This is a genomic window from Cohnella lupini (assembly GCF_003386205.1).
Classification (GTDB): domain Bacteria; phylum Bacillota; class Bacilli; order Paenibacillales; family Paenibacillaceae; genus Cohnella; species Cohnella lupini.
In genome coordinates, this window is record NZ_QRDY01000020.1 from 1 (window position 1) to 57,671 (window position 57,671).

Annotated in this window: 51 protein-coding genes, 1 tRNA gene and 1 riboswitch (1 of these 53 running past the window's edge); of the genes, 30 read left to right on the forward strand and 22 right to left on the reverse strand. The window is 52.6% G+C overall.

Annotation, left to right across the window (positions count from 1 at the left end):
* The first annotated feature begins 651 nt into the window (after positions 1 to 651).
* Positions 652 to 1,395, forward strand: coding sequence for an SDR family oxidoreductase (locus DFP95_RS22920; protein ID WP_115995028.1), 744 nt, complete (start codon positions 652 to 654; stop codon positions 1,393 to 1,395).
* Between the two features lie 88 nt (positions 1,396 to 1,483).
* On the opposite strand, the gene DFP95_RS22925 is transcribed toward DFP95_RS22920, so the two are convergent.
* Complete coding sequence (locus tag DFP95_RS22925; RefSeq protein WP_115995029.1) at positions 1,484 to 2,383, reverse strand: PhzF family phenazine biosynthesis protein; 900 nt, start codon at positions 2,381 to 2,383, stop codon at positions 1,484 to 1,486.
* Positions 2,384 to 2,526: 143 nt separating this feature from the next.
* On the opposite strand from DFP95_RS22925, the gene DFP95_RS22930 reads away from it, so the two are divergent.
* A complete protein-coding gene (locus tag DFP95_RS22930) occupies positions 2,527 to 3,396 on the forward strand; it encodes a LysR family transcriptional regulator (protein WP_147304210.1) in 870 nt (289 codons plus the stop codon).
* Between the two features lie 35 nt (positions 3,397 to 3,431).
* A complete protein-coding gene (locus DFP95_RS22935; protein WP_115995030.1) occupies positions 3,432 to 3,656 on the forward strand; it encodes a hypothetical protein in 225 nt (74 codons plus the stop codon).
* Positions 3,657 to 4,044: 388 nt separating this feature from the next.
* On the opposite strand, the gene DFP95_RS22940 is transcribed toward DFP95_RS22935, so the two are convergent.
* Positions 4,045 to 4,121 (reverse strand) — tRNA-Met (locus tag DFP95_RS22940).
* A 166-nt stretch (positions 4,122 to 4,287) separates the two neighbouring features.
* Between DFP95_RS22940 and lepB the strand changes: the two genes are divergently transcribed.
* The 8 genes from lepB (at position 4,288) to DFP95_RS22980 (ending at position 14,853) form a co-directional block, all read left to right on the forward strand.
* Positions 4,288 to 4,836, forward strand: a complete 549-nt coding sequence (gene lepB, locus DFP95_RS22945) for a signal peptidase I (protein WP_115995031.1) — start codon at positions 4,288 to 4,290, stop codon at positions 4,834 to 4,836.
* Between the two features lie 88 nt (positions 4,837 to 4,924).
* Positions 4,925 to 6,685, forward strand: coding sequence for an ABC transporter ATP-binding protein (locus DFP95_RS22950; RefSeq protein ID WP_245987893.1), 1,761 nt, complete (start codon positions 4,925 to 4,927; stop codon positions 6,683 to 6,685).
* On the forward strand, positions 6,682 to 8,454 hold the full coding sequence (locus tag DFP95_RS22955) for an ABC transporter ATP-binding protein (protein WP_115995032.1): 1,773 nt from the start codon (positions 6,682 to 6,684) through the stop codon (positions 8,452 to 8,454). Before DFP95_RS22950 ends, DFP95_RS22955 begins: the two co-directional genes overlap by 4 nt.
* Positions 8,455 to 8,682: 228 nt before the next feature.
* Positions 8,683 to 10,035: a sugar ABC transporter substrate-binding protein gene (locus DFP95_RS22960; RefSeq protein ID WP_115995033.1), complete on the forward strand. Its 1,353-nt coding sequence runs from the start codon at positions 8,683 to 8,685 to the stop codon at positions 10,033 to 10,035.
* Positions 10,036 to 10,132: 97 nt separating this feature from the next.
* The gene (locus DFP95_RS22965) at positions 10,133 to 11,023 is read left to right on the forward strand and encodes a carbohydrate ABC transporter permease (RefSeq protein ID WP_115995034.1); all 891 of its coding nucleotides are present in this window, start codon (positions 10,133 to 10,135) and stop codon (positions 11,021 to 11,023) included.
* A gap of 17 nt (positions 11,024 to 11,040) precedes the next feature.
* On the forward strand, positions 11,041 to 11,865 hold the full coding sequence (locus DFP95_RS22970; RefSeq protein ID WP_115995035.1) for a carbohydrate ABC transporter permease: 825 nt from the start codon (positions 11,041 to 11,043) through the stop codon (positions 11,863 to 11,865).
* Positions 11,866 to 11,900: 35 nt separating this feature from the next.
* Entirely contained in the window at positions 11,901 to 13,709 is a 1,809-nt protein-coding gene (locus tag DFP95_RS22975) for a sensor histidine kinase (protein WP_115995036.1), read from the forward strand.
* Positions 13,690 to 14,853 (forward strand): response regulator transcription factor, encoded by a 1,164-nt coding sequence (locus tag DFP95_RS22980; protein WP_115995037.1) that lies wholly within the window; start codon positions 13,690 to 13,692, stop codon positions 14,851 to 14,853. Before DFP95_RS22975 ends, DFP95_RS22980 begins: the two co-directional genes overlap by 20 nt.
* A gap of 43 nt (positions 14,854 to 14,896) precedes the next feature.
* Here DFP95_RS22980 and DFP95_RS22985 read toward each other — a convergent pair whose 3' ends face one another.
* Positions 14,897 to 15,649 carry an exodeoxyribonuclease III gene (locus DFP95_RS22985; RefSeq protein ID WP_115995038.1) on the reverse strand — a complete coding sequence of 251 codons (753 nt, stop codon included), beginning with the start codon at positions 15,647 to 15,649 and terminating at the stop codon, positions 14,897 to 14,899.
* A 165-nt stretch (positions 15,650 to 15,814) separates the two neighbouring features.
* Here DFP95_RS22985 and murI point away from each other — a divergent pair, with 165 nt between their 5' ends.
* Positions 15,815 to 16,591 carry a glutamate racemase gene (gene murI / locus DFP95_RS22990; protein ID WP_115995039.1) on the forward strand — a complete coding sequence of 259 codons (777 nt, stop codon included), beginning with the start codon at positions 15,815 to 15,817 and terminating at the stop codon, positions 16,589 to 16,591.
* 1,189 nt (positions 16,592 to 17,780) lie between these two features.
* Here the strand turns inward: murI and DFP95_RS23000 are convergent.
* From DFP95_RS23000 to fabV, 3 genes are read right to left on the reverse strand one after another with little or no spacing between them, the layout of a single operon-like run.
* Entirely contained in the window at positions 17,781 to 18,905 is a 1,125-nt protein-coding gene (locus tag DFP95_RS23000) for an AbrB family transcriptional regulator (RefSeq protein WP_115995041.1), read from the reverse strand.
* A complete protein-coding gene (locus DFP95_RS23005) occupies positions 18,905 to 19,636 on the reverse strand; it encodes an MBL fold metallo-hydrolase (RefSeq protein WP_115995042.1) in 732 nt (243 codons plus the stop codon). Before DFP95_RS23005 ends, DFP95_RS23000 begins: the two co-directional genes overlap by 1 nt.
* A gap of 12 nt (positions 19,637 to 19,648) precedes the next feature.
* Positions 19,649 to 20,839, reverse strand: a complete 1,191-nt coding sequence (gene fabV / locus DFP95_RS23010) for an enoyl-ACP reductase FabV (RefSeq protein ID WP_115995043.1) — start codon at positions 20,837 to 20,839, stop codon at positions 19,649 to 19,651.
* A 254-nt stretch (positions 20,840 to 21,093) separates the two neighbouring features.
* Here fabV and DFP95_RS23015 point away from each other — a divergent pair, with 254 nt between their 5' ends.
* On the forward strand, positions 21,094 to 21,702 hold the full coding sequence (locus DFP95_RS23015) for a M15 family metallopeptidase (RefSeq protein WP_115995044.1): 609 nt from the start codon (positions 21,094 to 21,096) through the stop codon (positions 21,700 to 21,702).
* 89 nt (positions 21,703 to 21,791) lie between these two features.
* Here the strand turns inward: DFP95_RS23015 and DFP95_RS23020 are convergent, their stop codons facing one another.
* The 5 genes from DFP95_RS23020 to DFP95_RS23040 form a co-directional block, all read right to left on the reverse strand.
* The gene (locus DFP95_RS23020; RefSeq protein ID WP_115995045.1) at positions 21,792 to 22,844 is read right to left on the reverse strand and encodes an ABC transporter substrate-binding protein; all 1,053 of its coding nucleotides are present in this window, start codon (positions 22,842 to 22,844) and stop codon (positions 21,792 to 21,794) included.
* A 158-nt stretch (positions 22,845 to 23,002) separates the two neighbouring features.
* Entirely contained in the window at positions 23,003 to 23,968 is a 966-nt protein-coding gene (gene yjfF / locus DFP95_RS23025) for a galactofuranose ABC transporter, permease protein YjfF (RefSeq protein WP_115995046.1), read from the reverse strand.
* On the reverse strand, positions 23,961 to 24,998 hold the full coding sequence (locus tag DFP95_RS23030) for an ABC transporter permease (RefSeq protein WP_115995047.1): 1,038 nt from the start codon (positions 24,996 to 24,998) through the stop codon (positions 23,961 to 23,963). Before DFP95_RS23030 ends, yjfF begins: the two co-directional genes overlap by 8 nt.
* 3 nt (positions 24,999 to 25,001) lie before the next feature.
* Complete coding sequence (locus DFP95_RS23035) at positions 25,002 to 26,510, reverse strand: sugar ABC transporter ATP-binding protein (RefSeq protein ID WP_115995048.1); 1,509 nt, start codon at positions 26,508 to 26,510, stop codon at positions 25,002 to 25,004.
* A gap of 139 nt (positions 26,511 to 26,649) precedes the next feature.
* On the reverse strand, positions 26,650 to 27,711 hold the full coding sequence (locus DFP95_RS23040) for an ABC transporter substrate-binding protein (protein WP_220376446.1): 1,062 nt from the start codon (positions 27,709 to 27,711) through the stop codon (positions 26,650 to 26,652).
* Between the two features lie 271 nt (positions 27,712 to 27,982).
* Here DFP95_RS23040 and DFP95_RS23045 point away from each other — a divergent pair, with 271 nt between their 5' ends.
* The 3 genes from DFP95_RS23045 to DFP95_RS23055 are packed head-to-tail and all read left to right on the forward strand — an operon-like array spanning position 27,983 to position 32,359.
* Positions 27,983 to 29,794 carry a sensor histidine kinase gene (locus DFP95_RS23045; RefSeq protein WP_245987894.1) on the forward strand — a complete coding sequence of 604 codons (1,812 nt, stop codon included), beginning with the start codon at positions 27,983 to 27,985 and terminating at the stop codon, positions 29,792 to 29,794.
* A 14-nt stretch (positions 29,795 to 29,808) separates the two neighbouring features.
* Positions 29,809 to 31,395 carry a response regulator gene (locus DFP95_RS23050; RefSeq protein WP_115995049.1) on the forward strand — a complete coding sequence of 529 codons (1,587 nt, stop codon included), beginning with the start codon at positions 29,809 to 29,811 and terminating at the stop codon, positions 31,393 to 31,395.
* A complete protein-coding gene (locus DFP95_RS23055; RefSeq protein ID WP_115995050.1) occupies positions 31,388 to 32,359 on the forward strand; it encodes a sugar ABC transporter substrate-binding protein in 972 nt (323 codons plus the stop codon). The genes DFP95_RS23050 and DFP95_RS23055 overlap by 8 nt, the downstream gene beginning before the upstream one ends.
* Positions 32,360 to 32,417: 58 nt before the next feature.
* Here DFP95_RS23055 and DFP95_RS23060 read toward each other — a convergent pair whose 3' ends face one another.
* Positions 32,418 to 33,182 (reverse strand): 3'-5' exonuclease, encoded by a 765-nt coding sequence (locus tag DFP95_RS23060; RefSeq protein WP_115995104.1) that lies wholly within the window; start codon positions 33,180 to 33,182, stop codon positions 32,418 to 32,420.
* A gap of 179 nt (positions 33,183 to 33,361) precedes the next feature.
* On the opposite strand from DFP95_RS23060, the gene DFP95_RS23065 reads away from it, so the two are divergent.
* Together DFP95_RS23065 and DFP95_RS23070 are read left to right on the forward strand one after the other, a co-directional pair.
* Complete coding sequence (locus tag DFP95_RS23065; RefSeq protein WP_115995051.1) at positions 33,362 to 34,117, forward strand: class I SAM-dependent methyltransferase; 756 nt, start codon at positions 33,362 to 33,364, stop codon at positions 34,115 to 34,117.
* A gap of 7 nt (positions 34,118 to 34,124) precedes the next feature.
* Complete coding sequence (locus tag DFP95_RS23070; protein WP_115995052.1) at positions 34,125 to 34,688, forward strand: 5' nucleotidase, NT5C type; 564 nt, start codon at positions 34,125 to 34,127, stop codon at positions 34,686 to 34,688.
* 36 nt (positions 34,689 to 34,724) lie between these two features.
* Here the strand turns inward: DFP95_RS23070 and DFP95_RS23075 are convergent, their stop codons facing one another.
* Positions 34,725 to 35,447, reverse strand: a complete 723-nt coding sequence (locus DFP95_RS23075) for a DUF7948 domain-containing protein (protein WP_115995053.1) — start codon at positions 35,445 to 35,447, stop codon at positions 34,725 to 34,727.
* 156 nt (positions 35,448 to 35,603) lie between these two features.
* Here DFP95_RS23075 and DFP95_RS23080 point away from each other — a divergent pair, with 156 nt between their 5' ends.
* Positions 35,604 to 37,796: a methyl-accepting chemotaxis protein gene (locus tag DFP95_RS23080; RefSeq protein WP_115995054.1), complete on the forward strand. Its 2,193-nt coding sequence runs from the start codon at positions 35,604 to 35,606 to the stop codon at positions 37,794 to 37,796.
* 159 nt (positions 37,797 to 37,955) lie between these two features.
* A complete protein-coding gene (locus DFP95_RS23085; protein WP_115995055.1) occupies positions 37,956 to 38,837 on the forward strand; it encodes a cyclic nucleotide-binding domain-containing protein in 882 nt (293 codons plus the stop codon).
* 16 nt (positions 38,838 to 38,853) lie between these two features.
* On the opposite strand, the gene DFP95_RS23090 is transcribed toward DFP95_RS23085, so the two are convergent.
* Positions 38,854 to 39,285: a universal stress protein gene (locus DFP95_RS23090; protein ID WP_115995056.1), complete on the reverse strand. Its 432-nt coding sequence runs from the start codon at positions 39,283 to 39,285 to the stop codon at positions 38,854 to 38,856.
* Positions 39,286 to 39,495: 210 nt separating this feature from the next.
* Here DFP95_RS23090 and DFP95_RS23095 point away from each other — a divergent pair, with 210 nt between their 5' ends.
* Positions 39,496 to 40,008, forward strand: a complete 513-nt coding sequence (locus DFP95_RS23095; RefSeq protein WP_115995057.1) for a DUF1648 domain-containing protein — start codon at positions 39,496 to 39,498, stop codon at positions 40,006 to 40,008.
* Positions 40,009 to 40,106: 98 nt separating this feature from the next.
* Positions 40,107 to 42,029 carry an ABC-F family ATP-binding cassette domain-containing protein gene (locus tag DFP95_RS23100; protein WP_115995058.1) on the forward strand — a complete coding sequence of 641 codons (1,923 nt, stop codon included), beginning with the start codon at positions 40,107 to 40,109 and terminating at the stop codon, positions 42,027 to 42,029.
* Positions 42,030 to 42,098: 69 nt separating this feature from the next.
* On the opposite strand, the gene DFP95_RS23105 is transcribed toward DFP95_RS23100, so the two are convergent.
* From DFP95_RS23105 to DFP95_RS23130, 6 genes are all read right to left on the reverse strand, one after another.
* Positions 42,099 to 42,404: a hypothetical protein gene (locus DFP95_RS23105; RefSeq protein WP_115995059.1), complete on the reverse strand. Its 306-nt coding sequence runs from the start codon at positions 42,402 to 42,404 to the stop codon at positions 42,099 to 42,101.
* 131 nt (positions 42,405 to 42,535) lie between these two features.
* Positions 42,536 to 42,844: a hypothetical protein gene (locus DFP95_RS23110; protein ID WP_115995060.1), complete on the reverse strand. Its 309-nt coding sequence runs from the start codon at positions 42,842 to 42,844 to the stop codon at positions 42,536 to 42,538.
* A 20-nt stretch (positions 42,845 to 42,864) separates the two neighbouring features.
* Positions 42,865 to 43,251, reverse strand: coding sequence for an antibiotic biosynthesis monooxygenase (locus DFP95_RS23115; RefSeq protein WP_115995061.1), 387 nt, complete (start codon positions 43,249 to 43,251; stop codon positions 42,865 to 42,867).
* 87 nt (positions 43,252 to 43,338) lie between these two features.
* Complete coding sequence (locus DFP95_RS23120; RefSeq protein ID WP_115995062.1) at positions 43,339 to 44,310, reverse strand: 2,3-diaminopropionate biosynthesis protein SbnB; 972 nt, start codon at positions 44,308 to 44,310, stop codon at positions 43,339 to 43,341.
* A 30-nt stretch (positions 44,311 to 44,340) separates the two neighbouring features.
* Positions 44,341 to 45,309 carry a 2,3-diaminopropionate biosynthesis protein SbnA gene (gene sbnA, locus DFP95_RS23125; RefSeq protein ID WP_245987899.1) on the reverse strand — a complete coding sequence of 323 codons (969 nt, stop codon included), beginning with the start codon at positions 45,307 to 45,309 and terminating at the stop codon, positions 44,341 to 44,343.
* Positions 45,306 to 46,565 (reverse strand): phenylacetate--CoA ligase family protein, encoded by a 1,260-nt coding sequence (locus tag DFP95_RS23130; RefSeq protein ID WP_245987901.1) that lies wholly within the window; start codon positions 46,563 to 46,565, stop codon positions 45,306 to 45,308. Before DFP95_RS23130 ends, sbnA begins: the two co-directional genes overlap by 4 nt.
* Positions 46,566 to 46,707: 142 nt before the next feature.
* Between DFP95_RS23130 and DFP95_RS23135 the strand changes: the two genes are divergently transcribed.
* The 8 genes from DFP95_RS23135 to DFP95_RS23170 all read left to right on the forward strand — a co-directional run bounded on the left by DFP95_RS23135 (position 46,708) and on the right by DFP95_RS23170 (position 56,150).
* Positions 46,708 to 47,493, forward strand: a complete 786-nt coding sequence (locus DFP95_RS23135; RefSeq protein WP_181907571.1) for a YheC/YheD family protein — start codon at positions 46,708 to 46,710, stop codon at positions 47,491 to 47,493.
* 152 nt (positions 47,494 to 47,645) lie between these two features.
* Positions 47,646 to 47,993: a TFIIB-type zinc ribbon-containing protein gene (locus DFP95_RS23140; RefSeq protein WP_115995108.1), complete on the forward strand. Its 348-nt coding sequence runs from the start codon at positions 47,646 to 47,648 to the stop codon at positions 47,991 to 47,993.
* A gap of 611 nt (positions 47,994 to 48,604) precedes the next feature.
* Complete coding sequence (locus DFP95_RS23145) at positions 48,605 to 49,471, forward strand: ABC transporter ATP-binding protein (RefSeq protein ID WP_115995063.1); 867 nt, start codon at positions 48,605 to 48,607, stop codon at positions 49,469 to 49,471.
* Between the two features lie 60 nt (positions 49,472 to 49,531).
* Positions 49,532 to 50,569, forward strand: a complete 1,038-nt coding sequence (locus tag DFP95_RS23150; RefSeq protein ID WP_484014455.1) for an ABC transporter substrate-binding protein — start codon at positions 49,532 to 49,534, stop codon at positions 50,567 to 50,569.
* The gene (gene fhuB / locus DFP95_RS23155; RefSeq protein ID WP_342768282.1) at positions 50,566 to 52,674 is read left to right on the forward strand and encodes a Fe(3+)-hydroxamate ABC transporter permease FhuB; all 2,109 of its coding nucleotides are present in this window, start codon (positions 50,566 to 50,568) and stop codon (positions 52,672 to 52,674) included. The genes DFP95_RS23150 and fhuB overlap by 4 nt, the downstream gene beginning before the upstream one ends.
* Before the next feature lie 107 nt (positions 52,675 to 52,781).
* Complete coding sequence (locus tag DFP95_RS23160; protein WP_115995065.1) at positions 52,782 to 53,744, forward strand: AAA family ATPase; 963 nt, start codon at positions 52,782 to 52,784, stop codon at positions 53,742 to 53,744.
* Between the two features lie 2 nt (positions 53,745 to 53,746).
* A complete protein-coding gene (locus tag DFP95_RS23165; RefSeq protein ID WP_115995066.1) occupies positions 53,747 to 54,850 on the forward strand; it encodes a DUF58 domain-containing protein in 1,104 nt (367 codons plus the stop codon).
* Positions 54,843 to 56,150 (forward strand): DUF4129 domain-containing protein, encoded by a 1,308-nt coding sequence (locus DFP95_RS23170; RefSeq protein ID WP_181907572.1) that lies wholly within the window; start codon positions 54,843 to 54,845, stop codon positions 56,148 to 56,150. The genes DFP95_RS23165 and DFP95_RS23170 overlap by 8 nt, the downstream gene beginning before the upstream one ends.
* A 136-nt stretch (positions 56,151 to 56,286) precedes the next feature.
* On the opposite strand, the gene DFP95_RS23175 is transcribed toward DFP95_RS23170, so the two are convergent.
* Positions 56,287 to 56,781: a C40 family peptidase gene (locus DFP95_RS23175; protein WP_115995068.1), complete on the reverse strand. Its 495-nt coding sequence runs from the start codon at positions 56,779 to 56,781 to the stop codon at positions 56,287 to 56,289.
* A 4-nt stretch (positions 56,782 to 56,785) separates the two neighbouring features.
* Positions 56,786 to 56,925: riboswitch (cyclic di-AMP (ydaO/yuaA leader) on the reverse strand.
* 210 nt (positions 56,926 to 57,135) lie between these two features.
* Positions 57,136 to 57,671, reverse strand: the 3' portion of a protein-coding gene (locus tag DFP95_RS23180; protein WP_115995069.1) for a hypothetical protein. It continues 277 nt past the right edge of the window; only the last 536 of its 813 coding nucleotides appear in the window; its start codon lies beyond the right edge, outside the window — the gene reads right to left on this strand; it ends in the stop codon at positions 57,136 to 57,138.

Below are 57,671 nucleotides of genomic sequence, written 5' to 3' on the forward strand. Positions count from 1 at the left end.
ATCTGTTTATCCGTTTTTAAAGGATTTTAGAAAAGGATGCGGACGAACCATTTTTCATTCATGGCGATGATGCTGGCATCATCTTTGGTTAGTAAGGAAATCGGACTAAGTCCGTCCACCACGAGCAAACAGCCGCGAGATAGCGAAGAAACTTAGCTAACTCCGCCCACAGGAAGCGAAGAGTCCCGAGATAGCGAAGAAACTTGGCTAACTCCGTCCATCGGAAGCTAACAGCCGCGAGATAGCGAAGAAACTTAGCTAATTCCGTCCGCCACGAGCAAACAGTCCCGAGTCAGCGAAGGAAGTTAGCTAACTCCGTCCACCATGAGCAATCAGTCCCGAGATAGCGAAGGAAGTTAGCTAACTCCGTCCACCATGTGCAAACAGCCGCGAGATAGCGAAGAAACTTAGCTAATTCCGTCCGCCGCGAGCAAACAGTCCCGAGACAGCGAAGAAACTTTGCTAACTCTGCAACTGTGGTTCACCATTTCTGATAGGCTGCAACCCAGGCATTTCCTCGACCAAAACAAATTCCTAATCAAATGACAAATAATAATAAATGTCACTTGAAATTCGTGTTCGACCGAGATATAATCAATTCAGCAAAGACGAGAGAGCGCATGATCACCGGAAATCAAAGGAGGAAATAATATGGGAAACAAGTTATCCGGCAAAGTGGCATTGGTTACGGGAGCTTCGAGAGGTATCGGACGAGAGATAGCAGAAGTGTTGGCACGCAATGGCGCGAAAGTCGTCGTAAACTATACGAGCAGCCCGGATAAAGCGGAGGAAGTCGTGAGCGGAATTAAGAACGAGGGTGGAGAAGCGCTGGCAGTTCAAGCGGATATCAGCCGTGTGGCAGAAGTGGAGATGCTGTTCAAGAAGACGTTGGAAGCATTCGGACAGGTAGATATCCTTGTCAACAACGCCGGCATCATGATCACCAAGCCTATCTCCAATGTGACGGAAGAGGACTTCGACAGACAATTCGCGATCAACGTGAAGGGTACCTATTTCGCCATCCAGCAAGCGGCGATTCATATGAGTCCGAACGGGCGCGTAATCAATATCTCGACTTCGGTGATTGGTGCCATGTTCCCGAACTATAGCGTGTATGCCGCGACCAAGGGAGCCGTGGAACAGATTACTCGACAATTGGCCAAGGAGTTAGGACCAAAAGGAATAACGATCAATGCGATCGCGCCGGGGCCGGTGAACACGGAACTCTTCAAGGTCGGCAAAACGGAAGAGCAGATCAAGGGCTTCGTGAACATGAATTCATTGGGCAGGCTAGGCGAGCCGGAGGACATTTCAAGCGTCATTTTGTTCATGGCCGGCGAGGAATCGCGCTGGATGACGGGCCAAACCGTTCGCGTGAATGGCGGATACGTGTAAAAATAAATTCAATTCCTAAAAAAGAGCAAGCCGGACATTCCGCGAGAGGGAATAGCTGACTTGCTCTCTTTCATGCATAGCAACTCGATTACCTTATCGTAATCAGCCCTTCGATCGTGATGACCGCCGACCCCGCAACCTCGATTCTAGGCGCAGTCTCTTGAGGAGTAACCGTAATGTACAGAGTTCCCGGTCTGCCGATCGCATGACCTTGGCCTACTTTAAGTCGAGTTTGTTCCATTTCCGGCAAAATCCCCTCCAAATACAAGTAACCCGCCAACGCTCCATTAGCCGCGCCTGTGACCGGATCCTCCGCGATTCCGATCGCGGGAGCGAAATCCCTCGTGTAGAGATCGAATTCTCCATGCATATCGAATGTGAACAGGTGCGTAGTCGACACTTGTAGCTCCTTGTTCATCCTGCCTAGCTCCTTTAGCTGCGGAGTAGCCGAGTCAATCGCTGATCGGGTTCGGACCGGAACGAACAGATGCCAGTTGCCCGTGCTGCCAAGCCTAATGGGATAACGGTCATCCACGTCACCGGGATGGATGCCGACAAGCTCGGCAACTCTCTCGATCGAGATGTCGATTTCTTGCGTACGAGGAGGCAATTGCGTCATGGATACGCGAGCGAGCCGGTTATTCTCGATAATCCACTCGACGGGAACGAGACCGACATTCGTTTCCAGCGCGACCCTGTCGCCCTTTTCCAAGTAGCCGTATTTTTCGGCGAGCAACCACGAAAGCGCAACGGTCGCATGCCCGCAAAAGTTGATTTCCTCCGTAGGCGTAAAGTAGCGAACGCGATAGTCCGCATCGGGACGCGACGGCGGGAGCAAGAAAACCGATTCCGGCAAATTCAGTTCGCCGGCAATTTTCTGCATTTCCTCCGTCGTTAAACTGCCCGCTTCCGGGATAACTCCCGCCGGATTGCCCCCGAACGACACGTCCGTAAAAGCATCGATATGATAGATCTCAAGCTGTTTCATAAATGTGCCTCCTGTGAATGAAGCTATCGCGTATCGACTTCCTTTTCTACAGTTTATGTGCATAATATAGATAAGTAAAATGAATGTTATGAATCTATAGCATCTGTAACTCTCATGTAAAATAGTGCGGAGGCGGCGAATTTGTGAACCTTTTTCAGATCGAGGTGCTCGTGAAGGTAGCGGAAACGGGGAATTTCACGAAAGCCGGAGATATGCTAGGCCTCACGCAATCCGGGGTTAGCCATAACATATCCGCATTGGAAACGGAGTTGGGAGTCCAACTTCTGAATCGAGGAAGAAGCGGAGTTACTTTGACGGACGCCGGAACGAGGATTATCGGCCATATGCGAAGCATGCTTGTGGAATCAGAGCATATTAAACAGCAAACCGCTGCTATCGTCGGCATGGAGATCGGTAAAATCAAGGTCGGATGCTTTCCCAGCGTCTCCATGAAAGTACTTCCGAAGATTCTTACCGCGTTCAAAGCTCGGCATAAGGGAATCGAGCTCGAACTCCATGAGGGGAAATATAACGACATTCTGGAGTGGATCGCCAACGGCGTCGTAGATATCGGATTCGTAATTTTGCCAGTCTACAGCGGCATGGAGTTCATCCCTTTAATGGAAGATAGGCTTGTCGTCGTGATACCCGCGGACCATCCGCTTTGCAATGAACGATTCCTAAGCGTGGAACAGATCGCGGGAGAACCGTTCATCATGCCTAAAGCAGGTTGCGAGGTGCTCGTCGGCGAGCGTTTTCGATTGGCCGGCCTCAAGCCTAACGTACATTTCGAAGTGGAGGACAATCCGACGATTCTTTCTATGGTTCAGGAAGGGCTTGGGGTGACAATCGTTCCCCGCCTGACGTTGCCGACGGGCTATTCGGGAGCACACGTGGCCGAGTTGGTTCCGCAAGCTCTTCGACGCATCGGATTAGCCGTTAAGTCCTTGAAGGATAGCACTCCAGCCACGAAAGCGTTCATCAAGGTGGCGGAGCAACTTGTGTTAGAATAAGAATCATATCGAAATTTAACAATCGGAGATGCGAAATGAGTAAAAACAAAGTATGGAACAGAGGAAAACACAATGGCCGCGGATTGCCTCCGCGCGAAGTTAAAGAAGCGAATCCCGTAACAGGCAGTTCGGGGGGGATTCAGGCGGAGGGTTCGGCCGCTACGGTTATTCCCGCTCGTATCAATACGGTACAGCGGATGAGCAGGGACAATTGGGTGGGACGGGTTACTCCGGTAAAACGGGGAGAGAAGAAAGAGTAAGCCGGTGAGCGTCTTGCCAAAGTCGGCAATCCATGCGCAGTTAGCCGTCCAAACCGGGTAACTCTCGCCAAAGCGGGCCACCCGTGCGCAGTTAGCCGTCCAAACCGGGTAATTCTCGCCAAAGTCGGTCATCCGAGAGGAGTTAGCCGTCCAAACCGGGTAATTCTCGCTAAAGTCGGTCATCCGAGAGGAGTTAGCCGTCCAAACCGGGTAACTCCCGCCAAAGTCGGCGACCCGCGAGTAGTTACGCGTCTAAAACGAGTATTGGATTGCTATAGTCAGACTACCTGGTGGGCTAGTCTGCATGTTCGCCGAAGCGCGGCCAGACAAAAATAAAATCCCCGGTAGAAAACACCGGGGATTACTTATGTCGCGTATAAGTTGTTTTTGGTTGCGGGGGCAGGATTTGAACCTGCGGCCTTCGGGTTATGAGCCCGACGAGCTACCGGGCTGCTCCACCCCGCGACATTGATGTACGAGCCGTTTTACCGTTACCCGTGAACAGATTTATAATACTATAGTACTTGGCTGGAATAAGCAAGCGTATAATATTAACAGTCGTCCAATGTGATGATTTCGGCTACCGGATGTGATAAAATGTGGAAAAGCCTAAGCCTAAGGACGTGTCCCTATGACGATATTGAAGAAGATACGAAGCTGGATAAGCTCCTTGGCAATCGCGTTCGTTCTATCGTTGATTATCGGAATCTTCCTTTTTCAACCGTATAAAGTAGACGGGCATTCCATGGATCCTACCCTTCGCGATAATCAGAGAGTATACGTCTCGAAGTTATCCCATACGTTCTCTTATTTCCCTAAATACGGCGACATCGTCATTATCGATAGCCGAGTCGACCGCGATCGCGATTTCATGGACGACGTCATGGACAATCCGTTGTTTCAGCTCATCCTAAATAAGGACGATAATTATTTCTACGTGAAGAGAGTCATAGGCAAGCCGGGCGACGTATTGGAATTGAAGGAGCATATTCTATATCGCAACGGCATACCGCTGGACGAACCTTACGTGAAGGAAGCCATGAACGAAAGCGACGAAGAGAAGTGGGTCGTGCCGGACAAACATATTTTCGTTATGGGCGACAACCGCAACAACAGCGAAGACAGTCGGGCGATCGGGTATATTCCGCTAAATCACGTAATCGGCACTAAAGTGCTGTAGCCGTAAGTGGCGATAACGGCGATAACCCCCATTGGGAGGTTATCGCTTTTTTATTTCCGAATTCGACGCAGAGGAGGGAGGGGCATCCATGAGCAAGTCGCCTACGAAGAGTAATTCGGTCAGCCATTATTACGCGATGCTGCACCGATACCTGCTACCGCAAAGGCGAACGTTGATCGGATTGGCGATTCTGCTATTCGCATCTATCGGACTTCAATTGATCAACCCGCAAATCATTCGCTATTTTATCGACACCGCTCAGTCCGACGGATCCTTGACCCCGCTCTATTATGCGGCCGCCATGTTTATCGGGTTTTCCCTCATTCAACAGATCGTATCCGTCATCGCGACCTATGCGAGCGAGAACCTGGCTTGGCGCACGACGAACCAACTGCGGGGAGATTTAGCCGAGCACGGCCTCAAGTTGGACATGTCTTTTCACAAAACGAACACGACCGGTTCGATCATCGAACGAGTAGATGGCGACGTAAACGCGTTGGCTAACTTTTTCTCCAGCTTCATCATTCATCTTGCGGGTAATCTGCTGCTCATGCTAGGCATTATCATTCTTCTTTTTCGGGAGAACTTTTGGATAGGAACAGCTATGCTAGTATTCGTCGTTGCGGCCGTCTACGTCATTCAGTGGATTCGCAAGTTCGCCTTGCCCGTATGGACCAAGTGGCGCCAGATCAACGCCGACTTCTACGGGTTCATCGGAGAGCACCTCGAAGGAACGGAAGATACGCGAGCCAACGGAGCAACCGGCTTCGTTATGAATAGGTTCTACTCGTTGCTGCGCAGGATGCTGCCGATTCGAACGAAGGCATTCCTCGGCTTCGCGTCGATGTGGAATACGACGATTATCATATTCGCGTTGGGGAACGCGATGGCCTTCGCTATTAGCGCGTATCTCTGGAAGAATGGAAGCATTACCATCGGGACGGTGTATTTGATCTTCTATTATACGGAGCTGCTTGCCAAGCCCATCGAGAAGCTCCGTACCCAGATCGAAGATCTGCAGAAAGCGGATGCCAGCTTAGTCCGGATACGAGAGCTGCTAGCTACGCGTTCCAAGATCGAGGACGGCCCGGGAACGAAGCTTCCGCCGGGTCCCTTGTCGGTGGAGTTCAAGAATATGACGTTCTCGTACGAGGACGCGCCTACTCTCGAGGAAATCAATATTCGGCTTCAGCCTGGCGAGGTACTCGGACTGTTAGGCAGAACAGGCAGCGGGAAAACGACGCTTGCCCGGTTGTTGCTCCGCTTCTACGATCCGCAGCAAGGCGGCATCGAACTCGGCGGAACGGACATCCGGCAATTCAAGCTTAGCGAATTGAGGACGAACGTTGCGCTCGTCACTCAGAACATAGAGATATTGCAAGGAAGCGTGAGGGACAACCTCACATTCTACGACGAAAGCGTGAAGGACGAGAATATCGTGCGCGTGCTCAGAGACCTTGGACTCGGAGGGTGGTACGAATCGCTTCCGGAAGGGTTGGACACGCAATTGGCGTCCGGAGGCGGAAGCCTATCCGCGGGAGAAGCACAGCTACTCGCCTTCGCCAGGGTATTCTTGACGAATCCCGGTCTAGTCATATTAGATGAGGCGTCTTCGCGTCTAGATCCGTTAACGGAATATCGGATGGAGCAGGCGATCGATCAATTGCTGACCGATCGCTCCTGCTTGATTATCGCTCACCGCTTGGCGACGGTCGAGCGCGCGGATCGAATCGTTATTCTTGAGCAAGGCCGCGTCGTAGAGGCGGGACTTCGAACGAAGCTGGCATCCGACCCGGAATCGCGGTTCAGTCGTATGCTTGCGGCCGGACTCGAGGAGGTGTTGGCATGAGTACTTTTACGTATATGTGGAGATTGATCCGGTACCGGCCGACGTGGTATATCTTGAATGCCGTCGTATGGACGGGCATTTACTTAATGCCGATCGTCCCCGGCCTTCTGACGAAGGAATTTTTCGATTCGTTGGCGGGACAATCCGCAACGAATCTTGGAACTTGGGGATTGATCGCGCTATTGATGGGATTCGCCATGGCCCGGTGCGCAAGCGTGTATGTCGGCTTCATAACGGACGTGAACTTCCGTTTCCGAATGGGTATGCTGCTGCGCAGGAATCTACTGGAGCATATTCTGAAGGAGCCTGGAGCCAGAGCGATTCCCGTATCTCCAGGCGAAGCCATCAGCCACTTCCGCGACGATGTCGATCAATCGGAAGAAGCCGCTAGCTGGTCCGTCGACGTCTTCGGCATGACGTGCTTCGCGGCCGTATCCGGCTACATCCTCGTGCAGATCGACGCGCGCATGACGGTACTCGTCTTCTTGCCGTTAGTCGTTGTCGTCATTGCCGCGCAGCTCGCGACGACGCGTCTGCAGAAGTATCGTTCGGATAGCCGCGAATCAACGGCCAAGGTAACGGGTGCGATCAGCGAAATGTTCGGCAGCGTTCAAGCGATTCAAATCGCGGGAGCGGAAGAACGCGTGATGGGGCGATTCCGCGAGTTGAACGACAACCGCCGCAAGATGATGCTGAAGGATAAGCTGATGACCGAAGTGCTGGACTCCGTGTTCTCAAACACGGTGAATCTAGGTACGGGGCTCATTCTGTTGCTTGCCGGTCAGCAGATGCGGGGCGGCGAGTTCACGGTCGGGGATTTCTCGCTGTTCGTCTACTACTTAACATTCGTGACGCAATTCATTTCCAATTTCGGTAAATTCCTTACTTACTTCAAGCAGATGGCGGTAGCGCTTCTTCGCTTGACGAGAATTCTTCAAGGTGCTCCTGCAAGCGTGCTTACGGCTGACCGATCGTTGCATATTAGGGACGAAGAAACGGAAGCGGATGCTAAAGACGCCGCCCCTCTTCCTTCTGACGAACGTCTGAATCGCTTGGAAGCGAACGATCTGACCTTCAAATATCCGGAAACCGGGAGAGGGATCGAAGGAATCAACCTGAGTCTGGCAAGAGGAACGTTCACGGTCGTGACGGGGCCGATCGGGTCCGGCAAAACGACGTTGGTAAGAACGTTGCTCGGGCTGCTCCCGCAAGACGAGGGTACGATCCGTTGGAATGGCCGCAAGGTGAGTGATGCCGGCTCTTTCTTCGTTCCTCCGCGAAGCGCATATACCGCTCAAGTGCCGAGACTCTATAGCGATACGCTTAGGGAAAATATTCTCTTGGGAGAAGAGGATAAGGCGGACAGGCTAACGCGAGCGCTGCATACTTCCGTTCTGGAGGACGATATCGGGCATCTGCAAGGAGGTCTCGATACAGTCATCGGCCCTCGCGGGGTTAAGCTGTCCGGTGGTCAGGCGCAGAGAACGGCGGCAGCGAGAATGTTGGTGAGGGACGCGGAGCTTTATGTGTTCGATGACTTATCCAGCGCTCTAGACGTAGAGACCGAGCAGAAGTTATGGTCCCGCCTTTTCGCGGACCGAAGAGACGCGACATGCCTTGTGGTGTCCCACCGGAAAGCGGCCTTGGCTCATGCGGATCACATTATCGTCATGAAGGAAGGTTCGATCGAAGCGGAGGGAACGTTGGAAACGTTGCTTGCCGGCAATGAATCCTTCCGAAAGCTGTGGCACGGCGACGAAAGCCAGTGAGAATGAGGATCGGGAAGAAGGGTTATCCCCATTGTCGAGTAATCGATATTGGGTGATAACCCTTCTTGAACGTTTACTGCCGTCCCAAGGAAGACGAAGCCGTTTTGTTTGTCTTTTACATATTCAACCTTTAAAAAGTAAACCTTAAGTCATAAAGTTCCCGCATTGTTCGATCGTTTCAACGTGCGGCATAATGAGATTACAACTTTCCGAGGGGGAAAAATAAAAATGGCTAAAAAAATGAAAACGGTTGGCATGGTACTGGCGGCAAGCGCTTTAACTCTAAGCTTGGCGGCATGCGGATCCAACAACGATAGCGGCAACAATGCTTCTCCATCCGGTTCGGCACCGGCTGCAAGCGAAGGCGGCGCGGCTGGCGGCGAGAACGTATCCATCACGTTCCAGAACATCTACCCGGATCCGACTACTCCGACTGCGAAAGCTTTGAAGCAATTGGTTCAAGAGTATCAAGACGCTCATCCGAACGTGAAGATCGAGTTGGATACGCTTAACACAGACAACCAGAAGCAAAAGCTAAAAACGCAAGCGGCGTCCAAACAAATTCCGGATATCACGATGGTTAACCCGGCTGCGCAAATGAAACCTTTCGTAGATGCCGGTTTGTTCGCCCCATTGAATGACGTTCTTGACAAAAACGGACTGAAAGACACTTACCAAGCGGGTTTGCTTGATAACTACAGCTTCGATGGCAACGTTTACGCCTTGCCTGACGGCAACAATATCGAAGTCGTTTTCTACAACAAAGAATTGTTCGAGCAAGCGGGTATCAGCAAGATTCCTACGACGTTCGACGAAATGCTCGAAGACGTAAAAGCGCTTAAAGCAAAAGGAATTACTCCGATCGCGATCGGAGAAAAGGATTCTTGGACGGGTTCGTTCCTATTCATGAATATCCTTCTTCGTACCAACGGCGGCCCAGGATTCTTGTCTGACGTCGTAAGCGGCAAGAAAACATTCGAAGATCCTGCGTTCATTACGGCAGTAGACAAATTCCAAGATCTCGTTCAAGCCGGCGCATTCCCGGACGGCGCGACTTCTATCGACGCTACTGCGGGATCCAACCTATTCAAAACAGGTAAAGCCGCAATGTTCATCTTGGGAACATGGGAAACAGGCGCAATCGATTCTTCTTCGGTCGGCAGCAAAGTCGGCGCGTTCCAATTCCCGACTGTTGACGGCAAAGGCGATCTGAACGAGTACATGCTTGCTCCGGGTACCGCTTTCGCGATTTCCGCTAACAGCAAGCACATCGATGTAGCCAAAGATTTCTTGAACTTCTACACGCTGAACCTGCCTAAAGTTCAATTCGAATTGAAGAATGCGGTAGGACAGCCTCAGAAGGTCGAAGGAGACCTTAAAGCAGCTGGGTATTCCGACCTTTCGATCGACGTCATGAACATGTTCCAAGGCGTTAAAGGCGGCGACCTCGCGTTCGATAACACGATGGTTCCGGCTGTAGCCCAAGTTCACTTGAACAGCTTGCAAAACCTGTTCGTGCAAAAAGTGGAATCGTCTCAAGTAGCTAAAGAACACCAAGCTGCTTACGAAGCCAATAAATAATCCGCCAAACGGAACGGATGCGAAGGAGCCGCGGAAACGCGTTTTCCTTCGCATCCCGCTTTGGTTTTAGTGAAATCGATGAAGGAGGCGAAAAGCCTTGAACGTCCTAAAGGTTCCCGGTCGTACGATTGCCGTGTTTATATTGCCGGCTCTACTCCTGTACGTTTGTATTGTGTTCATTCCGATTATCGTGTCGTTCTATACCGGGACGCTCGAATGGGACGGAATCGGCGATTCGAAATTCGTCGGCTTGGATAACTTCAAGAGAATGTTTTTCGACGATCCCGTGTTCTGGCCATCCGTAAAAAGAACGCTGCTCTATGCCGTAGCGTCCATGATCGAAATTCCGATATGTCTATTCATGGCAATACTACTTAACCGGTACGTCCGCAAAGCGAATAAGTTCGTTTCGATTTATTTTACTCCCGTTATCCTTTCCGTGGTCATCTTGGGTCAATTGTGGAAAACGATCTACAACCCCGAATCCATGGGAGGCATGTTGAACGGCGTGTTAGTCTGGTTCGGGCTCGACAGTTGGACGCATAACTGGCTTACGGAACCGAAATTCGCGATGTACAGCATTTACATCGTGTCGTTGTGGCAGTATTTTGGTTATCACCTTCTGATCCAGTTCACCGGGGTTCAGAATATTCCTTCCGAAATCTATGAAGCGGCGCAGATCGACGGAGCGGAAGGGTTCAAAGCGGACCGTTACATTACGCTGCCCATGATCGTGCCCATCTTTAAAATATCGATCGTTCTCGCGTTTATCGGATCGTTGCAGGCATTCGATTTGGTTATGGTAATGACGGCGGGCGGTCCGGCTCATGCCACCGACGTTATCTCCACCCACATGTACAACAGCTCCTTCTTGTCCATGCAATATGGATACGGAAGCGCAATCGCATCGTTCTTGGTCGTTCTATGCTTGATCTTTACGGTACTGATCAATTTCGGATTAAACAAGCTCGAACGCAAATACAGCTAAGAGAGGGGATACGAACGATGGTCAATCTTAAAAAGGGTCTCGCGTATCTCCTTATCGGAGCGTTATGCGTTACCCAGTTATATCCGTTATTGTGGCTTCTCACATACTCGCTCAAAACCAATGAGGAAATTCTCGACGGCAGCTTCTTCGCACTGCCGAAGACGCCGATCTGGACGAATTACAGCGAGGCTTACAAATCGGGACATTACCTCCAGTATCTCGGTAACAGCGTATTCGTGACCACCATCACGATGGTTTGCGTTATTATTCTTAGCGCGATGGTCGCGTTCGCCATTACCCGGTTCCGTTTCAAATACGGCAACGTGGTCATGCTGATTTTCCTATTAGGCATGATGATTCCGATGCAAGCGACATTGCTGCCGCTGATGATTATTTTCAAGAACGTTAATATTCTCGATACTCATCTATCGCTGATTCTTCCGTATATCGCGTTCTCTACGCCGATCTCGGTATTTATTCTCAGCGGGTTCATGCGCGCGATTCCGAAAGAAATCGAAGAATCGGCGGTTATTGACGGAGCCAGTATCTATCGTATCTTCCGTACGATCATCATTCCGATCTCGATCCCGCCGGTCATGACCGTGTGTATCCTCACTTTTATCACCATTTGGAACGAATATATCTTGGCAGCGACGTTCATCTCCACGGAGAAGCTGAAGACTTTGCCGTTCGGCGTATACTCCTTCGTCAGCCAATATTCGGTCAATTACGGGAATATCGGCGCCTTCCTTGTCATGGGCGCGGCCCCGGTTATTTTGATTTATTTCTTCCTTTCGGATAAAATCACGAAGGGTATGGTCGCGGGTGCAGTCAAAGGATAAACCCGTTCCTCGCGTCCACCGGATGGGGGCATGTCGTGCGTAGGGGTTTCTTCAATACGATTCAATCCAGGTTGTTCTTGCTCTTTCTCGTGAGCATGACTTTAATACTCGTTACGGTAAGCTTGCTGTTCTACGACCGATCGTCGGAGGATTACCAGAATAAAGTATCCGATTTGTCCAAGAAGAACAGCTCGCAAACCGTCGCTTTATTCGATCTATTGCTGAAGGGTTACGACAGCTTGTCGAAATCGCTTAGCAATAATATGGACGTCGTCAGGATTCTTTCGCAGAAAGAAACGAGTCCGGCCGTCGACTACTTTAACGAGCGCTCGATTACCAACGTAATCGGCGCTATTTACTATTCCAGGGATGACTTAATGGGGATACATGTTATATCATTCGGTGGGAAGGTCGTCAGCTTCGGAGATTATGCTAACGTTGTGGATACGATGTACCGCGACGCCGATTGGTTCAAGGAGATTCAGGATTCGTCCGGGCGGATGGAGTGGTTGGGAGTATTCCCGCAATCCGTTATCGACACGTCTCTTAAGAAGCAGGTATTTGCTTTCGGTCGCTTAATTTACGACTTGGATCAGTATAAGCCGATTGGAATCGTTCTCGTCGAGGCAAAACCGCAGCTTATTCTCTCCGCGATGGACAACCTCAAGCTAGGGCCGCATGGCGATGCCTATATTTTTACGGAATCGGACAAGGTCATCGCTTCTTCATCGGATGCACCTCTATTAACGGAGGAAAGCAGGGCCGCCATTGCGGCAAGCGGAGAAGGCGTTTATAGCAGCGGCGACGAGTTGATCGTGACGTCCAAGATCACCGTCGCGGACTGGACGATCGCGAGTAAAACTCCAGTGGCCGATCTGAACGTGGAGCTAGTTCGCACTAAGAGATACTTGGTAGTTGTGTTCGCCATACTCGTCTTTATTTCAATCCTCATCGCCATCTGGGGCTCTCGAACGCTCTCTTTCCCGCTTAAGCGCGTCATCCGCGAGATGAGGAAGGTGGAGGCGGGGGATTTCGACCGCGTGCTTAGCATTCATTCTTACCGCGAGATCGACCAATTGGTCGTTTCGTTTAACCATATGGTTTGGCGAATCGCCGGGCTGATCGAGCAAGTGAAGATTTCGTCAGTCAGCGAGAAGAACGCCGAGATTCAAGCGTTGCAATCGCAGGTTAACCCTCATTTTCTATACAACACGCTGGACATGATCTATTGGCTCTTGGACGAGAAGGGGAACGACAAGCTGGCGGACGTTGTGCTTTCCTTGTCGCATATGTTCCGATATAGCAGTCACTGGGAGAATGAGGCGACGATCGGACAGGAAGTCGAGCAGATCCGTCACTATTTGACCATCATCGAGACGAGGCTGGAGGGCAGGCTCGCCGTTGACATCGACATCGACGAGAGATGGCTGGATTTCCGCGTACCCAAGATGACGCTACAGCCCGTCATCGAGAATGCTGTCAAGCATGGCTTGGAGCCGGTGGGAAGCCAGGGGAAACTGGGAGTTAGCGCGATTCAAGAAGGCGATAGCCTGACGATTACCGTATCGGACAACGGAATCGGCATGAACGAGAATCAACTGGCCGAGCTTAGAAAATCGCTTGAGATCCCGCGGACATCCGAGAGGGGCGGGGACACCCTGGAGCTTGTTACGCATCGGGAGGGCGGAATCGGGATGACTAATTTACAACGAAGGCTAAGGCTTATGTTTGGGGAAAACTATGGGATAACAGTGGAAAGCGCGCCGCTTAAAGGAACTAGCGTCCGAATTCGGTTGCAGCTTCCCGAGAAAGTCGAGGTTCGGAATGAATATACTGGTAGCTGACGATGAGAACGTAATACGAGAAGGCGTGCAACGGACGCTCTTGGCGAATTTTCCGGATTTCCGGGTGGAATTGGCGGCGGATGCGTCGGGGGCGGCCGACGTGATGGATAGAGTGGCTATCGATATCGTCCTTACGGATATTTTGATGCCGGGCATGGACGGTTTGGAATTCATGCAGATTTCCCGCAGGAAATATCCGAACGCCAAATGGGTGGTCATCTCCGCCCACTCCGAGTTCTCTTACGCCCAGAAAGCCATTCAGCTTGGCGCGAGGGATTATTTATTGAAGCCGATCGGCAAGCCGAGGCTGACGGAGTTGATCGAGACGCTTTCGGCGGAAATTATACACGAGCGAGAGGCGACTAACGAAGAGGCGCTTCTTCGCAATGGATTGAAATACTTGCGGGAAGCCGTGTTCCAGAGACTTGCTTCGGGGTTGGATATCGGGAACTTGGACTTGCGATCGTTCACCAGTCGGCACCCCTCCTACTATCTGATTCATGTGGCTTTGGACGCGGGGACGAAGAACGTTCACCTTGAGCATTTTATCATCGAGAACGTGTTCGGGGAGCTCATCGATACCTACGGAGACGGCTTCGTCGTCAGCTTCGACCGCCAAAGCTTGCTCGGGTTTATAAGCGTTGGAGACGAAGCGGAGCTCGGAAAGCTGTTGTCGGAGCTCCGTACCCATCTCAAGCATTATCTGAAGGTTCCGTTTCAGGTGCTGCAGTCCGGCTTGCTGGAGGAAATTAAGGCCGTTCCCCAAGTGGTGGCGCAATTCAGGCAACAGTCGGCCTCGGGTAAGTTCGAAGCCTTGGAGAGCGGAGGAGACAAGGCGATCGACATTGCCTTGCAGTACATACAAGCCCATTATAACGAAGAGCTTTCCCTGGAGAAGGTCGCGGCGATCGTATTTCTTAACCCCGTCTATTTCAGCCAGCTTTTCAAGCAGAAAACGGGACACGGATACAAGGATTACGTCATTTCCTTAAGGCTTGAGCAAGCCAAGAAGCTTCTCGGCGATTCGAAGCTTAAGCTGTCGGACATCGCCGAGCGAATCGGTTATCAGGACGTTCGGCATTTCACGCAGGTGTTCCGCAAGAAGTACGAGATGACGCCGACCGAATACCGTAACGGAAAATGACGAGCGATGAATAGGGATATGGCTATGGCTATTACTAGCGCGGCTAAGCGAGCTCCAGAATGACGGGACAATGGTCGCTTCCCTTGATGTGGCAATCGATCTTAGCGTCCGTAATGGAGGGAGCAAGCCGGGCGGATGCGAGAAAATAATCGATTCTCCATCCGACGTTCCGATCTCTTACGCCAGGCATATTGGACCACCAGGAATAGACGTCCGCCCGGTCGGGGTACAGGTGGCGGAAAGTATCGATGAATCCCGCGTCCAGGAGCCGAGTCATCTTCTCCCGCTCTTCGTCGGTAAAGCCAGATGCGCCGCGGTTGCCTTTGGCGTTCTTGATGTCGATCTCCTGATGGGCGACATTAAGGTCGCCGCATACGATAACGGGCTTAAGCTTGTCCAGTTCCTGCAGGTAGGTACGGAACCGATCCTCCCACTCCAGTCTGTATTCCAGCCTGGATAAGTCTCTCTTGGCATTCGGCGTATAAACCGTGACTAGGTAAAAATCGTCGAATTCGAGCGTCAGCACGCGACCTTCCGGTTCATGATCCTCCTCGATTCCGTAACGTACCGTCAACGGCTTGATCCGGGTGATAACCGCCGTGCCGGAGTAACCTTTCTTTACCGCGTAATTCCAGAACTGCACATACTCCTCGCCGTATTCCAGGCTGATTTGCCCCTCTTGGAGCTTCGTTTCCTGAACGCAGAAAATATCGGCGTCCGTTTCCTTGAAATAGTCGTTAAAGCCTTTATTGACGCACGATCTTAACCCGTTTACGTTCCAGGATACCAGTCTCATCGGCATGTATCTCCTTACCGCTTGTTTTTTTACTAGTGTAACATATAGCAAGTAGGCTTGTGCTCACGCCGACTCCTATGATACGGAACGGGATGACCTTGCTTGGGAGCTTCAGTCGCGATATGCTAAGTGTATCTTCTACTACGATTAATAGGAATAGATAAGATGACAATAGGATTTTTCGATTCGGGTATCGGCGGGCTGACCGTACTGGAGGAATCCCTCCGGAGGCTTCCCGCGCAGGACTACCTTTACATGGCGGACACTCTCCACGTTCCTTACGGTACGAAGGAGCAGGATGAAGTAAGATCATACATTCTAGATGCCATGGAACGCATGATGGGCGAGGGCATCGAAGCATTGGTCGTCGCTTGCAACACGGCTACGAGCATCGCGGTTAGCGAGCTTAGGGAGCTATACTCCTTGCCGATCGTCGGCATGGAGCCGGCCGTGAAGCCGGCCGTGGAGATGAATCGCGCAACGGGTAAAAGAGTGCTCGTATTCGCCACGCCGCTAACCTTGCGACAAGAAAAGTATTACGCGCTCGTATCGCGCGTGGACGAAGGCGGCATCGTCGATTCGCTTCCTCTGCCCGAGCTCGTCCGATATTGCGAGGAGCTGCAGTTCGATAGGCGCGTGCTGGGTGAGTATTTTCGGGAGAAGCTGGCCGGATACGACTTGAACGATTATGGAATCATCGTGCTGGGATGCACGCATTATCCTTTCTACACGAGCATTTTGCGGGATATCCTACCGCCGCACATCCAGATCGTTAACGGGAACGCCGGGACCGTGAGGCGACTAGCCGCGTTGCTAAGCCGATACGGAGTGGCGGTGGGTAGGGGCAGCGGAAACGTCCGCTTCATGTGCACGGGCGACGAGCCCGAGTACATCGACAAAATGCGGAGTGCTCTGGAGTTCCTGCGCCGGGACGAAGTGTGATTGGATAAGTTGTTGCTAATTAGTTTGGGGGCAAATAGTATCGCGTGTGGCGCGCTTATTTTGGTAAGTGGAGCGACTTTGGGTAAATAGCACCGCGAGGCGTGCTTATTTTGCTAAGTGGAGCCACTTTGAAGCAAATAGCACCGCGAGGCACGCTTATTTTGGTAAGTGGAGCGACTTTGAAGCAAATAGCACCGCGAGGCGAGCCTATTTTGGTAAGTGGAGCGACTTTGAGGCAAATAGAACCGCGAGGCGCGCTTATTTTGGTAAGTGGAGCGGCTTTGGGTCAAATAGCACCGCGAGGCGCGCTTATTTTGCTAAGTGGAGCGACTTTGGGTCAAATAGCACCGCGAGGCACGCTTATTTTGGTAAGTGGAGCGACTTTGAAGCAAATAGCACCGCGAGGCGCGCTTATTTAGGTAAGTGGAGCGACTTTGGGTCAAATAGCACCGCGAGGCGAGCCTATTTTGCTAAGTGGAGCGACTTTGAAGCAAATAGTACCGCGAGGCGCGTCTATTTTCCTGCGCGGAGCGACTTTGAAGCAAATAGCAATGCGCCGGCGGGAGGTACTACTTAGTTGGCTAACTGGAGTAGTCCCGGGTAAGGTCCCTACCTTTCCAATAGCGATGTTTTTCACTGTATTAGTGAATAAATTTCAAGTTGTAAGAGGAATAAGGATGGTTTTCATTACTATTGATCTAATTTTGTTCTACTATTCTCAAAAATTCGATCCATAGCGATATTCTTCATCCTACTTTGATTCCAAAATGGTTCAGTCGCTTGAATAGTGATGATTACAATTCTATTTTCCTCGATTCGCTCCTATGGGTAGCATTGATTCCCTCTTGGAGCGACTTTTAGTCAAATAGCACCGCGAGGTGAGCCTATGTTCCCTCTAGGAGCGACTTTGGGGCAAGTAGTAACCGCGAGGCGCGTCTATTTTGCTACATGGAGCGACTTTGAGGAAAATAGTACTGAAGTATACTATTTAACGTGATGAAATTTAAGATGTTTTTTATTACAAATAAGGCCGGGTACCCTAAGGGCGCCCGGCCTTATTTACCATTCGCTCATAATAATAGCAGTCTGTCTAAGCCGATAGCGCTAGGATGTACGAATCGATGATTCTTTCGAGGCTATCGTGAGCATCGGATCGCATGGCTTGACGCCCACTCTGGCTCGATTGGAATTAAGATTTCGACTCGCCGGAGGGCCGCCTTCCCTTGGCGATCCTGCCGAAGAGCACCCGAAGAAGCGGTGGAACGGCGAAGAAGATGAAAAAAGTGCGAAAGATCTGATAGCTGGTCACGATGGAGACGTTCGCATTGATCTCGTGGGCGATGATGCCCATTTGATCCATGCCGCCCGGAGATAGGCTAAGCAAAGCCGTAGGTACGGATACCGAGTGTATCTTGGTCATTAGATAGCTCAGCCCGCAGGCGCCGACGATAAGGATAACGCCGCTAATCAGGGCTAGCGTAACGATGCGGAGCTTGTTCGGCAACTTCTCCGGCTTGAGCAATAGCCCGACATAACATCCGATTACCAACTGGGCCGCGGCGATGAAGGTATCCGGCAACGAAGGACCGTGCACGCCCGACAGATGGAGCACGGCTGCTCCGATTAGCGGGGCTAGCAGAAAGGTCGTAGGGAAGCGTACCTTCTTGCCGAGCAGCGCTAAGCCCGTACATAAGAGCGCATAAGGCAGGATGTCGGGGAGCAGGTCGCTCCAATTCGCGGAGTTCGCCGTAGCCAGCACCGATGCGGCCCCGTTGGAGGGAGAAGAATTTGCTCCCATCAAAGGGCTGAAAATAATAAGAGGCACGAAGACGACGATCATCATCAGCCTGGATACCTGCAGGAAAGCGACGACGGTCATGTCGATTCCCTTAGTCTCCTCGGCAAGCGAGACCATCTGGGTCAGTCCTCCCGGAATGCTGCCCGTCAACGACGTCGGAAAAGAGATGCCGGCCAACCTCGACAATCCGTAAGCGGTGAGCATGCATAGAAGCAAGAGGAGCAAAGTAAGCAGCACCATGGAGGGAAGCTGCCTCACGATCTCCTTAAGCGTATCGTTCGTGAACGACAGCCCGATGGCGTAACCGACGACGATAAGTCCCGCATTCCGTAGGTAGCCGGGCCAATACAGCTGGACCGACTTTACGCTTCTCGAAACGATGCAAACTCCGAGCATTGGCCCGAGGAGCCAAGGAATAGGCATATGAACGAGAGTGAATAGGTAGCCCGATGCTAGCGCGATAAGCAAGGTTATGGCCATTTGCAAGCTTCGGTTGGACGTGGCGAGTAAAGGCATTAGTTCGCTTGCGCGGCCAGTTCGGCAATACGATCGTTGACCCGGTCCTCGAACAGTCCGCCGTGGAAGCAGATGACCTTCTCGATATCGTATTGGGATAAACGGCCAAGGGAACGAAGCGCGAGATTCATGTCGGGAGTGAAGGGTGGGTTAGGTCCCATCAGCTTGCCTTCGTGAACGATCATCGCGTCTCCCGCGATCAAGGTTTTGCTGCGCGGGTGGTACAGGCAAATGTGACCGGGCGTATGGCCCGGGGTGTGAATCACGATCGTTCCCCCTGCGAAGGGTAAAGTCTCTCCATCGTTTAAGATGCGGTTGACGACAGGAGGCGTCGCATCGGAGTAGACGGACCGATACTGATCCGCGACGTCTGGAGACAGCTGCCCGAGCATCATAGTCAATCTATCCTCGGGAACTTTAATTAAGGGGAGAAGCCCATCGATATAAGGCTTATCCGATTCATGCGCGTATACGTCGATTCCGTCGATATCCAGAAACGGAGGAAGGCTTCCGATATGATCGAAGTCTTGGTGGGTCAGAACGACGGCGTTCAGTTTTTCCGTAGAGAGACCGGCATTCCGAATAAGCTCCATTAATTTGCCGTAGTTGCCGGGCGTTCCCGTATCTACCAATACGACTGACGTTTCATCGAAAAAGACGGTCGGATGATAGAACGCCGTTCCCGTTGCCGTGGGTAATTCCAACATTTCTATGCCGTTCGCGATTCTCATTCCGTAGTCCTCCTAAATTAAATTGGGAATATTTACGTTCGGGTCAACGTCCACCTCGTAATCGACGCCGTCGGTTTCGAATCCGAACAGCTGGAAAAATTCGCGACGGTAGCCTTCGAGGTCCGTCAGCCGATAGATGTCGTCCGTCGTTATAGCTGCCCAGATCTTGGCGACCTCTTCTTGAACGTCGTCGCGCAATTCCCAATCGTCGATGCGGATGCGGCCCTCGGCGTCTAACGGAACACCGTCGGCGGAGTAGAGGCGATCCGCGAATAGGCGGTACGTTTGCTCGATGCAGCCTTCGTGGATTCCTTTTTCTTTCATGACTTTATACAAGGCGGAGATGTATAACGGAACGACCGGTATAGCAGAGCTCGATTGCGTGACGAGCGCTTTGCTTACCGTAACGTAAGCGCGTCCGCCGCGAGCGCCTAGCTGCTCGTTTAACCGATGGGCCGTTGCTTCCAGATGATCCTTGGCTTGCCCGATCGAACCTTCGCGATAGATCGCTTGAGTGATTTGCGAACCGATATAAGAATAGGCTATCGTAGTCGCATCGTCGGAAAGCACGCCGCCGTCTCGAAGAGCGTCGATCCACATCTGCCAATCGTCGCCGCCCATGACGTCGACCGTCTCGCGGATTTCATCCTCGGTCGCGGGCTCGATCGTAATATCGGTGACCACTCCGTCGTGGAAGTTGACGGTTTTGTTCGTGTAAGGCTTGCCGATCGGCTTAAGCACGGAATTCGACGTCTCGCCCGTGCGGGGATTCGTGCGGCGAGGGGAGGCAACGCTATATACGACCAGATCGACTTGTCCTAGTTCTTTGCGAATAAGGTCGACCGCCTTCTGCTTAGTCTCGTCCGTGAAGGCATCGCCGGTTACGCTGTACGATTTCAGTCCGGCTTGCGCCGCCGCTTCTTCGAAGGCAGCCGAGTTGTACCATCCGGCGGATGCTGGCCGACCTCCGCCGCGCTCGCCTTGCCGGTAGATGCCGACGGTATTGGCGCCTGCGCCGAATGCCGCTACGATTCGCGATGCCAATCCATAACCGGCGGAAGCGCCGATCACGAGCACGTTGCGCGGACCTTGGATAGCCGCGCGTTCCTTCACGTAGCCGATTTGTTCTTGTACTTGTTGGGCGCAGCCTTGCGGATGCGCGGTCGTGCAGATAAAACCGCGGGTTCTTGGTTTGATGATCATGGTTAAACGAAATCCCTTCTTAGCACGATTGCTGTATTCTGCGTCCGACTGCGGACAATATTACTATTCTAACGATTTTTTCGGTAAAACGGAAATTCTAGATACCGGTATTGCTTTATCGGAGAATTATCAGTCGACGGAGGGATTCTTTTATAAACGGCGTATTTTAGGGCATACTATTAAGAGAGTTAATAGAGTTAGAGAGAAACGGGCTCTTATATATTGCCATGTGAAAGGTAAAGGTAATCAACTATATGAACATTGGTCATCAACAGTCGGATGCCGCGCGCGCGGTACGCTCTAACGCGTTGGGCCGCACCAAGGGGAGACGGTTAACCCTATTAGCTTTGGTCGTGCTTATCGTCGGCGTATTGGCGAATGCGAGCGCGGTTGGGCGTTTGGTGCCAATAGGATGGTTTCGCGAGGTTCCCGCGGTCGAACGACTGAATCCCGTCGTAGCGGAAAATAAAGATAAGTTGATCGCGTTAAGCGAGAAGATCGGCATAGCTATCGTCGTGACCGACGAATTCCGCAGCTCCGCCGAGCAGGATGCCTTGTATCGTAAAGGCAGAGGAGCCGAAGGGGCTATCGTGACCCAAGTGAAAGGCGGGGAGTCATACCACAACTATGGTCTTGCCATCGATTTCGCGTTGGGCGTATCCGGCGGTAAAGTGATCTGGGACTTGGAATACGACGGGAATCGAAACGGCAAATCGGACTGGATGGAAGTCGTCGCCATTGCCAAGAAACTAGGGTTCTCCTGGGGCGGGGATTGGGCTGGTTTTCCCGATTATCCCCATCTGCAGATGGATTTCGGTTATTCCATCGCCCAATTGCAGCGGGGGTGGAGGCCGCCGGTTTAGCTGACCGATATTATCTGACCCAAACAAACAAACAAGCTCTCGGCGATAATCAATATTCGCCGGGAGCTTGTTTGTTTGTATCAATTCTTCTAATATTTGCGATTATCGACTTCCTTGGCCGCCATCTCTTCGGTGAATACACTCTCCGGCGGGGCAATCCGCTTAGGAAGCGTGCGGCCCTGAATGATCTCCTTCGCCGCTTGCATGATCATGGGTCCAAGCAGCGGATTGCATTCGATGACGCAATTGATTTTCCCCTCAACCATCATTTCGAACGCTTGACGCGTGCCGTCTACCGAGATAATCACGATATCTTTCCCGGGCTTTAGGCCTGCTTCTTCGATTGCTTCAATGGCACCTAACGCCATATCGTCGTTGTGAGAGAATAGAACATGGGGAGGTTCCTTCTCCTGCTCGAGGAATGACTTCATGATCTCTTTCCCTTTTTCCTTGGTGAAGTCCGCCGGTTCGCTGCGCACGATGGTCAAATCCTCGCGGGATTTAATCGTATCGCGAAAACCCTGTCCACGGTCGATGGAAGGAGAAGAACCTACCGTGCCGGCGAGCTCGACGATTCGCACGACTCCCGGATGATCTCTCATCTTGTCTAACAAGTATTTGCCCGCCTTGACGCCTTCATCGTAGAAGTCCGAGCCGATAAACGTTACATAAAGCGAGGAATCCTTCACATCAACGGCACGGTCGCTAAGAATAACGGGAATTCCGGCTTGTTTGGCTTCCTTGAGAATGGGCTCCCAGCCCGATTGGATGACGGGTGCGAATGCAATGACGTCGACCTTGTTGCGAATGAACGAACGAATCGCTTCGAACTGCTTCTCTTGAGATTGTTCCGCGTTGTCCATCATCAAGGTCATGCCCGCCTCCGTAGCCGCGTCTTGGATCGATTTCGTATTCGCCAACCGCCAATCGCTCTCCGATCCCAACTGCGAGAATCCCAGTACGATCGGTCGGCCCAACGCGCCGATTTCGTCGGAAAGAGCCGTCTTGCTCGGTTGGGGAGACGCCGTGACCTTCTCCGAGGAAGGCCCGGTTTCGTCATTCCCTTCCGGCTTGCAACCGCTTACTATAATAACGAATAATAGCAATAGGAATCCGAGGGCCTTCGATCGGAGTATTCTCATGTAGATTTCCTGCCTCCATTATCAGTTACGTCTACGTTCGACTCTCCTATTATAAAGCTAGGTTTTCGAATATCCAACAGCCTGAGGCTCCTCAGTCCATGATTCGGGAGCCTCCGGTCGTCACTTGTTCACTAGATAGCTGGACGGTCGCCTGACGGTCAGGATCGGATTGTTTTGCGTCTGGAACTGAACAAGCGTTGAAGAAGAATGAAGAAGAACAAGAGCAGGCCGATCACGATTTTGGTCCACCAGGAGCTAAGCGTCCCTTCGAAGCTGATGATCGTTTGGATGACTCCTTGAATCAGCACGCCGAAGAACGTCCCGATGACGAAGCCGACGCCACCGGTCAGAAGAGTACCGCCGATCACGACGGCGGCGATCGTGTCGAGCTCCATCCCCACGGCATGCAAGCCGTACCCCGACAGCATGTAGAAGGTGAACACGACTCCGGCCAGCGCCGAGCAGAATCCGCTAAGCGTATAGACGAGAATCTGAGTGCGGGCAACCGGCAGTCCCATTAAGAGCGCGGATTGCTCGCTCCCGCCGATCGCATACACGCTGCGACCGAAACGGGTGTAATGGGCCAAATACAAGGCAATAGCCACGACGGCCAAGGCAATGAGTACGCTGATCGATACGCTTGCATTTCCGGGCAATGGGATTTTCGTCTGAGCTACCTTCGTGTAGAACGCATCGTCGATCGTAATCGTATTGATGCTAATGACGTAACACAGGCCTCTAGCCAAGAACATGCCCGCGAGCGTTACGATGAACGGCTGGACTTTGAAATAATGGATAATCGCCCCCATGATCCAGCCGAAGAATGCTCCCGTCGCAAGCACGAGCGGAATGACCACGAATGGCGGCCATCCTTGATTCTGAACGAGACTAGCCGAGATCATCGTCGTCAGCGCGATGACGGAGCCCACCGATAGATCGATGCCACCGGAAACGATAACGAAGGTCATGCCGACCGCGGTGATGAGCAGGAACGAATTATCGATCAATAAGTTCAGGAACACCTGGGAAGAGAAAAATCCGGTGTACCTAAAGGAGCCGGCGGCGAATATGAGCACGAACAGTCCGAACGTCACCAATATGGGCAAATATTTACGGTTATACATGACGAGACACCTCTCTTTCAGCCGGATATCTGCGCGTCTTCCAACGCTGGACGACTTTCTTGCGAAATACTTCCGACTGAATCAGGCAGACGGTAAGCACGACGAATGCCTTGACGACCAGCGTGATTTCCGGGGGAACACCGATCATATAGATCGTCGTCGTTAAGGTTTGGATGATCAGCGCGCCGATTACCGTGCCCGTCAGGTAGAAGCGTCCTCCGTTCAATGACGTTCCTCCGATGACGACCGCCAGAATCGCGTCAAGCTCGTACCATAAGCCGGCGTTATTGCCGTCTGCGCTCGCAACGTTGGAGCTCAAGATCAGCCCGGCTATTCCTGCGCACAATCCGCAGAACATGTATACCGTTATGATGATCAGGCGAGAGCGAATGCCGATGAGCCGGCTAGCCTGCGGATTGCAGCCCACCGATTCTATGAACAGGCCGAGCGCCGTCTTGCGCGTCAATAGGGAAACGATGAGATAAATGGCGGCCACGATGAAAATGGAGAAAGGCAGCGCGGCTAGCGCACCGTTCCCGATATAGTTGTAGGTATCGCTTGTGACCGTAATGATCTGTCCGCTCGTGATCAACTGGGCGATGCCCCGACCCGCAACCATGAGAATAAGCGTAGCGATGATCGGCTGAATGCCCGTGGTGGCGACGAGGAATCCATTCCACGCTCCGAGGAAGAACGAAAGTCCGACCGTCAAGCCAACCGCCGACAATACGAGGCTCAAAGCGTTCTGGTCGGTTCCCCGGCTGATGGTCAGACAGGCTAATGCCCCGGCAATCGCGACGATGGACCCGACGGACAGGTCGATGCCCTTGGTCGCGATGACAAGCGTCATCCCGATCGCCACGAGAACGAGCGGAGCCCCGAAGTTCAAGATGTCGATAAGGCTACCGTACATATGCCCGTTCCGCATGACGATATTAAAGAAGTCCGGAGAATAGAAAAGGTTAAACAATAACAATGCTGCCAGGATGGCGAGCGGCCAAAATAAGTGATGCCTGAACATTCGATTCATCTCTCAACCTCCCGCAATCGCCTGCATGACGTTGTGCTGGTTAATTTCTTGATCCGCGATTTCCTTGACGATGCGGCGGTCCCTCAGTACGGCGATCCGGTCGCTAACGCGGAGAACCTCTTCGAGCTCCGACGAGACGAACAGTACGGCCATTCCTTCCTCTGATAAGGACATGACCAGCTTTTGGATTTCGGCTTTGGTCCCGACATCGATACCCCGCGTCGGTTCGTCGAGAATGAGCAGTTGGGGCTGCGTTAGCAACCACCGAGCAAGGATGACCTTTTGTTGGTTGCCTCCGCTAAGGTTGCGGACGAGCTGCTCCGGGTTCGACGGGTTAATGTTCAGCAGCTTGATGTATTCAAGGGCAAGCTCATCCTGCCGCTTGCGGGATATCGTCTTGAACCAACCCCGCCTGGCTTGAATCGCCAGGATCATGTTCTCTCGTACTGTCAAATCTCCGACGATGCCTTCGGTTTTGCGGTTCTCGGAGCAGAAAGCAATCCCTTTCTCCAGCGCTTGGCGCGGGGAGGCGGCTGTGCCCCCCGCTATCGGCAGCTCCAGCTTACCTTGATCGGGGCGATCCGCCCCGAAGAAGAGGCGGGCGACCTCCGTGCGGCCCGAACCGAGAAGTCCTGCCAAGCCTACGACCTCGCCCTGCCGAATCGCCAAATCGAACGGTTCGATGACGCCCTTGCGTCCGAGTCCGCTCGCTTGAGCGATGATTCCGGCCTGAGGCGAGACGTTGTCCGCCCCCTTCGGAATACGCTCGAGCATCTGCAACTCCCTGCCTATCATTTTGCTGACTAGCTCTATACGGGGTAATTCGTCCGCCATGTATTCCCCGACAAATTCCCCGTTGCGGAGAATGGTTATTCGATCTGAAATTTCGTAGACTTGGTCCAAGAAGTGCGTAACGAACAAGATCGCGAGTCCCTCTCTTTGTAGCTTCCTCATAATGAGAAAAAGCTGTTCGACTTCGCCGCGATCCAAGCTGGATGTCGGTTCATCCAGGATAAGCACCTTCGCGGACACGTTTAATGATCGGGCTATGGCTACGAGTTGCTGCACGGCAACGGAATAATTCTCTAACGGAAGTTTCACGTCGATGTTCAACTGAAGTCGATCCCGAAGAAGCGTTTCAGCCTTCCGGTTCATTTCCTTCCAATTAATTCGCCCGAAAATAAGCGGCTCGCTCCCGATGAAGATGTTCTCCGCAACCGTCAAATTGGGGCATAGGTTCACTTCTTGATACACGGTGCTGATTCCGATCGATTGGGCTTCCAAAGGGCTGCGCACGACAAGAGGCTTTCCTTCGAGCGTAATGCTGCCTTCGTCCGTGGAATAGACTCCGGTCAATACTTTAATCAACGTGGATTTACCCGCTCCGTTCTCCCCCATAAGGGCGTGTACTTCCCCGGGAAACAGACGAAAACGGACGTCCGACAAAACTTTGACGCCCGGGAAGCGCTTATGGATTCCCGACATTTGCAAGATCGGTTGGTCTTGATTCATATTTTGCTCTCCCTTACGAGTAATAGGGCTTCACCGTGAAGTTTTTACTTTCCGATCATCGAGGAAAAGCCACTCCGTCGGCGCGAATCGAATGGCTGAACGGAGTGGCCCGGTTCTATCGGATGATGGGTTGGAGCTCTTAATACTGACGGTTAGGCAACGCGGCCAGGGCTTGCTCGGAGGTAAAGGTGCCTTCTTCCGTTACGATCCGTAGAGGAATGTCCTTGCCTGCGAGCACGTCGTTAACGGCTGTCATTAATTGAGGTCCAAGCAGCGGGTTACACTCGACTATGAAGTTGATTTTGCCTTCGCTAGCCGCTTGGATGCCATCATGAACGCCATCGACGGAAATGATTTTGATGTCAACGCCCGGCTTGAGACCGGCTGCTTCGATCGCTTGGATCGCCCCTAACGCCATATCGTCGTTGTGCGCATATAGCACATCGATTTTCTTGTTCGCCTGCAGGAATGCCTGCATGACTTCCTTGCCCTTGGCGCGGGTGAAATCGCCTGTTTGCGATGCGATGATCTTGAGGTTCGGGTTAGACGTGATGACGTCCAGGAAGCCCGATTTGCGGTCGTTCGCCGGAGCGGAGCCCGTCGTGCCTTGCAGCTCGACGATGTTCACTTCGCCTGAAGCATCTTTATATTGGTCGACCAGCCATTGGCCGGCTTTACGTCCTTCTTCGACGAAATCGGAGCCGATGAAGGTTTTATAGAGAGACGTATCTTCGGAATCGACCGCGCGGTCGGTTAGAATGACCGGGATGCCCGCTTCCTTCGCTTCTTTCAGCACCGTGTCCCAACCGGATTCTACGACCGGAGAGAACGCGATAACGTCAACCTTTTGTTGAATATAAGAACGGATCGCTTTGATTTGATTTTCTTGCTTCTGCTGGGCATCGGAGAATTTCAAGTCGAAACCGGCGGTTGCCGCGGATTCTTGAATAGATTTCGTATTAGCCGATCTCCAGCCGCTTTCCGCTCCTACTTGGGCGAAGCCCAGCACGACTTTCTTGTCCGCCGGCTGAGAGGATTCGCTCGCCGCCGCGCTTTCCGCCGCCGGAGCCGCGGCTGCTTCGCTCGCTTTAGGAGAAGGGCTCGCATTGTTATTGTTGTTGCCGCTCTTGCCGCAGGCCGCGACGAAGACCATGATTAGGACCAGGACGGACAGCGTGCTTAATTTCGCGATTCTTTTCATTCGGTAGTTCCTCCCCTTCGATTCACCATTCGTTTGGCGTGACCTCAGTATAGAACCGAACGAAGAACCGATTATACGGAGTTCGTTGAGTAATCCTTGCGAATTTTTTGGCTTTATGCGGACCGGAAGGATTAATGGTGTATTATTTTGTTCGGAAATTGGAATATTCGATTGCGCTGCAAGAAATGGCCCTAAGGCCGAAAGTTGTTTGATATATTTAGAAGGCATAACCATTACATTAGGTTCCCGGACAATCGGAGAGGAAACGCTTATGGTGAATCTCGTACGGATCATTTCCTCCAGCTTAAGAGCCAAGCTGCTAACCATGTTCGTAGTACTCACCTTCATTCCCTTGATTACGGTCGGTCTAATCTCGTATCAGAAGTCCTTCAATACGATATCCGGGCATAGCAAAGCTTCCACGCTGCTGGTTGCCGATCAGTTGGCGCGGGACATCGACGTCTTGTTCCAAGATACCGGAAAATTATTGGAGCTGGAGAAGAACCCGCAGGTTCTCCGCTTCCTGTTCTCGCAAAGCGAAACTTACGAGGACGCCAAAGAGATTCTAAGAACCTTCGATCTTTACCGGGAAATCTACCGATACGAGAACGTGCTCAATATTACGATGATCAATCTATACGGAAAAGGAATCAGCGAACGCAAGGGCGTCTTCCAGTTGGATCACAACCCCCTTCGTAATCCGCATTTTCAGAAGCTGCTGGAGGAACCGGAGAAGGTGCTCAACATCCCGCCCTCAGGCAACTCAGCGTTGGACCGGCTGGACGGCTTCGACTATCCCCATACGAACGTCATTTCGATTATGGCGACCGTCAAGCAACGCATTACGCATGAAGTCATCGGCTTTATGGTCATCGATCTCGATGACTCCATCGTCGAGAGATTCTGTAACGACGTTACGATCGGCCGAACCGGCTTCTTCTACGTGTCCGATCAGGCGGGTAACCCGATCTTCGCGCCGAGCATGAGGAACGCATCCAATGCTTCCAGGGAGGCGCCGCCCCTGATCGACTTGTCTCCCTCGCACATCGCCGAAGATCGTGACAGCTTCGTGCAAGCTACCGAAGGAAAACCCCGGTTCGTCGTTTATTCGACTTCGCGCTTCACGGGCTGGAAGATCATCGGTAGCGCTCCATTGCAGGAGATCGTGGAGGATGCCAACAAAATCCGCCAGTTAATCTTCGTTAGCGTGGGGTTCAGCATTATTTTCGCCATCAGCCTTTACTTCTTCATAACGTCACGCCTAACTCGCCCTATTCAAGTGCTCAAGAACAAGATGAGACAGGCGGAAACCGGCTATTGGGACGCGAAGGTGAAGCCCTCCGGCCGGGACGAAATCGCGGATCTCGGCAGCAGCTTCAACATCATGCTGGAGAAGATCAAGGGACTGCTCGATCAAAGCATCAAGGAGCAGGAGCAAATCCAGAAGGCCGAGCTTCGGACGCTTCAAGCCCAAATCAACCCGCACTTCCTCTATAACACGTTGGATTCGATCGTTTGGATGGCCGAAGCGGGCAAGAATGAGCAGGTCATTAAGATCGTTCAGGCCTTTTCCCGATTTTTTCGTCTTAGCCTCAATAAAGGCCGAGACTGGATATCCATCCAATCGGAGCTCGACCACGTCCGAAGTTATTTGGTTATCCAACAAATGCGGTATAGGGATATTCTCGATTATAAAATAGAAGTCGAACCCGAGCTGGTTACCTATGCCATCCTTGGGATGACGCTTCAGCCGCTCGTAGAGAATGCGCTTTATCACGGCATTAAGAACAAACGAGGCAAAGGCATGATCCGGATAACGGGTCATACCGAGAACGGGCAAGATATCGTTTTGGTGGTAGAGGATAACGGCATCGGAATGAGCGAGCTGCTTATTACCGAGCTTCGAGCGAACCTCGGCAAATCGAGGGATCACTCGGAGGACTCCGAGGATCAAAGAAGGGCCTACGGACTCCACAACGTGCATCAGCGGCTGCAGCTCTACTTCGGACCTCGGTACGGCGTCGAAATCGTTAGCCGGCCCGGTGAAGGAACCCGCGTTTCCATTCGAATTCCGAGGACTTAAGGGGGGCCAGAGAGATGAAAAAAGTAATGCTGGTCGACGACGAAATCGTAATCAGGGAAAATATCCGCGAATGCATCGATTGGGAAAAGGAAGGCCTTCAATATTGCGGAGATGCATCCGATGGGGAAATCGCGCTTCCGATGATCGAGGAATGGCGCCCCGATATCCTCATTACGGACATCAAGATGCCGTTCATGGACGGCATCGAGCTCAGCACCATCGTTAGGCAGCGGTTCCCCGACACCAAGATCATTATTCTGAGCGGTCACGATGAATTCAATTACGCGCGCACCGCATTGCGAATCGGAGTGGACGAATACATTCTGAAGCCGGCCAGCTCCGCGGATCTAATCTCGTTACTGCATTCCGTCAGCCGCAAAATCGACCGGGAAAGAAGAGAGAAGCAGAAGCAAGTATACTCATACGATAAACTGCTCGGCGATCTGTGCGGAGGCTTGATTGCCTCGGACGATGCCGAAATCGCCGCGGCTGCCCTATCGCTTCCGTTGCTCTCGACTTATTACGCGGCGGTCATATGGGATATGCGTTGCGCGGACCACTCGTCCCCGCACGACGAAGCGATCCTACTCGAAGCGGAATCGATAATCGAGGAGATTGCCAAGACGCATGGGGATCTATGGCGGTACAAAAGAAGCCGGGCCGAGACGGTGTGGCTCGTTCGGGGAGATAAGCGCGAAGCGATGGCCTCCAGACTGGAGCAGCTTCAGCGGCTCGCGGAATCCGAAAGCACTCTTCCGTTAGCCGTATCGATCGGAGTCGGGGGCATTCAAGAGCGTCCGGAGGGTATCCATAAGTCGTTCCTGGAAGCGGAGGAAGACCGTAACCTGCGCAGGCTGAACAGTCAAAACAAGAATGCCTTGTGGGTTGCCGCCCGCGAAACGAAAGCAAGCTCGTTCCTGGACCGTTCTAAGTTTCTGGAATTTCTGAAGATCGGCACGCCGCCGCATTCCGAGAGCTTCATTGGGGAAATCTCGGAATCTCTCCGCGGAATCGATTGGAACTCTTCGCTTTACGGCTATTACGTTCTTAAAGACCTGACTCTGGAAACGTTGCATGAAGCTAAGCGGGTGCTTCGACTTCCCGAAGTGTCTGAAAGCATGATCGGCGAGCTTCAGCAGAAAATCATGGAAATACGCGATTGGGAGCAATGCAGAGCCTACTTGCGCTTGTTAATCGATAAGTTCTGGATCATGAGGGTCGAAGCATCCAACAAATACGGCGATATGATCGAGAAAGCCAAAGAGTTCATGCGCGAACGATTCGCTGACGACGGTCTGTCCCTACAGGATGCCGCCAATCATGTTTGCGTCAGCTCGAGCCATCTCAGCAAGGTGTTCAGTCACGAAACCGGTCAAACCTTCATCGAATATTTGACTCAAACCCGAATTCGAAAAGCGATGGAGCTTCTGCAAACGACGAGCGAAAAAACGTACGAAATCGCGTTTCAAGTCGGCTACAACGATTCGCACTATTTTTCCAACCTGTTCAAACGAACTACCGGAATGACCCCCCGGGATTTTAGGCGACAAGGCGGCAGCGGGGGCAAGTGCGTGGAGAAAGAGGCGGACGAAGTTGACTAACCTATGGCTTAAAAAAGTCTCAGCGGCTCTTCTCATCTCGGTTAGTCTTCTTAGCGCATCCGCATGCGACGGAGGGGGAGGGACGATAAAGCCGGAGAAGCCGACCTTATCGCCTTCTCCTTCGGGAGACAAGTCCGGCATTCCAATCCTGACATTCGGCATCATTTATCCGATGGCTCATCCCTTCTATGAGCTGATAACGAATTACGCGGAGAAAGAAGCCGAGCCCTCGAACATCAGGCTGGTGGTCAAAGCTCCCGACGAGGCGAACTTGGAGCAGCAAATTCGGATGATGGAAACGATGATCAAACAGAAGGTCGATGCTATTGCAATCGACCCGGTCGATTCGGTGGCCATCGTTCCCGTCATCAACAAAGCCGTAGAGAACGGTATTCCGGTTATCTGCTTCGAGTCGGATGCTCCGACCAGCAAGCGCGTGGGGTACATCGGCACGGATCAGAAGCTAGCCGGCATCCAGATGGGGAAAGTATTGGAGCAGCAGCTGCAAGGCCGGGGAATGGTCCTCGTGGAGACTGGCATGAGTCACATGCGAAGTCTCCAACTGAGGCTTGAGGGCCTTCTCTCCTACTTGAATGCCAACACCGATATTCAGGTACTGGAGGTTCGCTACAACGAGGGCAGCAATACTAAGGCGCTGTCCGACTTGGAGGAAATGATCGATTTGCATCCCCACTTCGATGCTTTCGTCGGACTGGACGTCGTATCGGGACCGCTATCCGTCCTGGTATGGAAAGCCCAAGGACTTAATCGCTATGCCTTTACGTTCGGCGTGACGGAGGAAATTCGCGAAGCGTTGTCCAACGGTCAACTCACCGCCGCTATCTCGTTGAACGAAGCAGAGATGAGCAAGCGCATGATTGGACGAATGATCGATGCCGTTCAGGGGAAATCGGTGCCGCAGATCGATGATACGGGATTATCCGTAACCACCCGACGCCTATAAGAAGGCATGGGTTTCTCGACGATCCGAGAGTCATCCTAACTGGATGATTTTTTTTGCCTCACGCCTTAGAAGAACGAGCTTTGACGATTTCGGAGGAATAATAATCCCGAAGCTCCGCGAGCTTCCGTTCGTCTGCAAGGTCGACTTTACTTGCCAAATAGCTTTCCACGAACAGTTCCCATTCCAACAGTTTTTTTTGGACGGTCATCGTGCGAATGGCGTTCTTGATGAGTCTGCGTTCTTTGGAATTGGAGAATTGGTCTTTATAATGCTGGTTATATTCGAAGTCCAGCTCGTTGAATACGGCCCGGAACACTTCGGACGTCATTCGCGCATCGTCCAGCGCCCGGTGAGCGGAACCTTCGGCGGAAATATTCAAGTCGAGCAAAGCCGCTTCGACGCTAACGTCGTTCGTTACTTTTTTGTATCGCAGAAACCCTTTCAACAGGTCGAAGTAAGGAGCCGCCAGCCAATAGGCATCGTCAAGCTTGTGCATCCGAATATCGAACACGATCCGTTTCAAGTCCTCGCCGCCCCATGTGACCAGTAAAAATTCCTCGCTGCGATTCAGCCAATCGGTGAAATCGCCGATGACTTTACGGAAACCGTCGGCGATATCGATCTCTTCCTGGGGAATACCCGTTTTTTTCTTGATGAACCCGTTAAGCTTGGAGAAATAGACGGGTTTAATCAGGGACGAGAATTCATCCGTTTGTATTAAGGAAGAATTTAACCTGACCGCTCCGATCTCGATGACTTCCATAGGCAGATCGCTGGCGAATTTACGCCCGTTAAATTCGATATCGAGTATAATGTAATCCAATCTTGCGCCCTCCGCTCTTTGATTCGTGATTTCCATTCTACCAAAAAGCGGGACTCCGTGCTTTACGGTCTGGATTTAACGCGATTTATCATTTATGATGGATATCATATATAAATAAATGAAACTTCATTCCGTCTAGTGAAACCGTGCGATATTCATTGAATGGGGAGTGAATGGCGATGAACAGCAAAGAAAGATTTTCAAGCCGCGTGGATACGTATAAGAAGTTTCGCCCAAGTTACCCGCGGGAAGCAATCGATTATTTGGTTGATGTCGTCGGCTTGAAGCCGCAGTCCGAGGTGTTGGACGTTGGGGCGGGAACCGGCATTTTCTCGCGCCTATTGCTGGAGAGAGACGTTCGCATCACTGCGGTAGAGCCTAACGAAGCCATGAGGGAAGCGGCCTTGGCCGCATCGGAAGGCGATTCCAACTTTAGAGCCGTACCCGGCTCCGCGGAGGAAACGGGACTTCCTTCCGGCTCTTATGATTTCATCGTCTGCGCGCAGGCGTTTCATTGGTTCGACCGCACCGCGGCGCAGGTCGAATTCCAACGCGTGCTTAGACCGGGAGGGAAAGCCGCTCTAGTCTGGAATACTCGAATAACGGAAGGGAATGCTTTCTTGGAAGGATATGAACGCTTGTTGCAGGAATTAGGCACCGACTATGGAAAAGTAAACCATAGGAACATCTCGCGCGAGATGCTTGTCGACTTTTTTAAGCCGGGTGCTCTGCGCGACGCTCGATTCTCCATACGCCAGGTGTTCGACTTCGAAGGATTAAGCGGTAGGCTTCTGTCGTCATCGTACTGTCCCCAGCCGGGAGATCCCAGGTATGAGCCTATGATGGCATCGTTAAGGGAGCTATTCGATGAGAACGAACGGGAAGGCACAGTGAATTTCGACTATGTAACGGAAGTGTTCTGGGGAGAGGTCTAATAAACGGATGAAATTCGGATTCGACATTGACGACACATTGCTCAATTTAAGGGAACATGCCTTCCTGATTTATAACGAGAAGCTGCACAGGCAAATCGGGCTTGAAGTTTTTCAAGCTTTGAAGACGATTTCCGTTCACGAAGCCTTCGGGTTGACGTTGGAGGAAGGTCGGGATTTATGGAATGCCTACCGCGACGAGATCTATTACACGGCTCCGCCTTTCCCTAATGCAGTAGAAGTGTTGTCGGAGTTAGTCAAGCTTGGTCACGAAGTCTATTACGTTACCGCAAGGGCAGCAGAGCACTGCGAGAGAACGAAGGCTTCGCTCGAGTCGGCTGGGTTTCCGGTCGAGAATGGCCGATTCTACTGCGGAATGGGCGACCTGGAGAAAATCCACGTCATCCGCAAGCTTGGCTTGGATTACTATTTCGACGATAAACCGGCGGTACTGGATACGCTGTCCGAGCTGGGACTGCAATTGTATACCAAGGATAACGGATACAACAGGCACCTGTCCGTTCCTCGGATCGTGGATTGGCGCGAATTGTTGGATCTCCTCCCTAAATCGTGACGTAAGCCCCGGCGCGGATATGCGATCGGGGCTTCTTCATGCTTGCTTGTCTTTGCCGCCGAGGAAAACCCCATACGACAAGATGGGGTCTATAACCAGAGCCAGGCTATCGTCGTAGCCTTCGGGAAGCTCGAAGCCGACCGTCATGCTACCATCGGACCGCTCGCTTAGGGAATATCTGCAAGCGATGTCCACGAGCCTCGAGCCGTCCGCCTGATAAGCGACCGGCTTGGAATCCGTGACTATTCCCAGCTTCGTATGATAATGAAGGTTGCCCTCCTCGTCCAAACGAATGTCTTCGCATCCCTCGCAAGTTAACCGAATCTTTTCCGGCTTTCCTCCAGGGTGAACGACCCAATCGTATTTCAGCGCTTGATCCTGATCTTGAATGATAACGTCGATTCCGTGCCAGAGAGACTTGCAAACGACTTTGCGGAAGGGCGGGAGATTCGTGAACCGTGAAGAAGGGTCGTCGCTAAGAAGATAGTGAAACAATCCCTCGGCTTGATCCAGCCCTTGCAATTCGGCCTCCGTGCTCGCCCCGACGAATGTCCAAACCAAATGGAGAGCGATTCCGTTCGTATTCGGCTTGCAGAAGACCATGCTTACCGCCTGGGAAGAGACGCCGACGTAGAGACCGAATTTTTGCGCGACGTACGCGAACTTGTCATCCGCCTGCCCCTGGTTAGGTATGAAAAGCAGGGGTTGTTGACCGTAACCGGTCGGGTCACGGAGAGAAACGCGATTAAACGCCTGCATGTCGATGCCCCTCCTTTACGGGTATTTTCCTTTAATGGTTGCTCTTCGAGTATATGACGAAAAATTTAACACAATATGCTTTTAAGGATAATTCGTAGTTAAATGTTACCTACTAAAGTTAGGTCTAAGTGCTGTTGACGTTTAGGAGGAATATGGGTGTTCGGATATGAAAAGTGGTTGCGGAAAATAGCTGAATGGCGCATGTTTCGGACGGTTCAGAATCAATTTTTGTTTATTATCATGACCGCGATCCTGGCGATTACGATTACGATGACGGGGGTAAGCTATTCGTTTTCGAAAGGGCTGATCTCGGACGGCATGCAGGAGAGGCTGCAAAACCAAACCCATAGGTACGTCAACGAGATAAACAAGGAACTCATCGAGGCCGCTCTTACTCCGCAGTCTATGGCTCCGATCATCGAAGCCGACGGTATTGTCGGAAATACGATTTCTTACGGCGATCCCTTCATGGACGAAGCAACGGGAGCGGCGATGGTCGAGGCATCGATACCTTATTACGATGATACTCAGACTCTCTTGGGTTACGCGACGCAAGAGATTAGCTTGGATAGCATTCAGCAGTTGGTTTCGAGCATTTCCGTGGGAACGAACGGCTCCGCGTTCATGATCGATAAGAACGGGTTGATTCTGTCGAGCAAGGATTACGCGAAGATTATGAAGGACAAGCTGACCGAAGACGAGAACCCTTCTCTTGCCGGCTTGGCCGGACGTATGATCGGCGCCTCGGAGGTTTCGGAGACAAGCGCTGCGGGAGAAGACGTCTTGACGGAAGAGACGTCCACGGAGTCGGAGGAGAGCGAGTCGGAAGAGGTCTCCGCTGAAGATGGCGAGTCCCTTCCCGGCGAAGACGAGGCGATCGAGGAAGACGTCAGCGATACCGAGATGGATCTGGGCGATCTGGGCTTGGAGATCGACATGGGGTCGGAGGAAGTAGACGCGGAGGATAGCGAAGCGGTAGATTCCGAAACCGGAAATCCCGAAGCGGAGGTTCCGTTCGTCGAGCCGATGCCCGAAGTGTCGGAGGTAGAAGGCGGGGATGCTTACGATAAATCGGGGAGGCCGATGAGCGTTTATTATGCCTCGGTTCCCGGCACGGGATGGCTGCTGGCTCTGTCCGTTCCGGAGAGCGAATTGTACGGTCCGTTGTTCAAGCTTTTCGAACCGATGATCTCCATCATCGTCGTCTCTTGTTTTATCGTCGTGCTGCTTGCGCAGCTCTATAGCCGTTATATTCTTAAGAACGTAAAGGATATTAACCGAATAGCCGTTGCGATGGCGGAAGGAGATTTCACGAAGCGCGCGCAGATGCGCTCGGGAAACGAGCTTCAAATACTAGGCGACAGCTTCAACAGGACTTTGGACGGCTTGTGCGAAGCGATGGACGGCTTATCCCGATCATCGATCGACATGGCCGAACAGGCGAATCAAATGAAGAGCGGGGCGGAAGAAACGACTCGGGCGGCGGAAGAGATCGCGAATTCCATTCAGCAGGTGTCTGCCGGAGCCGAGTCCGAAGCCAGAATCGTTCTGGGTTTCAAGGATGTCGCTCAAGACGTGCTGGCTAGGGTTAAGCAAATCAACGCAAGCACGCAGCGCATGACGGAGCTGGCATCCAAAGCCGGGAAGGTTTCGAAAGGCGGAAATCAATCGTTGACGCATGTTATCCGACAGATGGACGAAATTCATCATTCGGTGCAAGCCTCGTCCGAACACGTGCTGAAGCTGAAGCAGCATTCCAACGCCATCGACGAGAGCGTCGCGTTGATCACCTCCATCGCCTCCCAGACGAGTCTCCTGTCGCTGAACGCGGCGATAGAGGCGGCCAGGGCAGGAGAAACGGGCAGAGGCTTTTCCGTCGTGTCGATGGAAATCCGCAAGCTGGCAGACCAATCCTCGGTCGCGGCGGGAGAGATCGGCACGTTATTGGCCGAAATCCAGCGATCGATCGCGAACGCGGCGCAAGCCATGGAATTAGGAACCGGCGCGGCCGAAGCGGGGATAGAATTGGCCCGGGAAGCGGAGAAGTCGTTCGGGGAGATCGGCAGCAGCATCGAGAAGGTAACGCAGCAAGCGGAAGGCGTATACGGTTCGGTCAAGCAGATCGAAGAGGGTGCTATGGGCATGACGGCTTCCGTGAAGGAAATGCTGCAGCTCGCGTCCAAGAACGCGAACGATGCGAGTACGATCGCGGCGGCCGCGCAGCAGCAGAACGCATCCATGCAACAGGTCGAGGCGGCGGCGTCCGTTCTTGCCGAATTATCCGATGACCTGAAGCTGAAAGTTCAGCCTTTTCGAAAGTCAATCGCAGCCAGAAAAATATCGAGTTAGCGCGACGCTAACCTACAACATATCGCCTAACGAAATAAACCCACCTCTCTTGGCCAAGCGGCGCGGGGAGGTGGTTTTTGCTTAAGAAGTCCTTGGAGTAACTCTTATGTTAATATAGCCAGATAAGAAGAAGTAGAGATAAAAGGAGCGCGGGTAAAGATGACCGAAGCCGAACTGACGAAATCGCAAGGAGAACAAACGGAGTATCGTCCGGGACAAACGATCTTCCAAGAGGGAGATGCCGGGAGTCATATGTACGTGTTGTTGGAGGGCAGCGTCGAGGTTTACGTCCAATCGGCAGGCGTGCGCATTCCGGTCGCCAAGTTCGCGCCGGGCGATTTCTTCGGGGAAATGTCATTGCTTGAGGGTTTGCCGAGGAGCGGCACGGCTGTAGCCGCGGAAAGATGTCTGCTCGCTTCGTTGGACGAGGAGTCGTTCCGCAAGCGGATGGCCGAGGACACCGCTTTCGCTTGGCGAGTGATGAAAGCATTGTCGTCGCGGATTCGCAATCACAACAGGGAGCTCATTCTGAAGATCGGAGGCGACCTGCAGGAGGTTTCGGCGCAATTGGACGATAACGCGCGCGAAATTCACCAAGGCATCGAGGATATCGCTTCCTCCGCCAATGAAATCGAATCGAACGAGAAAAGATTGGCCGGGCAGGTAAAGGACGTCCAAACGTTATCGGAACGAATCGTTTCCACGCTCGGCTTCCTGCAGCAAGTCGCCCGGCAAACGCAAATTCTCGGGCTAAACGCCGGCATAGAGGCTTCCAGAAGCGGCGAGTTCGGTCGAGGTTTCCTGATTATAGCCGAGGAAATCCGCAAGCTGTCGGTACAATCCAGAGAAAACGCGGAGCAAATCGCGTTGCTGACCGAGCAAATCGGCTCCAAAATCAGCAGTGTCGCGGCTGCCTCGGAAGACAGCTCGCGAAGAAGCAACGAACAAGCGGTCGCCACGAATCAGATGGTCGTATCCATCGGCAAAGTAGCGCAATTAGCGGATCGGCTGGCCGGGCTCTCCCGTTCGTTGGAGAGCTAACTGCCGATCCGACCCGTCATTTCATAATCATTACCGGAACGCGCGAGTGAAGAATAACATTGTGGCTAACGCTCCCGAGCATGAATTCCTTCAGGGAGCTTAAGCCTCTGCTACCCATAATGATCAGATCGCAGCTATTATCGGACGTGTAGTCCACGATGGCTTCCGAGGGAGAACCCGCCAGAACGACGACGTTCGTATTCGGCACCTCGGCCGTCATGCTTTTAACTTTTTCGATGATCATGTTGCCTTGCTCCTTCACCTGATCTTGATAAGCCTCGGGCTGGACGAAGGTCATATCGGAAACGACGATCGGCTGAAGATTGATTACGTGCGCGACAGTTAGCGCCGTTGCGGGATCTAGCTTAGCGATGTCAATGGCCTTTTCCAATGCCTTAATGGACGGGTTGGACCCATCGTAGGGAACCAGAATGTGATTGAAGATCATGTCGAACCCTCCCAATTGTGTGAATACTCTTCATTACCCATAATTGGCGATGTCAGAAACCTTTAATGGCTTAAGCACGACTTTGTGTTTTCATTGAATCGCTTCCGTGACGGAATATGGAAATAGCTTTCCACTTTTTCCGCCTATTCACTCCGATGAGACCAAGATTACGGTAAAATAGAAGAAGAAGGATGTCGGGAGGTTATCGGTATGAGGTATGGGGGAAAAAATCATCGGATCGAGATCGACGTTCCTGCGACGCGTTTGGAGCGGGGGCTTGCCATTCTCGGTTTAATCGCATTAATAGGGTCATTCGCGTATATTTGCACGCAATGGTCAGGGTTACCCTCTACGGTTCCCATCCATTTCGACGGGAAGGGGAATCCGGACGGATGGGGCGGCAAATGGATGCTGTTCATCCTTCCGGTGGTTTCTTGGCTTCTGTACGGCGGTTTATCGAAGCTATCCCACTACCCCCACCTCTATAATTATCCGGTTCCGATCAAGGAAGAGAATGCTTTGGCCCAATATGCGCTGGTCAAAAAATATCTGGCTTGGACGAATCTGGAGCTGGCGTTCTTATTCAGCTATATCGGTTGGGCAACGGTTCAGACGGCACGCGGAGATGCGGCCGGAATGGGGATCTGGTTTTTGCCGACCGTTCTCGTCGTTATCTTCGGTACTTTGGCCTTGTATCTTATTCGCGCGATAAAATTGAAATGAGGCTTCCGCTCGACGGCGGCTCACGGAAACCGACATCTATTTGTGTTATGATACGTAGGATCGTTTTTTGAATTTTATCGCTTAAGAGGGTTGATGACATGCATTTATTGTCCGTTGAAAATATATCGAAAAGCTATAGCGAGAAAATCCTGTTCGAGGACGTCACGTTCGGAATCGAAACCGGGGACAAAATCGGGATCATCGGCGTTAACGGGACGGGGAAGTCCACGTTGCTGAAGGTCATCGCGGGGCTGGAATCCGCCGATTCCGGCAAAGTGTCGATCGGACGCTCGGTCGTGCTCCGGATGCTGGCGCAAGACCCTTCGTTCGCGCCGGAAGAAACAGCGTTAGAGCATGTGCTCGCAGGGGATTCTCCGCAGTTGAAAGCCGTGCGCGATTACTCGGCGATTATGGCGGAGTTGGCTTTGAATCCGGAGGAGACGAAGCTGCAAGAGCGCTTGATCGCCGCGAATCAGAGGATGGACGAGTTGGATGCGTGGCAATTGGAGAGCGAAGCCAAAACGGCGCTAACCAAGCTCGGCATCCACAACTACGACGACAAGGTATCGACGTTCTCGGGCGGGCAACGCAAGCGCGTAGCGATGGCTGCGGCGCTGTTGCAACCATCCGACGTGCTCATACTTGACGAGCCGACGAACCATATCGACAATGATTCCGTCGCATGGCTCGAAGGGATGCTGCAGAAGCGCAGAGGCGCTTTGCTGATGATAACGCATGATCGGTACTTCTTGGACCGCGTCAGCAATCGGGTCATCGAGCTTGATCGTGGCAAGGCTTATTTCTACGAAGCGAATTACAGCCGGTTCCTGGAGCTTAAGCTGGAGCGGGAGGAACGGGAGGTCGCATCGGAAGCGAAACGCCAGAATTTACTGCGCAACGAACTGGCATGGATCCGCCGCGGCGCCCAGGCGCGTTCCACGAAGCAGAAGGCGAGAATCGATCGGTTCGAGGCACTGAAGGAGCAAGGGCCCAAAGCGAACGGCGCGAAGATGGACGTCTCGATCGCATCTTCGAGGCTGGGCAGGAAGATCATCGAGATCGAGCATCTGTCCAAGCGCTTCGGCGAACGGACGCTGATTAACGATTTGAGCTATATCGCCGTACCGGAAGACCGAGTGGGCATTGTCGGCCGCAACGGAAGCGGGAAGTCGACGTTGCTCAAGCTGATCGCGGGGAAATTAACGCCCGACGGAGGTACGGTCGAGCTGGGGACGACGGTCAAGCTCGGTTGGTTCAGCCAAGAGCACGAAGAGATGGACGAGTCGCTTAGGGTGATGGAATATATCCGGGAAGGCGCCGATCAGGTCAAGACTTCCGATGGATCGACGATATCCGCGGGCCAGATGCTGGAGCGTTTTCTTTTCGAGCCGGCGATGCAGTGGTCCGTTATTTCCAAGCTGTCCGGAGGAGAGAAGCGTCGGTTGCAGCTGCTGCGGGTGCTAATGAACGCGCCGAACGTACTGCTGTTGGATGAACCGACGAACGATTTGGATATTGCCACGCTTACGGTGCTCGAGGATTACTTGGACGATTTTCCGGGAGTCGTCGTTACGGTTTCCCATGATCGATATTTTCTGGATCGCACCGTCGAGCGCATTCTCGCTTTCGAGGGCGAGGGGGTCGTAACTCACCACGTCGGCAATTACTCGGAATATCGCGAATTCGCCGAAAGGCAAGAGGCGCAGAAGCTTGCGGCTTCCGCACCAGCCAAGCCCGCCGCGACTTCCAAGCCGGAGAGCAAAGAGGCGCGTCCGGTTCTGAAAATGTCGTATAAGGATCAGAAGGACTTCGAGCAAATCGACGGATGGATCGAGGAAGCGGAGGAAGGCCTGAAAGCGGTGGCCGGGAAGATGGAAAGCGCAAGCAGCGATTCCGCGCTTCTGCAGGAGCTGGCTGCCGAGCAGCAAAGGCTGGAGACGAAGCTGGACGAACTGCTTGCGCGGTGGACCGAGCTTAACGAGCTAGCGGAACAGATCGAGGCCAACAAAAGCGGGAAGTGACATTGGCTTCCGTGCAATAAAAAAGCGATGCCCTCTTCGTGAGAGCATCGCTTTTTGCTGGTTTATGCTTTAAGTATGAAGTTGGATATATATCGATAGCCAGATTACGAACGATAGTAGTAGCAGAGTCCTTGTGCGATTGGCGGTTAGCTTCCGCACGGAGCCGCCGAGGAACCACAACCTCTGGGCTAGCACGTTTCGATGGCATACGTACAGGAGGATGAGATTCGACGTCAACAGTCCGATTAGTATGGGCAGACTCTCGGGCAATTCCCCCAGTAGCGGTCGCTGAATTCCGCCCAACACTCCCAAGCCCAAGCACAAATAAAGGATGCTGTATGCCGTATGGCTAAGCCGTGCTAACTGATGTCTCATCGCCTAATCTCCTTGAACAAGCTTTGAAATAAACGGCCCAAACCGGGTAATTCTCGCCATAACCGTCGAAGCGCACGGAATTACCCTCTCAAACTGGGTAATTCTCGCCGCAGCCGGCAAAACGCCCGGAGTTACCCGCCGAAACCGGGTAATTCTCGCCACAATCGACGAAACGCCCGGAAGATACCCGCCGAAACCGGGTAATTCTCGCTCCAACCGACGAAACGCCCGGAGTTACCCGCCGAAACCGGGTAATTCTCGCCGCAACCGGCAAAACGCAAGGAGTTACCCGCCGGAACCGGGTAATTCTCGCTCCAACCGACGAAACGCCCGGAGTTACCCGCCGAAACCGGGTAATTCTCGCCGCAACCGGCAAAACGCAAGGAGATACCCGCCGAAACCGGGTAACTCCCACCGAAGATGGAAGTAAGCAGGTTCAACCGACGACAGCGCCATGCTGTTAAGCCTCCGGGAAGGTAAAAGCCACTTCATGCACGCTAAGCTTAGCGCCCAGCATGATGCCGGCGCCGGGCTTCTGCGGCTGCTCGCCCTGGCCATGGCCTTGTCCGTGGTTAGGCTGGCCCTCGGCCGCGGCTGCATCCGGTTTCGGGCGCGAATGAGAATGGGCCTGCTTGAAGGCATCGCTGTTCACCCAGCCGTCGAAGGCTTCCCGGTTCTCCCAAGTGGTGCAAACCTTCAGCTCGTCATGCTCTTCGCCGGCTTCGGTCAACAGCTCCATGCGGATAAATCCCGGCGCGTGTTGAACGCCCTTCGGGTTTTTGAAACGTTCGACGATTTCGCCGACGTGGCCTGATTTGATTTTTATCGTATTGATCGCGACTATCATCGTAATTCCCCCTTCGCAAGTGGTTGCACTTATACAGTGTAACAAACTTGCGAAGCAATCCGAAATCGACGAAGCGCTCCCAGCGGATTAGTAATCCTCCAGACTAATCCCAATGCCCGACTGCACCGCGAGACGCCAATAATACGCGGCCAAAGTCATGTCGAACGCGGCCATCCCCATCGGATTGAAGAAGACGGGCTCAGTCGAAGCCAGCAAGGACAAAGCTTCCCCGTAGACGATATCCCGTAAGCTCAACGTATCTTTTTCCGCCAAACCTGCATAGTCCCGAAGCTGTTCGATATCGGTATTCTCGCGGCATACTTCGTGCCAATTATCGACGACGATGGCTTTTACCGAGCTTACGCTCTCGGGCATGTACTCGCGCAAGGATATATTCATTAGTAGCGAGCCGGGTAAAGGAGGCCGGTCGATATATCTCGAGGCGGAGGAGGTACAGGTGAAGAAAATGTCGCTATCCCCATACACATCCTGCCACGAACCCGCGATTTTCGTATTCTCTTTCGATGCTCCAACTAGCTTAACCGGATCGATGCCCTTAAGGTCAAACAGCTTCACGCTCTCTACTTTATCGCCGAACAAAGAATGGACCATATCCATATGCCTTCGTCCGATAGGTCCCCACCCGATCAAGCCGATCCGATATTTATGCTTGCGCTCCAACGCGAGATATCGCCCGAGCATGACCGCGCTGACGGCGGCCGTTCGCAGCTCGCTAAGCATCGCGCTATTAATGACGGCGATCGGGATCCCGGTCGAAGGGTCGTTAAGGATGATCGTGCTATGCGCCCTGGGGATTCCGAGGTCCGTGTTCCCGGGAAAGCTGGCAATCCACTTGATGCCGCTGACGTCCGTTTTTCCTCCAACGTAGGAGAGCATGGCAATGATACGGTTCCGCGGGTTCCCGAACCGCAAATAAGGCTTGAGCGGCTGGACGACTTCCGGAGTTCCCATCAGATCCAGCGTCGATTCGATCTCCGCAACGAGCGCGGACCAATCGATTCCCAGCTCGCGAATATGTCCGTCGTTCAAATAGATCATTTCGAAGCACATCCTTTATCAGGTGAGGAATTAGCCTCTCACATTCCGGTCGACCCATTCCTCGTCGTATACCGTGTCCAAATAACGATCTCCGCGATCGGGTAGAATAGCCGCGCATATAGAGCCTGCCGGAATCTCGTCCTGCATGGCGCGAATCGCCGCAATAACCCCGCCCGAAGATGCTCCCGTCATAATCGCTTCGGATCTAACAAGATCTCTGCACCCATCGACGCAATCCCGCTCGGATACGTAAATGACTCTGTCTATCAACTCCGCGCGATTAATCGAAGGCGGGAGCGCCGCGCCTAATCCGGGAAATTGCCGGTGGCCTTTCGTGCCGCCGAAAATAACGCTGCCCTTAGCATCGACGGCAACGATCTTCGTGGGTAGTCCGCTTTCCTTCAATCTCTCCGCGCAGCCCCTTATCGTGCCGCACGAGCTGACTCCGCAAAATAAATAATCGATATGGGGAAGTACTTCGATGATCTCCGGCATCGTCGTATGGTAATGCGAAGAGTAGTTGTTCGGGTTGCCGTATTGGTTGGTCCAGTAACAGTTTCCGATTTCCTTCTGAAGCTGTTTCACGCGCGAGATGCGAGCCGGCAAGTAATCGCCGCTAACCGGGTCGGGAGCCGTTATCATTTCGATCTCTCCGCCGAGCGAACGGATAAGCTTAAGGTGGGTTTCCGTCGTCCGGGGATCCACGATGCAGATGAACCTAAGGCCCAGGTACCGGCAAATCTGCGCCAAGCTGACCGCCATATTGCCGGAACTGGATTCGACGACCGTCGTATCTTCGCGGATTTCCCCGGATCGGATAGCCTCCCGAATAATGAAGAGGGCGGGACGATCTTTGGCGCTTCCGCCGGGATTCATCATTTCGAGCTTGCCGTATACCCGAAAAGGAGCATTCGGGAACAATCGCCGTAAAGGCACGAGCGGTGTTCGGCCAATCGTTCGGCATATGCCGTCCAACCTATCGATTTCCATCGCCGTCATTCGCCCTCCCGATCGTAGAAAATTCTTTTGTGCTTCAGCACGGAGCCTTCGAAAATCACTTCGGAAGGGATAACCCTTAAGGCATCCAGCATTCCGCCGCGTATCATGATTCCGATCTCGGGAATACGCTCAAGCAGATCGCGCTCGATTCCCGAGTATATCTCGGGACTTTTATTCTCGCTGTCGATGAGTACCGTAAGCTTGTTGCCGCTAACCCGGATGCGCACTTTCGCTTCGCGGAGGTGACGATAGACGACGTCTTCGATGTCGTAGACGCTGATTTTTTCCCCGTGCTTGAGGTCCGGGCCGATCCGTCCGACGATTGCCTGAAAGCTTTGCGTCCATTGGCCGTCGACGAGAATCGGTCTCAAATCCCTCACGATGTCGTAGGTGACATACCGCAATGCGGGAAATAAATCGCGAACGTAAGAGCTCAACACGAGAACGGATTCCCCGTCGCTTAAAGGATCCATATCGGGAAACAAGGTTTCGGCGGATACGCCTTCGGCTTCGATGCCTTCGGCGAACAGATATCTGCCATGATCATGAGAGTAATAAGCGATCGTGCCGATCTCGATCGAACCGTAGGTGTCCGTGATATCGGTTTCCGCCAGACGCAGCCGCTCCGACACGCTCCGTAGCCAGGCCGGAGAAGCGCTTTCTCCCACTAGGATGACTTGCCGAATGCCATAGGAAGCCGGGTCCTCCGCGGATGAGGATAATATGTGATCCAAGATGGACGGCATCGTGTATAGGACATGGGGGCGAAATTCCCGCAGTTTGTCGATGTGAAGCCCGATCGGCTGGCGAAAATCGATAGATTCGACCGACATTCCTATGCTTGTGAATATTTCAGGCGCAGTACTGGCGGCATGGCCGGTACCCATGTCCGACAAAGCGGTAACGACACCGGAATTCAGAAGAATTCGTCGGAAGATATCGGATTTAATTCTGATGTAGTTCAGTTCGTCTTCCTCGGAGTAGTAAATGGTTTTGCGGCGAAGAGAGCTGGTACCGGATGTACGGTAGAAGGTGGTATTGAGTTGAAGCTGGGGCTCGAAGGGCGGGTCGGGCTGGTAGTAATGTTGCTCTAACAGCTCGGACGTGAGGAGCGGAAGTTGGCTGAACGATCGTATTTCAGTACTGTCCGAAACGTAATCGGCAATGAGTTGCCCGTACCAGGGAAAAATATCAAGAACCCGGGATACCTTGCGAAGCCGGAAATCGTCCAATATCGTTCCCTCCGATGCGGCCATGGGATGTTATCTCATGATATGTGAGGGGAGCCGGCATGTTCTTGTTTTGGCCGTAGGCGGCAGCCCCTTCCTTCGTTCGGACATTTCCATACAGTATGTTAGGAGAGAATGTCTACTCGATAATAGGGAGCTGGTCATACGAGTGAATAAGCAGACCGCGATACACAACAAGTGGATTAAGACCCGAATTATGAATAGATCAGCCTCCCTTGCCGCCCATATTCCCACGACTTGGCTTTTATCGGAAGAGGCCATGAAACGAATGCTGGATAGTCGCGGCATGGTCTACGTGAAGCCGGTAACGGGTTCGCTGGGCATCGGCGTCATGAAGATCGAGAAGCTGCGGGGGAGTTGGCTTGTGCAGGATGGCCGAACTCGCAGTTTCTATTCCTCTTATAAGGCGTTGTATAAGTGGCTCCGCAAAAGGATAAACGGTAAGCCTTATATGGTGCAAAGAGGGATTCGCATGCTTAAGGATCAGGGTCGACCGATCGATTTTCGGGTTATGATTCAAAAAGGGCGCAAGAACGGTTGGAAGGTGACGGGGGTGGCCGCAAGGGTCGCTCATCCGCGCTTGGCCGTAACGAACGGAAGCCAAGGCGGGAGCATCCATGGTGCTCGATCGATACTAAAGCGCACGGCAGGCTCCGATAACGCATCCCGACTGTTAAAGAAATTTAATTATTTGGCGCATTTGACGGCGCGGGAGCTTGGCAACGTGTATCCGCGAATGCAAGAGCTTGGCTTAGACATTGCCGTCGACGATAATCATAGGTCATGGATTCTGGAAGTGAACACGAAGCCCGATCCTTGTCCGTTCACCAAATTGGACGACACCTCTATGCTACGGGAGATCGTGCGATATGCTCGAGGCTACGGCAAAACCTACGAGTTGAAGTGCATGAAAGCGAGAAAGGGAGGCGGATAGTCGGCTTCTATTAGCTAAGGAAACGGCGATAAGGAGCCCTTTTTTCCCGGATTGGGGCTCCGGATTTTCCAATTCCGAGAAACCATGCGCATGATATTCCGTATTAAGGAGGGGAAATGAACTTAGGATATGAATACGAGGAGGAAAATGAAATGAATTGTCCTGTTTGCGAAGGCTCTCGCATGAGAGAAGTGGAGAAAAACGGCATACTCATCGACGTTTGCCCTGTCTGCAAAGGGGTGTGGCTAGACAGAGGAGAACTGGACAAGCTGATGGTAGACGTTCGCGAAGTCAAGCAAGATTATAACGAATGGTATTACGGCGATAACGATAGTCCGCGACAGGATGCTCCTAGGCAACCGCAACAGCCTTACAATCCGCCGCAACAGCAGCAATATCAATCTCAACATGGCCATTCCCAGCACGGTCATTCCCAATATCCTCCGTATAAGAAAAAGAAAAAGAGCGTCATGGACGTTTTCGGAGATTTGTTCGATTAAGCTCGTTAATACGACAACCGTTCGACCGTTCGGCTTCTAGCCGGACGGTTTTTTTAATTTACATATCAGACTTTCATGCCGCTTACCGTCCCAAATCTGGCGAGACCTTTTAACTGCTGTGATCAGAAGAATGGAGGTAAAGATTAGAGGTGGAGGTGGGGTGTGAGTCACCCTTATCAAATACGATGGTTTTCATTGTATTTTTGAAGCTCGTTCAAAAATTAATCTGGATAAAGATATTTTTTATTCCTATTGGGCTCCGTTTGATCTATTCCTTTCATAAATTCGATCAATAGTGATGTTCTTCATCCTACTTTGATTGCAACAGCGCTCAAAAGCTCCAATAACGATGATTACCATTCTACTTTCTTTGATCTCAACTTGATAGCTGACTCACTTTTAATCAAGACTTACAGCAGAACATGCATTAATCTCGAAGTTAAGGACGGTGAAGCCGTTTTTTCTTATGTTGGCTTCGTTCATTAAAGCGACCTAAATTCAATTTAAACGGGAAAATCCTGCTCTTTTTCATTGACATCGATAATGAGAACCATTATCATTCAATCGTAGAGTAATTGAGAATCATTTTCAGCGAAGGATGGGATGCGACGATGTCACGCTTAAGCACAAATCAGTTATGTCTTGCATACGGCAGTCGGCAAATTGTGCTGGAACTGAATTTGCATGTGCCTGACGGCCTGATAACCGCGCTGGTCGGCGCTAACGGATCAGGCAAATCGACTATTCTGAAGTCCATGGCCCGTATCCTTAACCCTGTTCAGGGCGGAGTATATTTAGACGGCAAGCTTATTCACCGTCAACCGACGAAGGAAGTAGCCAAGCAACTGGCTATTTTGCCGCAAAATCCTACCTCTCCGGAAGGCTTGACGGTTCGCGAGTTAGTTTCGTTCGGGCGATATCCCCACCAGAAGGGCTTCGGCAATCTCTCCTCGGAAGACAACCGCATGATCGAATGGGCATTGCAGGCAACGGGAATGACGATGTTCAGCGGCAGGCCGGTCGACCAACTGTCGGGCGGTCAGCGTCAACGGGCATGGATCGCCATGGCTTTGGCGCAAGGAACCGAAGTGCTGCTGCTCGACGAGCCCACGACGTTCTTGGACATGGCTCACCAGATGGAAGTCATGACCTTGTTGGAGAAGTTGAACAGGGAACAGAAGCGCACGATCATCATGGTCGTTCACGACTTGAACCACGCCTCCCGATACGCTCATCATCTCGTGGCATTGAAGGACGGAACGGTTCTGTACGAAGGACAACCGGAGGTCGTTATGACATCCCGGATGCTGCGCGAGGTGTTCAACATCGACGCGGACGTTATTCCGGATCCGCGCACGGGTGCTCCTCTATGCCTGCCTTACGGGTTAGCTGAGGAAGAAGGCGCGACTCAAGACGCCATCATCGGCGGTTCATCGCTTTCCGAAGAACGCGAGGATAGAGTTCAAGCATTGGCATAAGTTTTAAGCGGTTCATACTTAATTTTCTAAAAAAACCACTAATCTAGGGGGCTATTTGCTGTGCGCGCATTCAATAATTCGAGAAATTCAATGGTTATGATCATCCTTGCATTCGTCCTTGTCCTTACGGCTTGCGGCAATAAAGAATACAACGAAGCAGGTGCTACGGGAACGTCTTCTCCAGCGGCGTCCGAGCCTGCAGTATCCGAATCCGCCGCTTCCAATGAAACCCGCACGTTCAAACACGTGATGGGAGAAACGAAGATCACCGGAATTCCGCAACGCGTCGTCGTATTGGAATGGACGCATGCGGAGGACGTCCTGGCGCTTGGCGTTCAGCCGGTCGGCATCGCGGATATCGAGAACATGAACAAATGGGTAAGGTTGCCCGTTAAGATCGACGCATCCGCGACGGACCTCGGAGATCGCTCGACGCCGAACATGGAGTTGCTGGCATCGCTTAAACCGGACCTGATCATCGGAACGAAATTCAACCTCGAGAAATCCTACGATACGTTCAGCAAAATCGCTCCTACCCTCGTATACGACGCTTATCCGCCTGAAGGCCAAGGCGATCAGTACGAAGAAATGTTGAATACCTTCAACCAAATCGCCGACGTTCTAGGTAAAAAACCGGAAGCCGAAGCAGTCCTTGCCAACCTAGATAAAGCATACGAAGCCGCTAAAGCGAAAGTCGTGGCCTCGGGCAAAGACAAGATCCCGTTCGTCTTGGCTATGGCATATAGCAATCAGAACGCGGTAACGTTCCGGTTGTCGACCGACAACTCCATGGCGGTGAAAATTCTTGAGCATATAGGTCTAACTAACGCGTACAAAGCTCCGCAATTCGAAATATACGGATTCACGACGGCCGACGTAGAAGCGTTGCCTACGCTGCAAGACGCCAACTTCCTTCATATGATTCAAGAAAGCGACAACGTGATCGAGAATCAATTGAAAGACAATGCGGTATGGAAAGGGCTTAACTTCGTCAAGGAAAACCGCATCTTTGCTCTAGGCGGAGATATGTGGCCATACGGCGGCCCATTATCCGCGCAAATCATGGCCGAGACTACGGCAGACCTGCTTAGCAAGTGAGTCTCGCCAATAAACGGATAGCACCTGCTACAGCTTCCGTGCCCGACATCCATCCAGCCCAACCCGCTAGCGTAGGGATGGGCTGGGTGCCGTTATGGGTGCTGCTCGGAGGGCTGGGTGCCTTGCTGATTCTTACATTCGTCAGCTTGACGCAAGGATTGGCTGATATTTCCGTCCGTACCGTCATTCAGGCGATCGTCTCCCCTCAAGACACGATCGACCATAATATGATTCGCGGAATCCGATTGCCGAGAACGGTTATGGGGTTATTGTCCGGAGCGGCATTGGCCGTCGCGGGAGCGTTAATGCAAACGGTCACCAGAAATCCGCTCGCTTCCGAGACGACGCTAGGCGTGAATGCCGGCGCCTACTTGGTCGTCGTTGCTGGATCGATCTTCATGCCGACCGTCCTCCATCAATATTCGCTACCTTTCGCGGTTGCGGGCGGAGCGTTGGCGGCTGCTGCCGTATATGCTCTTGGAGGCGGAAGGAGAGGGACCCCGATTCGGATCGCGTTATCCGGCATGATCATTACATTAGTGCTCTCTTCGTTTACGAGCGCGTTGATCTTGTTAAACCAAGAATCGGTTAAAGGCGTTTTCCTGTGGGGAACGGGCTCGCTAACTCAGAATAACTGGGATGGCGTGCAATTCTCTTGGCCTTGGATTGTCGGAGGCATTGGCGCGGTTTGCTTGGCGGTTCGCCATCTGGACGTGCTTATGTTAAGCGAAGAAACAGCTCGTTCGTTAGGGCAGAAGGTTGCAGGGACGCGGATAATCGCCATGGCGGTAGCCATTCTGATCGCTTGCGTGAGCGTGAGCGTCGTTGGTCCGATCGGATTCATTGGATTGATAGCTCCGCATGTCGTACGCATGTCGGGGATGACCAAGCATGCTTGGTTGATCCCGGTGAGCGCGCTGTGGGGAGCGGCCATCTTGGTCGGAGCGGATACGATTGCCCGGGTGTTCGTGGATGCCTACGGCGAGCTTCCCGCGGGAGCGATTACCGCGATGATCGGAGCTCCGTGGTTAATCTGGCTTGCGCTTAGAATATCGCGCAAGGTTCAAGCGAACGCAAGCATCGGGGGATCCTCCATGAGCGTCGGCAGCTTACAGGAAAGGATTCCCTATCCGGTGCTTGTCTCCGCTTTAAGCATACTATTAGTCGCAATATGGATTCTAAGCTTGACTAGCGGAACGTTGCATATCCCTTTATCGGAAGTGCTTGCCGTATTATCCGGAAACGGCGACGAGATGTTCCGGCAGATTTTGCTGGATTTCCGCCTGCCGCGCCTTCTCGTAGCCGGCTTAGCCGGCATGGCTCTCGCCGCGAGCGGGAGCCTGCTGCAGAGCGCCGTTCGTAACCCGCTTGGCGATCCGCAGGTCGTCGGCGTAACGGGAGGGGCCGGTGTCGGCGTATTGCTGCTTATGGTCGCTATCCCCCAAATCTCCATAGGGTGGCTGCCCGTGGCGGCGGTCCTTGGAGGGCTGCTGGCGGCGGCTATCGTCTATTCCGTTTCCTGGAGCAGAGGTCTTAATCCGACGATGTTAACTCTAGTCGGTATCGCGGTATCCGCCGCCGGAGCGGCGATCATTAATCTTCTGGTTATTCAATCGGAGATGGAAGTGGCGCCCGCGCTGGCTTGGATGGCGGGAAGCACGTACGGCCGGGCTTGGCCGGAGGTGTGGCAGATGGTCCCGACCGTGCTAGTCCTCCTGCCGATCGGCTGGTGGCTAGGGCGTAAAGTCGACCTGCTGACCTTCAGCGACGAGAGCTCGACGGGCCTCGGCTTAAAGGTGCGACGCGTAAGGCTGTACGTGGCGATCGTCGCCGTATTATTGGCTACGATGTCGGCGGCCAACGTAGGCGCCGTCGGTTTCATCGGACTGCTTGCCCCTCACGCGGCCAGAATGCTGGTAGGCTCCCAACATCGCCGCTCGTTCGTGATTTCGGTACTGCTCGGAGGAGTATTGCTGGCTTCCGCGGATTGGATCGGCAGAATCGTCATCATGCCGAGAGACTTGCCGTCCGGAATCGTGACGGCATTGATCGGCGCGCCATATTTGGCGTTCCTGATGTTCAAATCCAGTCGAAAAGGGATTTGATCGAGGCCCGTCTGTGAGTTACCCTAATAAAAGTTGTGACATGTACAGTTCACGCCCTTCTCCGACATTTGATAAAATGTAGAAAACGGAGGAGGGTGTTTTTTCTCGTGGATAAACAATCATTAGAGCGGAAGCTTGCCGCCGTCGTCCATAACGTGAACGAGGTAGTCGTAGGTAAAGAACGGGTGTTGGAGCATTTGTTGATCGGGTTGCTGTCTTCCGGTCACGTCATTCTGGAAGACGTTCCGGGTACGGGAAAGACGCTTCTGGCCAAATCTCTGGCTAAGTCGCTGGATTGCCAGATGCGCCGCATCCAATTCACGGCCGATTTGCTTCCTTCGGACGTAACCGGAATCAATTTCTATAACCAACAAGCCGGGCGGTTCGAATTGCGCCAAGGCCCCGTATTCTCGAATGTTTTGCTGGCGGACGAGCTGAATCGGGCGACGCCGCGCACGCAGTCCAGCTTGCTGGAATGCATGGAGGAACGCCAGGTGACGATAGACGGAGTCACCTACCCGCTGGAGTCGCCGTTCATGGTCATCGCGACGCAGAACCCCATCGACAACCATGGAACGTTCCCCCTTCCCGAAGCCCAGCTTGACCGCTTCATGATGTGCATCTCGATGGGTTATCCGACGCAGGAGGAAGAACGGGCGATCCTAAGACGATTCACCTCGGGCAATCCGCTAGAATCTTTAGCTCCGGCCGTGAGCCAGAAGGAAATCCAAGAGCTGCAAGCCATAGTGCCTACGGTTCACGTAAGCGAAGAGGTTTACGATTATTTGATCGCTATCGTAACGGCTACTCGAAGCCATTCCGAAATATCGTTCGGAGTTAGCCCGCGCGGAAGCTTGCAGCTATTGAAAGCCGCCCAAGCGCGCGCGCTGATTCGCGGAAGGGATTTCGTCGTTCCGGACGACGTCAAGGCTCTGATTAGGCCGGTGCTTGCCCACAGAATCATTCTTAAAGACACGTTCCGCGGCGAAGCGAACCGGGCAGGACCGCTCCTCGACAAGCTGGTTGCGGACATTCCCGTCCCGACGGAACCCGCGCTGGAGTCGAGGTAGGGATGGCGGCCATTCTCTGGATCGTGTTTATCCTGATATTGTTCTTCCTTGCGCAGAGATCCGTCTATCGGCTGTTAGGGTTGAAATCCGTTTCGTATGAACGGACGTTCAGCTCGTCCCGATTGTTCGCGGGGCAAACGGTATGGATGCAGGAAACGATCAAGAACCGCAAGCGGCTGCCGCTGCCGTGGCTTCGGGTGGAGTCCCTGCTTCCCGCGCAATTGGTCTTCAAGCAACGGGAGACGAATATGTCGATCAGTAGCGGCGATCAACTGCAGAATCATGCGAGCTTATTCAGCGTGCCGCCATTTACGGAAATCGTCCGCAAGCACGAGATCATATGTCCGCATAGGGGCAAATATCGCATTACGAGCTATACGTTATCCATTGGGGACATCGTCGGCTTGACGAGCAAGACGATTAAACAGCCGGCGGACTGCGAGGTTATCGTATTTCCCAAGTTAAGAGAATTGAGCGAGCTTCCGGTGGATGCCCGAAGATATTTGCAGAGCATCAGGAGCATGGTCAGTCCGATCATGGAGGATCATTATTACGTCGCCGGAATCAGGCCGTATCGGGCGGGCGATTCCTTTCGGATGATGAACTGGAACGCGACGGCCAAATCGGGCGAGCTTCTCGTCCATAAGAGGGAAAGCATGCAGGACAACGATCTGACGATCCTGCTGAACGCGGAATTGCTGAACGCGGCTCATAACGTTAGGGTGACGCAAGAGCATTTCGAAGAGGCGTTGAGCTATGCGGCTTCCGCCGCGCAGTATGTCGTGAATGGCGGAGGGAAAGTCGGATTCATCTATAACGGAATATCCGAAGGCAACGATGGAGCGGTATTTCGTGCGCCGGCGAGATCCGGTGCGGCGCATATGGACAAGTTGCTGGAGGCGATGGCCGGGTTTCAGCCCGTTACGACCTTGGGTTTAACTTATTTGCTGGTACAACTGATCTCGGAGAGAACGCGCGGACAGCATTATATGCTCGTCTCCGCGTTCATCGATGCGAAGCAGGAGCAGCTCGTTCGACAAATGCGCAATCAGGGGAATTCGGTCGAATTGTTGCTGCTCGGCAAGGAGGTGGCGCTTCATGGCTGAATCTGCCGCAACGGGATATTCATCGCCGATAAGAAGAATCTTGCAACGCATACTAACGGAGTGCTTGATCTGGTTGCCCGTTTGGTTGATTCTCACGGTCAACATGGGAGGATTAGGGAAGCTGGGAATGGTCTTCGGCGCGATGGCGATCTTCGGAGCCGGTCTTGCTCTCCATCTAATGCCCGCCTTATGGCGCCGATTGACGCTGTTGACCGCGCTCTTTATTTTGCTCGCTATAGGTATCGTGCAATATCGAGAGGGAAATCTGCTCCTCTTCCTCTGGCTCGGCGTTCTGCTATGGAGAGGACGTTACCCGAATCTCGGATACTTGCATTACGTTCTGGCGTTCGGAATCTGTTGCACGGCGACTATCGTGACTTCGCTAAACCAAGAATGGTCCGACTATCGGCTGCCGTTAATCCTGCTTGCCTTGATGTGGATCGTAGTTTGGTTTATCTCGCTCAACAAACGGATGATCGATGATGCGGGCTTATACAACGGCATCGTTACGGGACAAGTGAGGAGAGCCAGCCGCAAATACTTATTTATCTTTTTGGCGGCAGGACTGTTGGTCATCGCGATTACCGTGAGTTACGGTGAACAACTGCTGACTCCGAAGCAAGCCATCGATTCGGGGGATAGATGGATCGATCCCGATAAATTCATCCAACCGCCGCAAGAGATGGCGACTCCGGATTGGATGGATCCGAATGATCAGGGCGGCGGTTCCTCGACAATTGGTAAGATACTGTCTTGGATTTTAATAGCGCTTGCCCTTGCCGGGGCAATCTGGCTAGCGAGATTGTTTTGGAAGGATCGGACTTGGACCTGGAGGAAAATCGTCGACACGATCAAGGCGTGGCTGCTACGGGAGAATAAGACGGAGAAGCTGCCGTACGTGGAAGAGCGTAGAAGTTTGGCGAAGGATAAGAAGAAGGGACCGGGGAAATTCGACTCCCTGTTTCGCGGACGGAATCGCGCTCCGGATTGGGATCGGCTCGACAATGCGGATAAGGTTCGGTTTCTATACGAAGAAGCAGTGACGGCCGGAATCGAGCAGGGATACGGGTTTAAGTCGTCCGATACTCCCTCGGAGACGATCGAAGAACTAGAGCGCTGGCTTCCGAGTCGGAAATCGCCGGTCCGAGGAGAAGATAGACAAGCGGCTTATTGGGAATGGCTGTCGAACGTTAGGGGATCGCTGATCAAGCTTTACGAGAAGGCAAGATACAGCCCGAACGAAGTCACGTCCCAGGAAGTGGATAGTTTGAAAGAACGGCACCCGGTCCGAAAAAAATAAAGCAGGATAAATTCTCAATAACAGCTTGTTTCAACTTTAATACCCACGGGTATAAGGAAGATAACGGATCATTTAAACGGAACAAAGGCCCGCGAATGCGGGCCTTTGCCATAAGAATGAGATACTATATCCCGTGTTACTTACTCGCAACCTGAGCGACTTCTTGTTCCGTTGCTACTTTCTCGTACGTCTCCGTGCCCATGATACGACGAGCACCAAGATAGCGTTTAGCGTAGTAGTTATCTCCCAGGGAGGTAATCGTTACGCCTTTGGATGCCGCATGGGCGAATTTGTTGTCGCCAACGTAGATTCCCACATGCGATACGCCATCGCCGCTAGTGTTGAAGAATACGAGATCGCCGGCGCGAAGATCATCGCGTTCAACTTTCTTGCCTTCATCCCAACTGAACATGTCCCTCGAACTACGTGGAAGATCGATGCCGAGCTTCTTCATAACATACCCCGTGAATCCGGAGCAATCAAAGCCGCTTGGAGTCGTTCCGCCGTAAGAATAGTCCGATCCGAGGAGAGGATCAATCGTTTTGTCGAGCTTGGAGTCCGCGAATGCGCTACCCACCTGAACGGCGAGCAGTAGAGCCAGGGAAAGCAGAAATACTGAAACTTTGCGCAAAACAGGTGACTCCTTCCAATGCCTACGAGGTTAGCTGGAGGGTTCGGTAGAAGGTTCCCCTATGGCCACTGTGAAGCGAGGCCAATTCACCCAAAAGATGGTTCCCCCGTTTTCCGGTTTGCGGAAACTCGGCAGTTTTTGATTTCTTAAGTTTATATATTCGGTTATCGTGACGAATTTCCTGCATCTGCTAAATTAGAATTCCCTAATCTTGAGTGTCGAACTAGGAATAAATACCCCCTTTGCGACTAGATTTTTCCCGCCGTTAATAACGCCAAACCCCGGCTACGGCCCTATTAAAGGCGCAACCGGGGAATGTCCCTGTAGAATATTGTCGATGGGGGACAGGACAGCTTACTCCGTTTTAACCCATACCTGATACTGCGCCGCGGAGGTCCACAGCTTAAGCAGGGATCTTACGAAGTGAAAGCTTTGATGCAGCGCAACGGCGAGAAATCCTGACCAGAACAGAGAGACGGCCCAGGCTGTAGCGGATACTGCCAAACCGATGCCGAGCATAAGTAAAGTAATTCCCAATAGCGGGAGCGCCCGGCTAAGCGCTAATCCCAGACCCTTGAAGATTCCTTCCCGAGAGACCGCACCGAACTGCATGAATTGAAACGCGAGGTGAATGATGAACCCTAGAGCTAACCAAGCGGCAGCGTAGGGCAGCAGTCCCTGAAGCCAATTCGTTAAGGAGGGCTCTGAGAAAAACCGGTCTTTGGCTAGCGGAAGAAGCCATATGGCGGGGAGCAGAATCAACCCGTTCTCCAGCCAGTAGAGTAGGGCTACCGGTTTCCACGCCTGTCGCATTCCGAACAATACCCGAGTGCCTCCGGATTCCGTCGCATGGTGGAAGGAATAGTAGACGCCGGCATTGAGCAACGGAG

Bases quoted from the DNA above. Each gene is read 5' to 3' on its own strand.
- DFP95_RS23130 (WP_245987901.1), bottom strand. From the start codon at position 46,565: ATGGCCGCATCGGAGGGAACGATATTGGACGATTTCCGGCTTCGCAAG.
- DFP95_RS22985 (WP_115995038.1), bottom strand. From the start codon at position 15,649: ATGAGACTGGTATCCTGGAACGTAAACGGGTTAAGATCGTGCGTCAAT.
- DFP95_RS23005 (WP_115995042.1), bottom strand. From the start codon at position 19,636: ATGAGAATCGCGAACGGCATAGAAATGTTGGAATTACCCACGGCAACG.
- DFP95_RS22920 (WP_115995028.1), top strand. From the start codon at position 652: ATGGGAAACAAGTTATCCGGCAAAGTGGCATTGGTTACGGGAGCTTCG.
- DFP95_RS22970 (WP_115995035.1), top strand. From the start codon at position 11,041: ATGGTCAATCTTAAAAAGGGTCTCGCGTATCTCCTTATCGGAGCGTTA.
- DFP95_RS23030 (WP_115995047.1), bottom strand. From the start codon at position 24,998: ATGAATCGAATGTTCAGGCATCACTTATTTTGGCCGCTCGCCATCCTG.
- DFP95_RS22955 (WP_115995032.1), top strand. From the start codon at position 6,682: ATGAGTACTTTTACGTATATGTGGAGATTGATCCGGTACCGGCCGACG.
- DFP95_RS23115 (WP_115995061.1), bottom strand. From the start codon at position 43,251: ATGATAGTCGCGATCAATACGATAAAAATCAAATCAGGCCACGTCGGC.
- DFP95_RS23065 (WP_115995051.1), top strand. From the start codon at position 33,362: ATGAACAGCAAAGAAAGATTTTCAAGCCGCGTGGATACGTATAAGAAG.
- sbnA (WP_245987899.1), bottom strand. From the start codon at position 45,309: ATGACGGCGATGGAAATCGATAGGTTGGACGGCATATGCCGAACGATT.
- DFP95_RS23070 (WP_115995052.1), top strand. From the start codon at position 34,125: ATGAAATTCGGATTCGACATTGACGACACATTGCTCAATTTAAGGGAA.
- DFP95_RS23000 (WP_115995041.1), bottom strand. From the start codon at position 18,905: ATGCCTTTACTCGCCACGTCCAACCGAAGCTTGCAAATGGCCATAACC.
- DFP95_RS22980 (WP_115995037.1), top strand. From the start codon at position 13,690: ATGAATATACTGGTAGCTGACGATGAGAACGTAATACGAGAAGGCGTG.
- DFP95_RS23165 (WP_115995066.1), top strand. From the start codon at position 53,747: ATGGCGGCCATTCTCTGGATCGTGTTTATCCTGATATTGTTCTTCCTT.
- DFP95_RS23145 (WP_115995063.1), top strand. From the start codon at position 48,605: ATGTCACGCTTAAGCACAAATCAGTTATGTCTTGCATACGGCAGTCGG.
- yjfF (WP_115995046.1), bottom strand. From the start codon at position 23,968: ATGTATAACCGTAAATATTTGCCCATATTGGTGACGTTCGGACTGTTC.
- DFP95_RS23105 (WP_115995059.1), bottom strand. From the start codon at position 42,404: ATGAGACATCAGTTAGCACGGCTTAGCCATACGGCATACAGCATCCTT.
- DFP95_RS23015 (WP_115995044.1), top strand. From the start codon at position 21,094: ATGAACATTGGTCATCAACAGTCGGATGCCGCGCGCGCGGTACGCTCT.
- DFP95_RS23170 (WP_181907572.1), top strand. From the start codon at position 54,843: ATGGCTGAATCTGCCGCAACGGGATATTCATCGCCGATAAGAAGAATC.
- DFP95_RS23020 (WP_115995045.1), bottom strand. From the start codon at position 22,844: ATGAGAATACTCCGATCGAAGGCCCTCGGATTCCTATTGCTATTATTC.
- DFP95_RS23075 (WP_115995053.1), bottom strand. From the start codon at position 35,447: ATGCAGGCGTTTAATCGCGTTTCTCTCCGTGACCCGACCGGTTACGGT.
- DFP95_RS22935 (WP_115995030.1), top strand. From the start codon at position 3,432: ATGAGTAAAAACAAAGTATGGAACAGAGGAAAACACAATGGCCGCGGA.
- DFP95_RS23085 (WP_115995055.1), top strand. From the start codon at position 37,956: ATGACCGAAGCCGAACTGACGAAATCGCAAGGAGAACAAACGGAGTAT.
- lepB (WP_115995031.1), top strand. From the start codon at position 4,288: ATGACGATATTGAAGAAGATACGAAGCTGGATAAGCTCCTTGGCAATC.
- DFP95_RS23050 (WP_115995049.1), top strand. From the start codon at position 29,809: ATGAAAAAAGTAATGCTGGTCGACGACGAAATCGTAATCAGGGAAAAT.
- DFP95_RS23090 (WP_115995056.1), bottom strand. From the start codon at position 39,285: ATGATCTTCAATCACATTCTGGTTCCCTACGATGGGTCCAACCCGTCC.
- murI (WP_115995039.1), top strand. From the start codon at position 15,815: ATGACAATAGGATTTTTCGATTCGGGTATCGGCGGGCTGACCGTACTG.
- DFP95_RS23120 (WP_115995062.1), bottom strand. From the start codon at position 44,310: ATGATCTATTTGAACGACGGACATATTCGCGAGCTGGGAATCGATTGG.
- DFP95_RS23100 (WP_115995058.1), top strand. From the start codon at position 40,107: ATGCATTTATTGTCCGTTGAAAATATATCGAAAAGCTATAGCGAGAAA.
- DFP95_RS23040 (WP_220376446.1), bottom strand. From the start codon at position 27,711: ATGAAAAGAATCGCGAAATTAAGCACGCTGTCCGTCCTGGTCCTAATC.
- DFP95_RS22960 (WP_115995033.1), top strand. From the start codon at position 8,683: ATGGCTAAAAAAATGAAAACGGTTGGCATGGTACTGGCGGCAAGCGCT.
- DFP95_RS22950 (WP_245987893.1), top strand. From the start codon at position 4,925: ATGAGCAAGTCGCCTACGAAGAGTAATTCGGTCAGCCATTATTACGCG.
- DFP95_RS23095 (WP_115995057.1), top strand. From the start codon at position 39,496: ATGAGGTATGGGGGAAAAAATCATCGGATCGAGATCGACGTTCCTGCG.
- fabV (WP_115995043.1), bottom strand. From the start codon at position 20,839: ATGATCATCAAACCAAGAACCCGCGGTTTTATCTGCACGACCGCGCAT.
- DFP95_RS23140 (WP_115995108.1), top strand. From the start codon at position 47,646: ATGAATTGTCCTGTTTGCGAAGGCTCTCGCATGAGAGAAGTGGAGAAA.
- DFP95_RS22925 (WP_115995029.1), bottom strand. From the start codon at position 2,383: ATGAAACAGCTTGAGATCTATCATATCGATGCTTTTACGGACGTGTCG.
- DFP95_RS23035 (WP_115995048.1), bottom strand. From the start codon at position 26,510: ATGAATCAAGACCAACCGATCTTGCAAATGTCGGGAATCCATAAGCGC.
- DFP95_RS23045 (WP_245987894.1), top strand. From the start codon at position 27,983: ATGGTGAATCTCGTACGGATCATTTCCTCCAGCTTAAGAGCCAAGCTG.